Genomic DNA, 57,671 nt, shown 5'->3' with positions numbered 1-57,671 from the left:
CTTATATGAATGAGCCGGATTATATAAATAACTGCTATCAGCAGTCCATGGCCATGTATAACGCCGAAGGTGTTTATGATCGTATTCGGCAGGAATACGCGGAGTTAACAGGCCGTGATTATCCGATTCTTGAGCTATACCGCATGGAGGACGCGGAAGTCGCCGTGTTCTTGATGAATTCGGCTTCCGAAATCATTAAGGACGTCGTCGATCAACTCCGTGAGAAGGGTATTAAGGCCGGATCGATCGCGCCGAATATCATCCGACCATTCCCGGCAAAGCAGATCGCTGAAGCTTTGCAGCATGTGAAGGCGATCACCGTTGGCGATCGCGCGGATTCCTATGGCGGTCATGGCGGCAATATGGTCAACGAAATTAAAGCGGCGCTGTTCACACACGGGAACAGAGATACGCTTGTCATAAGCCGAATCTACGGCTTAGGTGGCAAGGACTTTTATGCCGAAGACGGGCATAGTTTGTTCCAATTTGCCATTGACGCTGTACAAAGCGGCAAGGTTGAAGTTCCCTTCGATTACTACGGCCACACGCCAGGTGATCCTTCGAAAGCGCCGAAGCGGGTGTTGACGCCGATGAAGTATGAGGATTTGAAGACGGGACTCATCACGGTAACGCCGGATGAGAACTCAGGCAAGCTGAATGTGCGTATTCCGCCACTGCGAGCACTGACGAAGAAACCGAAGCGTATTGCTCCGGGGCATGGCGCTTGTCCAGGTTGCGGTATTTTCTCCGGCTTGGAACTGTTTTTCAAAGGGATTGAAGGCGACATTGTCTCGATCTTCCACACAGGCTGTGCGATGGTTGTAACGACGGGTTATCCGTATTCGGCTCACAAAGCGACCTATATTCATAATCTGTTCCAGAACGGCGCAGCGACCCTCTCAGGAGTTGTGGAGATGTTCTGGGAGCGCAAGCGACGTGGCGAGCTCGACCATTTGGGTTTGAAGGACGATTTCACCTTCGTGATGATCACTGGTGACGGCGGAATGGATATCGGCATGGGACCAGCAATCGGAGCGGCTTTGCGCAATCATAAAATGATTATTCTCGAGTACGATAACGAGGGATACATGAATACGGGTGCGCAGTTGTCTTATTCGACGCCAATGGGTCATCGTACATCGACTTCGAACGTTGGGAAGCACCAAGGTGGTAAAGTGTTCCATCACAAGGATACCGCCCAAATTATGGCCGCTACCCATATTCCGTATGTATTTACGGGGTCGGAAGCGTATCCGCAGGATCTTGTGAAGAAAGCCGCGAAAGCACAATGGTACGCTCAAAATGAGGGATTGGTATATGGAAAAATTCTCATTGCCTGTCCGCTGAACTGGCTGTCGGATGACCAGGAAGGCTCCAATATCGTTGGAGCTGCGGTAGACTCCTGCTTCTTCCCGCTCTATGAAGTGGAACACGGGGTTACATCCATCACATATAACCCGGAGGATAAGAGCAAGAAGATACCACTATCGGATTGGCTCAAGACGATGGGGAAAACGAAGCATATGACGAAGCCTGAATATGAGGGTTCCCTGAAATCATTCGAAACGGAAGTCGAGCGTCGTTGGAATATGTTAAAAGCCAAGCATGAGAATGCTTATTTATAAGTCGTCATCATAAAAAATGAAGGCACATTCACCTCCGTGGTGAACGTGCCTTTTTATCGGAGGAATGAAAATGCCCTATGTGTTGCAGCACAAAATATCGCAGCAGATTTTCACATGCACACTTGTCAATCACTACGGTTTAGCCTATTATGGCGTTAAATTTTGGCCGGATTTAGAAGAGGCTGAGCAGCAGTTTCCTGCTTTTCTGCACAACATAGGGGAAATGGAGCCGGATGCTTGGCAGGTGACTGAGCTCGAGGAAGGGGAAATGAAGCTCTGCAATGTGAAGTTGAAAAATGATCCTAATTTACAAGTGTTTTGGACACATACACGAAAACTGGAAGTCCGTAAACTGGAAAAATAAACCTTAGCGTCAATAGGTACGCAGACACTATGATATCGACAAAGAATCGCAACCTTTCGCCTATATTCGTGAAGAACCCCCTCAAACTATAATAAGATGCGAAAGAAAAAATTAACATCACAACGAAATGGCAAACCGAGCGAAAGCTAGGGACGCAAAGCTTTAGGGGCTCTCGTGCCAAAGGTACAGTGCTAGCCAGCTGCCGAATGCGATAGGACCCATCTACAAGAAGAGGATGACCCAGCTGAGGCAAACGGGTCATCCTTTTTACGATGTAGAGGAGGTGTCAGGTTCAAATAATCCATTTCGCCAGTTCGGTTTTACGTGACTCAAACGCAGCAAGAGCGATATCAACCTATGGAGGTAGAGACGATGAGAAAATGGACGATGGTTATCGGAATGCTTGTTTTAGCGCTTACTTTTGTAGTCCCTGCAGCCATTCAGGCAGAAGAGGGGGTAACAACAAAGGCTCAAATTGTTTCGGGGGTAAGCTTCAGAGATCAAGCTAGTACTTCAAGCAATGTTATACGTTTATTGAAAACAAACGAAATTGTTACCGTCACAGACTATGTAACGACGAATTGGTATAAAATCAAGGATGCGCAGGGCGTAAGCGGCTATGTTTCGACGAATAGCAGATACATAAAAATAACTAGTAATGCGGAAATCATCTATGGCGTAAACTTTCGTACACTTCCAGCAACCGAGCCCGGCTCCAAGATTATTCGAATGCTTAGTAAAGGGGAAGACTTCCTCGTTATAGCAAAAGTCAACGACAGTTGGTATCAAATTCAAGACGCCAATGGAACTAACGGGTATGTAAGCACAAATAGTAAATACATAAGCACGGATTTCTCTGTCATCAAACCCAATCTACCTCTCGCTGAAGAAATTGAAGCTGTTATTGCAGCTGGCCAAGTTTACTTAGGCACACCTTATGAGTTTGGTTCGGTACGCAATGACACCACGACCTTTGATTGCTCGGATTTCATTCAAACGATGTTCTGGGATGCTCTAAGATTCTCCGTACCAAGCGATTCACAGGCACAAGGCAACTATGTTAAATCGTTAGGTCCTGTAATTCAGGAGTGGACAAATTTGAAACGTGGAGATCTGATGTTCTTCAGCAGCTACAAAGGGAGTAGAGAATCAGATTATGATAACGTGAACGTTCTTACAGAGCCGATCACGCATGTTGGACTTTATTTAGGAAATGGGAATATGCTGCATACGTATTCTGTCGAATCCGGCGGAGTTCGCACAGATACGATCGCTGGGAAGCAATGGGAAAATCGATTTTTGTTCGGCGGCAGTGTTTTACGATAAGTGATGGTTCGATCATAGGAGTTTTGCCATATACTATAGATAGGGGCGGATGCAGCTTCAGCATCCGCTTCTTCCTCATTCTAAGAAGAAAGGAAGAACCTTATCTTTGAAACCTTTGACGACGACCCATCCACTGGAATTTCGGAACACAACGGAAAGAGGACTTAACCTAGATACCGTACACGAGCGTATTCTACAATTCATGCGTCACGACCCCGTAGCAACCTACAAATTTATTATTGGTACGGATTGTCAGGTACACACAGGTCATACGAAATTCATTACCGGTGTAGTTATCCAGCGGTTAGGAAAAGGAGCGTGGGCGTGTTATCGTCAAGTCATCGTTCATCGGGCCCTACATTCGATTAAGGAAAAACTTTCGATGGAAACTGCTTTGAGTGAAGAGATTGCCATGTATTTTGATGAGTCTAAGCGACAGGATATGGAAAACATTATTCTTCCACATCTGTATCAAGGTGCTTCCTTCGACATGTTTATTCATATTGATGCTGGTGACGATGAGAATAAAAACAGGACTGCAAAATTCGTCCAAGAAATGGTGCGGAGAGTGGAATCTGTTGGTATGGTTCCTGTTATTAAACCAGATTGTTATGTAGCTTCGGCCTATGCCAATCGGTTTTCGAAGAAGCCGTATCAGCCAATTTATGAGAATCACGAGGTCATCGATGGCATCCTATAAGAGAAATCGAAACCGTTAGTTCGAAGTGGTCACCACGATCATAGGAACTGACGGTTTTGTTTAGTTTAGAAGGTTGTGAAAAGAGGATTCCTCAGCTTCTTAGCGAAATAATGCTTTTACAAGGTTAGAGAGAAAGGGGAGAACAAGATGAGCAAAACATTTATAATCGAAGCCGTTATGCTAGCGGTGCATGGTCAGTTAATGCTGCCTGGGCAGCCTGTTACTTATGTGATACCTTATACCAGCATTCAGGAATTATACGAGCTTCAGACAGGCTCTGAGCCGATCATGTTAGAGGAAGAAGACGATGGTTTCGTGAAGCAAATGATTGGTGAGCTGATTGCTTTCTTCGAGGAATCTTTTAATAAGAAAAAAATTGAAAAAGCGTTAACTGTTCCATGGCGGAAAAGCCCACCTTTGCCAATTAATGAGCATGTCACCTTGATGGTTGTTTTTGCAATTGACAATGAGGAGTATGGGGACAATTTTGACCCGATTGAAACCGAATTAATTCTAACGGCGATCAAAGAACAGGCTGCTTTGTTAACTGACCAGTTAGATTTCATTGAACGTATGGTTCAAGCAGGAATTCCAGTCGAAGCATATGACGTAGAGGATTTTGAATTTGCGGTAGAAGGTGACAATCAGGTTTAGGAAGAGGAGTTGAGGAAGGCAATTATGCGTGTCAAAGATCAAGAGGAGCAATTAACCTCACTACCAACTTACTGGTTTCCAGCTCAAACATGGTCCATGCGTGTTGGCGCGGGAGGTATGAATAATACAACTCGGTTCGTAGACGTGGAAGGTACTTCCTATGTTCTTCGATTGTACGAAACTCATCGTGACATGGACAAAATTATGTTCGAACATAGTGTTCTTTTGGCACTAGACAAAGAAAAAGATAAACTTCCCTTTCGTGTACCTGTGCCAGTGGAGCTCCCAACTGGGGGGACTGTTGTTCGCTTAGATGCAAGCGAAGGCAAATTGGCTGCCTTATTTACGTATACAGATGGCTGTAATCCTACTTGGGGGAGTATGCATCAACTGCTGCAGTTCGGAGAAGCTGTTGGAAAGCTGTCTTCTGCTCTGGCTGCGATTACCATGGAACTTAAACCTGTCTACCCACCTTATTATGAAATTGAACATATCCATCCCCGCTGCACACCAGATGCGATTCAAGAGTTCTGTCTTCATCCATCAGAACCATTCAGGATGCAGCGCGATGAGCTCTCCTATATATTTGGACGATTTGCTGCTTTTTATAAGGCTATTCCTGACCTTAGAAAGCTTCCTCATCAACTCGTTCATGGTGATATCAATGGGTCTAATATGCTGGTTAATGACGAGGGTCAAATTACGGCCGTACTTGATTTTGAGTTCGTAACTCAAGATGTTCGAGTGATGGAGCTAGCGGTCTGTTTATCAGATCTTATCGATCCCACCCTACCGTCAGAAGAATTGCGACGCAATTGTACTGCCTTCTATAAGGGGTATGGCCAATCGATTCATTTGGGAGAGGAAGAAATTGTGTTGCTGCCTCTTCTGATCGAGCTTCGTAGGTTGGATGTATTTATTCATTTTCTAGGAAGATATTTAGATGGTGTGGATGCTCAAGGCGTGCTCGTTGATATTATTCATAACACGTTTGACAAAACGGAGTGGCTGGAATTGAATGGCTCGGAGCTTGTGCTTACTTTGCTCAAATAGCATAAAGATAGGGGTAATCGTACAATCGATACTTCTCTGGTTGGAATACCATATAACACCAATTGAAAAGGTGGTGTTTAGGTATGCCTAAAGGTGTTTATCTGGGCAACAATGTTCTCGCTCCTAACTGTGGTCGTTTCTGTCGTAATGTGTGCAATCGATTATTTGTAGTTGGGCGAAATCAATGTATTGCGGATTGTCTGCGGTGTGGTGGATTACGCGGAAGCGCAAAGTCCACTGTGAAATCAAAAGGAAAAATGGCTCACAAATCAAAACGTAAATGTAACTGCGGTTGTGGCAAATGTAAATAATTTCGAAAAAACTGTCGAAGGAATTCGGCAGTTTTATTTCTGATTGTAGGCAAAATAAAAGCATAACTAACCTAGAGGTAAGTAAGACACGTTTTTTTTAGTTCTTTTTTTGTTGCCTCGGTTAACCTATACTAATACTTAAGAAGCCAGTTTAATGGTGAAACTTTGGTAGATGCTTACGAGATAAGTTATCTACGAAAACATAAGTGGATGCTTACGAAGTAAGTTTTCTACGAAAACTCTGAGGAGGACAAAAATGGTCTATCAAGCAAGCTCAACGCGTTATGCAGAAATGAAATATAATCGTTCAGGTAAATCGGGACTTAAGCTCCCGGCCATATCATTAGGTTTGTGGCACAATTTCGGTGGATTAGATCTCCATGAGAATGGAAGAGCTATGCTGCTTCGCTCTTTTGACTTAGGGATTACCCATTTTGATTTGGCTAATAACTACGGGCCGCCGCCAGGGTCAGCTGAGGAAATGTTTGGTAAGGTGTTAAAAAGCGACTTGGCCGCGTATCGTGATGAGCTGATCATCTCAACCAAAGCGGGTTACCACATGTGGGAAGGTCCTTATGGAGAGTGGGGTTCCAAGAAATATCTAGTATCCAGCTTGGATCAAAGTTTGAAAAGAATGGGATTGGAATATGTAGATATTTTCTATTCACACAGACCGGATCCGAATACGCCATTCGAAGAGACAATGGCTGCCCTGGATTTAATAGTTCGTCAAGGTAAAGCGTTGTACATAGGGCTATCCAATTATACGGCAGAGCAAACGAAAGAAGCAGTAACCATTCTGAAAGGTCTGGGAACACCGCTGCTGATTCATCAACCATCCTACAGCATGCTGAATCGTTGGATTGAGAATGGCCTGCAGGACGTGCTGGATGAGTTTGGTGTAGGCAGCATCGCGTTTTGTCCGCTTGCACAAGGCCTGCTGACGAACAAATACGTGAGTGGGGTGCCAAATGATTCTCGCGCGGGCGGGAAGAGTCAATTCCTGAACACGAAAGATATTACGGAAGAGAAACTTGCACAAATTAATCAACTGAATGAGATAGCGAGCAGTCGTGGCCAAAGCCTGGCGCAAATGTCGCTTGCTTGGGTTCTCCGCGGCGAGCGAGTAACGTCAGCGCTGATTGGTGCAAGTCGTGTGTCTCAAATTGAAGAGAACGTAGCTGCACTCAAAAACCTAGCATTCTCTCCAGAAGAATTGGCTAAAATTGAAGAAATCCTGAAGTAATCTTCAGGATTCCAGCCGTTTATCAATCGCTTCGGACATTGTTTTATCCGTGAGATGCGCATAGATTTGTGTTGTTTCAGGGGAAGCATGGCCGAGCTGCTCTTGTGTTTTGTACAAGTCATTCTGTAAGTAATAATCTGTGGCGAACGAGTGCCGCAGCTTATGAACAGATAGGTAGGGCTTGCCGAAGCGCTTGGCATACTTGATAACGAGTTCTTGGATAGCCCGTTTCGTCATACGTTCGCCCTCTTTTTTGCCATTTGCGATGGCAAGGAAGAGGGCTTTTTCCTTTTTGAGCGGCTTATAGCGAGTTGAGCGGATGTTGATATAGTCCGTTAGAGCTTGAATAGCTTCATTACGGAAGTAAACGGGAGTTTTGAACGTGTCATCATTCTTACCTTTACGATATACATAGGTAAGCTTCTTCTTAAGGTCAATATCATCGACGTTCAGATTGAATACTTCCGATACACGAAGCCCCGAATTAAGTATGAGAGTAATGATGCAAGTATCTCTTATTCTATTCAACTCGTAGGAGTAGAGAGCTTGCTTATTGGTAGCTACATCGTGCTCATAACCATGCTGTACATACGCAATAAATTCTACAATTTCCTCTTCTTGGAGCAGCTTGCCCTCGAGCTTTGCGGCACTGTCCTTGGGCCTATGCGATCGTTTGATCTCTACTTTGGCCATCACATTCCGCTTCAGAAGCGGGTAGAAATTATCGTCCTCTGCAATTTGGCTTAAATAATGGAATAAGGAACGTAAAGCGGAAAGCTTACGGTTAATCGTGGTTTTCACATTAGCCTGAACTTTACGAGTAGCTAGGAACATGCGAAAGTTATCAACGCTATCCATATGTAATTTCTCCAAATCCTCCAGAGGAACTTGGTTCATAGAGGGAGCAGAACTTAATCCTTCGGCCAGCAGCCAGGATAGAAAGATTTCGTAATCACGCACATACTCAAGTAATGAGGATGGAGAGAGGTCTGGCAGCTTATAATTGATAAATTTCTCAATATACCAAGGCATAGTAGGGATTCTTTTTTCTAATTCAAGGCGATCTTTAACTTTAATAATGTTCATAGGTAAATGTCACCTCACTAGCTTCTTCTTGCTGTTAGTATAGCAGTGGGCAAGGGAAATTGGTAGAAGAAGGTCGATTCGAAGCCTCTGACCCTGTGCTATTATGTAGTGTACCAAACTATTCTACGCACTCGCACGTCCTAGCTCATACAAGACCAAATCTTATACGCGCGTAGAAAAAGGAGCGTCTTTTAACCTCATGACGATGAATGGCAAGTTAGAAAAGTTGCTGATTGCATGTATAACAGAACATAAAGAAAATGTTTATCGATTAGCATATAGTTACGTGAAAAATTCGGAAGATGCCCTCGATGTCGTTCAAGACGCCATACATAAGTCTTTTGCCTCAGCTTGCTCTCTGAAAGACACCGCATCCATAAAGAGCTGGTTTTACAGGATTGTAGTAAATACTTCATTGGATTTCTTGAGGAAGCATAAAAAAATTCAAGTCGTTGATGATATCACGATGGAATCGTATGCTCAAGGCAGTGAAGATGCCTATCCTAATATTGATCTGGAAAGGGCACTAGATGATTTGCCGACAATCTATCGAAGTGTGATATTACTAAGATTTTTCGAGGATTTGAAGATTGATGAAATCGCCGAGGTTTTACAAGAAAACAGCAGTACGATAAAAACACGGTTGTATCAAGCCCTCCGATTACTCCGGATTAAAATGATCGACGATAAGTTAGAGGAGGTCAACTAAAATGAATGAAAAACTAGAACAAATGAAACAACACTATATGGATATTCCGATTCCAAAAGAACTGGATTTTATTGTAAACCAAGCCATTAAGCAGAATAAGAGAAGAAAAAGCAATGTTAATTGGGGATTTGCAGTTGCGGCGGCGGCTATCTTGTTTGTCACAGGTATCAATACCAGTCCTACTTTGGCCCATGCTTTGTCTGAGGTGCCTCTCGTTGGTGACATCGTTAAGGTGCTAACGTTTAGAGAATATAAGTTCAACGATGGAACCTATAAAGCTAATTTAGAAGTGCCAGTTATCACGAATTTGGATAATAAAACCTTGGAAGATACCCTGAATAACAAATATCTAGAAGAAGGCAAGAAGTTATATACTGATTTCATCATTGAAATGGAAAGTATGAAGCAAAGTGGCGGCGGTCATTTAGGGGTAGATAGCGGATATGTCATTAAAACTGATAATGATCAGATCCTCTCAGTGGGAAGATACGTGGTAAATACAGTCGGATCCTCCTCAACAACATTCAAATACGACACAATCGACAAGAAGAAACAATTGCTCATTACTTTGCCAAGTTTGTTTAAAAATGATGATTATATTGATGTTATCAGTGAAAATATTAAGGAGCAAATGAAGGAACAGATGATGCGGGACCCGCAGAAGATTTACTGGGTTGAGGGTGTTGCTAATGAGGTAAATTCATACTTCAAAACCATCACGATGGATCAAAACTTCTATATCAATTCAAACGGTCAACTTGTTCTCTCTTTCCAAAAATACGAGGTTTCACCCGGTTATATGGGTATTGTAGAATTTATCATTCCGACTCCCGTGCTGTCTGATACTTTGACGATGAGAGGCGAGTATATTCATTAGGAATAAAAAAAGGAACATTTACTAAAATTAATCGGGTATGAAAAATTCAGCTGGGGGTATCTCTATGCAACAACAAACGCCGCAACAAAATCAACAAGGCTTTGAGCAAATTAAACAAGCTGCCCAAAAAGCTGAGCAAGCTGCTGAACAAACGCTGCAAGTTGCTCAGGATATTTATACACAGGCGACTGAAGCTGCATTGTCCGAAGCAGAACAACAGCTGCAGGATCTTCAGGGACAAATTCAGCAAGCCCAGCAAAAGACGGAAAGTTTAAAACAAGAATTACAAACGACACAAGAATCTCAAGAATCTCAACAATCTCAAGAATCTCAACAGTCTCAACAATCTCAACAATCTCAACAATCTCAACAATCTTCGCAATCTTCGCAATCTCATCAAACCCAATAGCGCAACGAAAGAGGGTTAGCGTAAAAAGTCTGTGCATCTGCAACAGGCTTTTTTTTGCTTGGATGAGTCGCAAAAAAAGTGTTGTCTGTACATGACATCATGTGTTAATATGTGGAAAATAAACGGAAGGGCTTCTAGGGATCCGAACCTACAAAGGTGGCGAACCGAGCGAAGCCGACACGGATACCTGACGTGTTACACCGTAAGGGATAAAAGACCTTCGGAAAGTTCCGCCTGTTTAGGCGAAACGGACTGAGGTCTTTTTTGCTTTACCGAAATAAAAAGTGGAGGGAACAGAGATGGCATCGATCCGTGTGGACCAATTGGGGAAATCCTTTCGACTCAAGAAAAAAGAAGAAGGCTTTATGGCGAGTGTAAGGACACTTTTAAAGCCGGAGTATGTAGACAAGTCAGCTGTAGAGGGGATAACATTCTCCGTGGATCAGGGGGAAACACTTGCCTTTCTCGGACCGAATGGTGCCGGGAAATCCACGACTATTAAGATGCTGACAGGCATTCTTCATCCTACAACAGGCCAGGCTGAAGTTCTAGGCTGCTGTCCATGGAAGGAGCGGACGAAGCTAAGCTATCGAATAGGCTCTGTCTTCGGGCAAAAGTCGCAGCTTTGGTATCATCTGCCACCCATCGATACCTTCGAGCTAATGAGCCGTATTTACGAGCTGCGGCGCAGTGAGTATATACGCCGGCGTGATGATCTCATCGAGAGATTTGAACTTGGACCCTATTTGCATACGGCAGTCAGGAAGCTCTCGCTAGGCGAACGGATGCGCTGTGAGATCGCTGCTTCCTTGATGCACCGCCCGCAGGTGCTGTTCCTTGATGAACCTACGATTGGACTAGACGTTGTCGTTAAACAACGAATACGCGAGCTTATTCTAGAGTTAAAACGTGAAGAAGGAACAACTGTGTTTCTTACGTCCCATGATGCTGGTGATATTGAGCGGCTATGTGACCGGGCGATTGTAATCAATCACGGCAGGATTGTCTTCGATGACCGAGTCGAGGTGATGAAGCAGCAGTTTTTGACACAAAAAACAGTCCGCCTTGTATTGGGAGAGGAGCCCGATTCCCTAGAAATTGTCGGGGTGAAAGTACTCGAACGAAGTGGTGTAAGAATTGTTCTTTCCGTCGATATGAGTCAAACAACGATTGAAGCAGCGCTGTCCCAGATCATGTCTGAGCACCGGATTATCGACGTTACGGTTGAAGATCCACCGATGGAGGACATCATCACACGTATGTACGGGAGCTTCGGAAAGGAGGAGAAAGGACATGAACAACTGGAGAAAATCGGTTAAATATGTCTTTATCGGCAAAATCACACTTCGCAATCAACTTGCTTATGTGGCTGATTTTCTTATCCGCTCGTTGTTTCTGCTGTTGATTCTTTATATTTTTCTTCAACTATGGCAGGCAACGTTTCATGGCGAAGGAACGGAATCTATAGGAGGCTTCAGCTTCAAGCAGATCATGTGGTATCTCGTAATAACGGAATCGATGATCCTCGCCTGTCCAAGTCTCTGCACACGCGTAGAGGAAGAAGTGAAAAGCGGGGATATCGTGTTCAAATTCGTCCGTCCTGTTAGCTTTGTCGCCTTTCACTACGTCGAATATATGAGCGAAGCTGCGATGCGGTTTCTCGTCAACGCGGCGATTGGCGGTTTGTTAGGTTTGCTCATTATTGGTCCGCCTGATTTTGGTTATGGGTTACTATGGTTGCCAGTTGTGGCTTTGTGCGGTTTCACGGTTAATTTCATGTTGAATATGGTTTTAGCGCTAAGCTCTTTTTGGGTGGAGGAGACACGAGGGCTGGAGTTCGTATACAACAAATTTCTATTCACGATTGGCGGCATGCTGATGCCTCTGGAGTTATTTCCCGACGTGCTGCAGCAGGTAGGTCGTTGGCTGCCGTTTCAAGCCATTGTCTACATCCCGGCCAAGACAACCGTGACCTTTGATGCAGTTCAATTGCCAAGAATGATCTGCACACAGCTGATATGGGTTGTTATCATTGGCATAATTGTCTCATTGGTCTATAGAAAAGGAGTGAAAAAGCTCAATGTTAATGGTGGATAGCCGCAAATTGACACCCATTAGTGAATTTGAACAGCCAGGTAAATTCAGGCGTTTACTTCGTTTCGTCTGGCAATGCTGGAAACTTAATCTTGCTGGCGCCATGGAGTTTCGGATGAGCTTCTTTCTCACGGCCGGTATGATGATTATCAATAATGTGGTTTGGATTGTGTTCTGGGGACTTTATTTTGGCCGATTTCCTGTATTGAATGGATGGGAACTACAGGATGTGATGATGCTCTGGGCTGTAGCGGCTGGCGGCTTCGGCGTTATGGCTACGTTTTTCGGTAATGCGATGCGCATTTCGAATCTGATCGCAACCGGACAGCTTGATATTTATTTAACGCAACCAAAGCCAGTTCTGCTTCATGTTCTCATTAGCCGCATGTCGGTAAGTGCAATTGGGGACGTCTTATTCGCACTTTTAATTTATGTCACTTTTGGAGATAAATCGATGATAGGCTTTCTTAAATTTGGTCTAGCGCTGCTGTTATCGACGCTGATTTTCTTATTTTTCACGGTTATTGTGAACTGTCCTGCGTTCTGGTTAGGGAGTTCAGACGGGTTGAGTTTTCAGCTATATAATGGGCTTCTGACATTCACCACATATCCAACGAGCATATTTCGGGGGCTAGGTAAAATCGTACTGTTTACGGTGTTGCCGGCAGGGTTCATCAGTTACTTGCCAATTGGGTTGTTACGACAGGTTGACATTCCTTTTATATCAGGTGCCATAGCCGTGACAGGCCTGCTTTGCTTGGGAGGTATGTATTTGTTTTACACAGGACTCCGGCGATACGCTTCTGGCAATATGATGGGGCTTCGGCGTTAATTGGGTTAATAGGGATAAGTTGCATATAGGTGACGCATGCTATAGGTGGAAGCCGCTTTATAGAATTAACAAAGGAGCTGATATCTATGGCGCGACGCCGACGTGGACAACAACCGATGCAGCAACAGATGCAGCAACAGATGCAGCAACAGATGCAGCAACCGATGCAGCAACCGATGCAGCAACAGACGCAACAACCGATGATGCAACAGATGCAACAACCGATGATGCAGAATCAACCGTTTGGTATGACGAATACACAGCTTGAACCATCTCAAAATTATAGCAATGCGGTCGAACCTATCCATAATGGGAATTTTGCATGGAATGGTCAACCGATTCCAACGCAGATGTACCAGCAAGCTGGGCAAAGCGGGCAGCAGTCATTTATTCCCCAAGCTCGTAACAATGGAACTCAGACATCCGAAGGTGGAATGCCAGTTCCAGGTTCTTCAGGCAACATGAATGCCGAATATGGCCAGCGAAACACGGGAATCAACAATGCGGATGCGAGAAATGTAGGCTTTCAAGGGGGATATACAGGCTATGGTGCCAATGGCCAACCAACCCAATATGGCACTTTTATGCGGGATGGAACGCAGTATGGTGCAGGTCCACACACGATAGACCCCAATAAAGCTATTATTCAATCCGTCCATTATGGAGATGGCGGCATTAGTGCGGTTCAATTCCAAGATGGCAGGGTGGTTGATATTGCGAATGCCATTGCCATGACAGAAGCAGGACTGATTGAAGATGTGAATACGGGCAGGAATCGGGAAGGTCAAAAAACGCTAAGATCTTATCCGGATGGCGATCCAAGCAACAATTTATCTAATTTACCTCGTTTTTAAAAAGCTTATCTGAAGCAGTTTGCCCTGGTGCAAGCTGCTTATTTTATGTAGAATACCCGATAAGCGCCGAAAGGCGCTTACAGCCCGTCGCTCCGCGTAAGTCTGATCGCTAAGGTTTAGGTCTGTATCTGAGTTTTCACAAAATTAGCCCATCTCATAGAGTACCGGCAATTTTAATATAGAGGTAGAAAATCCTAGCCTTTCTTCATCCGCGAAATGTATGCATTAGTCAAAGGATTTGAGGCGGAGCCTCAGTTTTTTTTTTTGCGAAGAGGTATTCCCAAATGAAAAGGCTACCGTTACAGACGGCAGCCTTTTTTGCTCTAGTGTTTAAATGAACTCATATAATAGCATTCTTTGAATGCGGATACATTTTACTTTTTGAAATCTGCCAGATACTTGAGAACAAGTCCAAGTGCGCCGATGTAATAAGAAATTAACAATACGAAGCCTGTTGGATCAAGGGACATCATGTTGGAAATTAAAAATAATGGGAAAACATAGAACAGCATATCTTGCAGATAAGTCAGAATCAGAGTGCTGGAGAAGCTTCCAGCTTTGAGTGTTTTATATAAGCCTAGTAAAAAGCTAAGCCCCATAAAACCAAGAACTACCCACATCGAATAGAGCATCCAACCCGTAAGTGTAAGTGTCATTTAGATTCACCTCCCCGTAGGAAGATTTTCTTTCTACTTTATCATATGCTGTCATATGACAAGTCGTACTAGGACGATACGATTATTTTATATAAAAAATATGTTTACATAATTATAATTATGTAAACATATTTAAAGCTGCATATTGTTTCGATAAATAAGGGGGGAGACACCGACGTATTTCTTAAATAAACGTGAGAAGTAAAAAACATCTTTATAACCAAGCGAATCTGCGATCTCCTTTATGGTATCGTCTGAATTCAGCAGTATGTTTTTAGCTGCAGCCATTTTCAAACGGTGAATATAGGCTCCAAGTGGGTAGCCGGTATATTCGCTTACGATCCTCCGGAGAGTGGAAAGCGACATATGGTGGCGTTTTGCGATAAGCGCCGCGTCAAAGGGCTGGAACAACGAATCACCGAGATCGGCCATGAGATCAATCAATTGCTGAGTTTTTGTCGTTTCTGCCGGTACTTGATCTTTTAGAATAAATTCAAAAAGCAAGGATTCAAGCAGTAAGGAAGCACGGTCGATATTATCGGGTACACCGCTTTCCATGAGAATAAAGATGCGTTCGATCCGATTGTGCTGGGCGGCATCTTCATGCCCAACCTGCTTCGCCAAATCCACATGTGTAAGCCAACTACTGAGCCAATCCGCAATACGGCTTCCCTCGAATGTGAAGTAATACTCATCCCAATAACCGTCTGCATCAGGTCCATAATTATATACAGCTCCTGGTCGAAGGAAAAACAGACTGCCGCTTTCAATGTGTTGAACAGCGCCGTCATCGACTTGATAGGAGCCTTTTCCACCGGCAATATAGACGAAGGCCCATTTGGTAAATTTTGCATGAACTCGAAATGATATACGGCCTGGAAGATGCCCAACAGCGAGGATAATCAAGGATTGCAGCTTTAATTTACTGGAATCAATAGGCAATGAAATGATCCGAAGCGGATAAGGACTGATCATATAGTCCATGAATCTTGGCATATCGTATATTCCCTCCGTGTAAGCTCCATGGTATCGTTGATAAAGTGTGAAAAGCACCTTTTTAATTGAGAAAAAGGACAACAAAAATTTGATGTAGTATGGCTTAAAAAAAGTGATTGCTTGAAGAGGCGAATTAGTTATAAATGAGCGTGAAATAAAAAGTGAAGCAAAGCCATAAGCAAAGCGGTGTGAACAAAAATGTATCATATGTAGCGAAACGAGTCTGTTTGACCCTCTTGAATAAACCCACATATTTAAAATCCCCAATTGCTCGGAGTCCAAATACGAAGACACAAAGCCAACAGCCCCATTGAACCCATGGAAATGAAGGGAGGACTGGAAGTAAGCCCCCTTGAATAGACAGTAGCAGCGCACTGCTAAATAAGAGAATGGCTACGATTAAAGTGGCTATTGGGCCAGGTTTAAACGTCTGTTCTCCTAATCCGCTTGTAGCAGGGATAGCAACTCTGCTTCCCCACTGACCACCAAATGCCCAGAACACATGTAATCCTCCGATACAAAATAAAAGGAAAACAGAAATTCCACTGATCATCATCCTTGAATCACAACCTCTCGGGAACGAATGCCATCTCTGTCATTATTTTAACTGAATTAAGCTGTTTTCAATAGGAAAAAGAGCGAAATGATGGAAAAACGTCATCAGAATGTGGGTTTTATATGAATTAGTCACATTAAATATTAATATCATTAATTATCATTTTGGCACCTTTGAAGTAAGATTATCGTGCTTTATGTAAGATGAAGCTTTTCGAGTGCCCAGATTTTAACTTTTAACTTTTTAGCATAATGGAAAAGCGGTGGTGTATCTGGCAACTGGATCCCAAAGGAGTTAGGGAGGGTATTGACGTTGATTGAAGCTTCAGCCGATTGTAAGGGCCATGGGACATAGAATGGGCCAATGAGCAAAGAGTAAATCATTCCAGATTTGGCGCATGATCCATGACTTGTCAGGTAACGGCCATGATCGGCTCATAAGTGGTTCTCTTTCTGTGTTCACGACTTCGAAATTTATAATGTAGGTTAATCGTATTGAATTAGTAAGGTGTTGTAAAGGGTTTTGCAAATGTACGCAACTTGATGGGGAATGGGGGAAAACTATGGTATAATAAAACACACAATTGAAAGAAAGCAGGCGACTTACACAGCATGAATGGCCAAAATCGCAAAGATGTGATTCCAGGTATTGAAGTAAATATTGTTTTGAAGCAAGACCAACGTAGCGGGAAGTTAACGCGTGGAATTGTCAAAGATTTATTAACGAACTCGCCTACCCATCCGCATGGGATTAAAGTAAGACTTGCAGATGGACAGGTTGGACGTGTCAAAGAAATATTATCGCCGGCAAGGTGATTTATAATCCAGGGGGAACGTGAGATGGCCAAGGCAAAAGTAGCAAAAAGACCAACGCGGGATGAATTTGTATTGGAAGAGATCGGTAATCAATTGTCCGAAGCGAAGCAGGAGAACTCCGAGATTGTTCTGACGGTTTGGGGGCGTGAAGAACGTGTTCGAGGGATTATAGCGACAATGGATTCGCGGACCGGTAGAGTACATATGGAAACGAATGGTGAAATTGATAAAGTTCCATTCATGGATATTATGAAAGTCGAATACCCACGGGATTAAGACCAGAAAAACGGTTAATAAGGTTATTCTGCTGTTTATTACACGGGATAAGCACTAATTGACCGTTTTTTGCTGTCAAAAAAATTGCACTAAATCTATATTTAACGCAACTTAGATTGTAACGGACGGAGTGAATAGGATTGGGGCAAGTGTACGAGTATGATGATGAGTATTTGGAGCTATTTGACTCATGGATGAAAGATCAGGGATTTACGAAACGAACACAACAAGCTTACTTAGGGGATGTTCGGTTATTCCTTTCCGGCGTTGAGAAATCATTGCCAACGATTGAGGCAATTGATATCATGCGCTTTTTGACAAAAATGCGACAGGGCGGGGCAGGGGATGCCGCGCGTAATCGCTATTTATCTTCAATTCGGACATTTTTCGCGGCACTGATCGAACTCCAGATTGCGCAGAGCAACCCTTCACTAAACGTGAAGAAATCGAAGGTCGAGAAAAACCAAATTCCTACGTTTCTCAGCGAACAGCTGCTTGCTGTGTTTTTACAATCGATTGAGGGAAAGTATCAGATCCGGAATGTGGCCATGTTTCTATTAATGAGTTATGCAGGTTTACGTGTAAGTGAGCTGCATCGACTAAACATTGCTGATTTCAATCGTTCAACGAGTACGCTGCAGGTGTTCGGCAAAGGACGAAAATGGCGTGTCATCCCTCTTCCTGCCGAATTGGTTAAAGTTCTGAATAAAGCATTAATGGAACGAATGGATACAAGGAGCTCGGCGGAGCAGCCTTTTTTTGTTTCTCAATTTGGCCGGCGAATTAGTGTTCGTATGATTCAAACGATTGCAGAGAAGCATTTCGAGGTGCTGAAGAAGCAGTATGCCGAACTACAAGGGAAGTCGATCTCAAGTCACAAGCTTCGCCATACATTTGCCACGATGCAGGTTCTGGCAGGGACGGATATCCGAACTTTGCAGGAATTACTTGGCCATGCGAGCATCCAGACCACACAGATTTACACCCATGTGGGAGATAAACAAAAGCAGGAAGCAATGAACAGGGTTTCGGCGTTTATTCCGGTAGGGATGGGGATATAGAACGGTTGAAGTAATAATTAGTTCGTGTGAAGCATATAAGGCAACAGAGAGATTACAACGTAGATCCAATATTGAATAAGTTCTCTTTGGTAGGAGGCATATGTATGGCTATAAAGCCCCCCATTTTACAAAGGGGTGATACCATCGGAATTGTTACTTTAGGAAGTCCGCTTGATGCAAATATGATTGATGAAAGAATTCGAACAATTGAAAATATGGGATTCAAAGTAGTGGTGGGGAAATATACGTATGCTTATGGTGGCATTGTTGCCTCAACAGCACAGCAGCGTGCTGAAGACCTTATGAGTATGTTTGAAAATCGCAGTGTGAAGATGATATTACCTACAAGAGGAGGGACAGGGGTCAAAGATATTTTGCCGTACCTAAATTATACGATTATAAATAACAATCCCAAAATCGTAACAGGATACAGTGATATCACGATTTTATTAAATATCCTGTACCAATTTTCCAACTTAATTACTTTTCAAAGTCTATTATTAATTGACTTTAGCACGAGCACACCAGCGTATAACTTCAACCAGTTTTATTCAGCTACATCAACCCTCAGCAGCCCAAGAGTGATTCAGAACCCACCCGGCATGCAGATGACCGGCCTGATTAAAGGAAATGTTAGAGGTCCAATCGTAGGGGGGAATATCGCTTCATTGGTTGATACACTTGGAACTCCATACGAAATTGATACAGCTGGAAAAATATTGGTCCTAGAAGAGACACACGAAGCAACGAATGTGATTTACCGATATTTGACTCATCTGATCATGGCAAGGAAATTTCAAGATTGCGTCGGTGTGGTCATGGGGCAATGCACGAATTGCTCCATTTCTTATTCTACGACTTATAACGACTTGATAAATGGGGTAATTGCTCCTCTAGGAAAACCTCTCATGACCAACGTAAGCACAGCTCATGGGTATTATAAAGCGGCAATCCCCATTGGAGCGAACGTAAACCTTGATACATACAATAACAGGCTTACTGTACTTGAACCAACGGTAAAAGCTTAGAGCACTTTTTGCACATAATCCCTTGTCTAGAACGAAAAAAAGCCGGTGATCACCGGCTTTTTCCATACGAGTTAATTAAAACGACGCGCACCCAATAATGTGCATCATAGTAGGGAGTACCAAAGTAAGGGCTAATCTTTACTTCCCTCGTTCCCATGGTACCTACTTGAAGAACTTTGTTATCTCCAAGAAAGATAGCTACATGGGAAACTCCGCTTGTATAAGTTCCTTGTAGAAATACTAGGTCTCCTTTACGCAGATTGCTTTTATCTACTGGCGTTCCTAATTGACTCAACAATACTGACGAATAAAGAAGGTTAAACCCGTGTTGGTTAAATGCATATTGTAAGATGATTTATGTAGTTACATAAATATTCTATCAAAATGAAGAAATAGAGAATATGAACAAATTATAGATAAATGTGAAGCGGGGCTATTTGCATATCATTTGTTTACATAACATATATTATGTAGTTAACAATTCAGGGAGTCTCAAAAAGAACAACTAGCTTCCCCAAGTATGATAAAGAAACGAGTAGGGGGATCCAAATTATATCCATGCTGCGGGGGTTGTTTTATTAGTTGTTTTACACTATGTCAAATGCAGAGTCTAATTTTGGAACACTTTGTATAATGTAAATCGTCATAGAAGTAATATAATATAACATATACAGTAATCATACATTACATTTACATGACGCAATGATAAAGTTCAAATGAGGAGGGACACAATGAATTCTGATCTTTCCCAGCAGAAAGTGGAAATATCGGTGGATGGCGTCTGCATGGTGTTCGGGAAAAAAGGAAGGCAAGTGACTGTACTCCAAGACATCTCGTTCGATGTAGCCCAGAATGAATTCGTATCCTTACTTGGGCCTTCCGGCTGTGGTAAATCAACGCTGCTGCGGCTGATGGCCGACCTGCTGCAACCCTCCAGTGGGCAAATTATTATTCAAAAGGAGCATCCGCGGGAAGTGCGTTTGCGCAGGAAGTTCGGCATTGTGTTTCAAAATCCCACGCTTTTCGAATGGCGAACCGTACGCGAAAATGTAGAGCTTCCCTTAGAGGTAATGGGGCGTAATCGCGCGGAGTACAGAGGTATGGTCGATCAACTCCTTGAAACCGTAGGTTTAACGAAATTCAGAGATTATTACCCTTGGCAGCTAAGTGGAGGCATGCAGCAAAGAGTGGCTATTGCACGTGCTTTATCGCTGGATCCGCCTATTTTGTTTATGGATGAACCCTTCTCGGCGCTCGATGAATTCACAAAGGAGAAACTGCAATTCGAATTGCTAGAAATCAAAAGAAAGACGAATAAGACGATCGTTTTCGTTACTCATAGTATTCCGGAAGCTGTATTTTTATCTAATCGAATCATTGTTTTATCGGCAAATCCTGGTCGCGTACACTCCGTTCACCACGTCGATTTGGGAGAGGATCGCACTTTGCAAACCCGAGAATCGGAGCGTTTCCATACGTTGACGGCTTCGATTCGAAATTGCTTTTACGAGGAGAGTGATGCCCTTGATGATCAAATTGGATAAACAATGGCATCAAGCTGCTGTTATTGCTTGTTGGATAGCAGCATTGCTCCTCCTCTGGGAAGTGTTCGCATGGCTGCTCCATAACGTAATTCAAGTCTCACAACCTGACTCCAAACTGCCTTATTTGCATAAGGTCATATCCTCCTTACAAGACAATCTTCCTACCCTAATCAAGCAAGGCTTCACAACATTCGGCAATGCGATGACTGGCTTCCTGATTGGTACCATTTTCGGTGCCGCTTTAGCCATTTTCATGAGCCTCTCCAAAACGGTTGAACACACGCTAACACCTTACATGGTTGCTTCTCAAATGGTGCCCATCATCGGTCTTGCACCGATCCTGTACGGCATCCTCCATGATCCGAGTCTTTCGCGGATCGTTATGGCAGGTTATGTGACATTCTTCCCTGTCACCATTAACTCGCTTCGCGGGCTGCGCAGTGTGCAGCCTGAACAGTTGGAGCTAATGCGCTCCCTAGCTGCTTCAACCTGGCACAGCTATCTGAAGCTCAAGCTGCCATCTGCGCTGCCGGGGCTGTTCTCTGGACTAAAGATATCAGCTCCGCTGGCGATCACAGCTTCCATTATCGTTGAGCTGATGGGAGCTCCCGATGGAATCGGCGTGCTAATGGTTAGCTCTCTATATTACGGAGCTGCACAAGTGTACATGTTCTGGTGCACAGTGCTTGTCTCGATTGCTATCGGCTTTACAACCTTTCTAATGCTAGTTCTCCTAGAAAGATGGCTGACACCTTGGCAGCCTGATTTCCGCGAAAGCAGGAGGGGAGGCGCATGAAGGAGGTCATTTTAAGCAAAGACCAAAAAGCTGCAGTGTCGACGTTAAAGAGTTTAGAAGAACCAACTCGAGCTTCCACGGGAAATGCCCGAGCAGACTACACGGCTATGTTCACGCAGCCAATGAAGCTGTTCCCGTATTTATTCGGACTCGTATTCTTGCTGCTTTGGCAATTCAGAGGGATACACACCTTATTTAGCTTAGAACGCTATCAGCTGCCTATTCCTTCGGATATCATTACTGCCATGCGAGAGAATGGCGATATCCTGCTCATTTACTCGCTGTACACGGGTGTAGAAATCATCGGCGGATTCCTCATCGGTTCTCTGCTAGGCTGGCTTGCTGCAATCGCGGCTTCCTTTCGGCCACAAGCGGGTGCTGGTGCGATTTCGATCATGGCCTCACTCAATGCGGTGCCGATCGTGGCACTTGCGCCAATCATGAATAATTGGTTGGGAGATGGTGTCGCCTCACGAATGGGGATCGTCTCGGTCATGACGATGGCTACCATGGCGGTCAGTACTTACAAAGGGCTGCGCTCCATTGAGCCGTCCTACCTGGAGTTAATGAGTTCATACGCGGCTAGCGCTAGACAGCTTTTTCTCAAATTAAGATTACCCAAAGCCTTACCATTGATTTTCTCTGCCCTTAAAATCAACATGTCAACGAGTATCATTGGTGCGATAGTGGGGGAATTTTTCATTGCGTCGCGTGGCCTAGGCTACTTACTTTCGGACCAGATCCGCCTGGCCAATATGCCCCTAGCTTGGGCTTGTATTGTCATCGCTGCTATTTTGGGTATTGTTTTATATACGATTATTCAACTTTTAGAAAAACGCTTTATACCGTGGTCAATTTCCAATCGTAATGAAAACGAATATTTAACATGAGCATCAAGGGATGACACCATCTTTACATACATAGAAATAAATAGGAGAGGATTGGTTCGTTTGAAAAAGAGAATCCTTACTGGAAAATTGGCTTTGATGCTTAGTATGTTCTTGGTTTTAGTTCTTGTCACAGCTTGTGCTTCCGACAAATCAGCAACCACAACACCAGCTGCATCTACCGAAGCAGGTGCAACCAAGTCTCCATCGGCAGAGCCGCTCAAGAAGGTCAAAATTCAGTTGAAATGGGTGCCGCAAGCGCAGTTTGCCGGAATCTATGCCGCTAAAGAGAAAGGCTTCTACAAGGATGAAGGAATAGATGTAGAAATAGTGCCTGGCGGACCGGATGTCATTATCGAGCAGCAGGTTGTGAATGGCGCTGTCGATATCGGCGTATCGAGCTTTGATTCCTTGCTAGTTAACCGTGACAATGGATTACCTCTCGTTTCATTAGCGCAAGTGACGCAGAAGAGTTCGTACCGTCTATTATCCAAAAAATCGACCGGTATCGATGCACCAACCAAAATGAAGGATAAGAAGGTCGGGACATGGATGGGCAGCCAGCAGTTCCAAGTGCTTGCTTTTATGGAGAAGAACGGGCTTGACCCGAAGAAAGACATTCAATTGGTGAAACAAGGCTTCACGATGGATCAATTCTTTGGGGATCAACTGGATGTGGCGACAGCAACGATTTATAACGAGTACTATGTCGTGCTTGAGAGCGGTGTGAAAGAGACAGATTTGAATGTGTTTAACTTTGATGATGCCGGTGTTGCGATGCTGGAGGATACGCTCATTGCGAAGAAGGATTGGGTCGACAAGAACCATGATCTCGCCGTTAAAGCCGTGAGAGCGACCATGAAAGGCTGGAATTATGCGATTGAGCATCAGGAAGAAGTCGTTGATATCGTGATGAAAAGTGTAACGGCAGGCAGTACGACCAAGCAGCACCAAACAACGATGCTGAAGGAGATGGCGAAGCTTGTAAAGCCGGAAGGATTTACTAATGAGCAAGTCGGTTCATTTGTAGATGAATCCGTGACACGGACTGCAGATATTGCGCTGAAATATGGCTTGATTAAGAAACCGGCCGATTTGACTGCGGCGATTGATAAAACGATTTTACAGGGCAAGTGAAGGTTCGGAATGATTGGATCGTGGATGACTGTAGTCTGCGATCCTTCTTTACATCATCAGGAGAGGGGAGCTGGGCTTATGAGCGCTAACGAGGTTAGTGATCTGCTGACGAAGGAGGACCTGCTTGAGAAGGATCGCAAATATGTGTGGCATCACATGTCAGCACATAACGAGAATCCGATGATACTTGCTTCTGGTGAGGGAAGCTGGGTTACGGATGTGGATGGAAATCGTTATTTGGATGGCATGTCCGGATTATGGTGCGTTAATGTGGGTCACGGTAGAAAAGAAATAGCGGAAGCGGCCGCTGAGCAAATGATGAAAATCGCTTATGCTACGCTCGTTCAGTCCCATGTTCCTGCAATTGAACTAGCGGCGAAATTGAATGAGTGGCTGGATGGCGAATATCGAATCTTTTACTCGAATTCAGGGTCAGATGCCAATGAAGTGGCCTTCAAGATTGCCCGCCAATACCATCATCAGAACGGGAAGCCATCCAAACATAAGTTCATCTCGCGGCATCGCGCTTATCATGGCAATTCCATGGGAGCATTGGGTGCAACAGGGCAAGCGCAGCGTAAGTTGAAATATGAACCGCTTGGTGTAGGCTTTCAGCATGTGCCGCCGCCTTATTGTTATCGCTGTCCATTTGGCCAGACGAAGGGGGCATGCCGTTTTCAATGCGCCAAAGCCATCGAGGATGCCATTGTTTGGGAGGGTGCAGATTCCGTTGCCGGCGTAATCGTGGAGCCAGTAATTACGGGAGGCGGAATGATTGTTCCTCCGGACGAGTACCTGCCCATGGTGCGCAGCATTTGTGATAAGTATGATGTGCTGCTCATTGTCGATGAAGTGATCTGCGGATTCGGTCGATCCGGCGAAAAGTTCGGTCATCTGAACTATGGGGTGAGACCCGACATCGTGACGATGGCCAAAGGCTTGACCAGTGCGTACTCGCCACTTTCTGCAACCGCTGTTTCGGCTGAATTGTATGAATCGTTCAAAGATAAAGAAGCGACCAGCCATTTAAGACATATCAATACTTTCGGGGGTAATCCAGTCTCTTGCGTTGTTGCGTTGAAAAATATGGAGATCTTGGAAAAAGAAAACCTGGTTACGCGCTCTGCTTATATCGGTAGCACATTTAGAACTCAATTAGAACCTTTGCTTGACCACCCTCATGTTGGCGAGATACGCATTTTCGGATCAGCAATGGGCATCGAGCTTGTAGAAGATCAAGTATCGAAGGTTCCGGCGACTGCTGAGCGTGTGATGAAGATTATTGCAGGCTGCAAGCAAAAGGGTCTGCTCATTGGGAAGAACGGGGATACGGTGCCTGGATTTGCTAACATTCTCACGCTAAGTCCGCCGTTATCTTCGACAGATGAGGATATTGCTTTTATCATCGAGACCTTGCTTGCTGTGTTTGATGCCAATCAGGAGAAAGGATGATAGGACTTGCCTAGAGCACCTCAGATACAAATTAACGCTTCACGACTGCAACAGCGAATTCAGGAGCTCGCTCAAATCGGGAAAATCGGAGAAACCGGCGTATGCAGGTTGGCCTTGTCCAAAGAAGATCGAGAAGGCGTGGAGCTTGTGAAAAGGTGGATGGAAGAAGCCGGGTTGGAAGCTTCAATCGATCCATTCGCCAACTTAATTGGGGTACTTAAGGGGAGCAATCCAAATGCGCCTGTTCTCATGCTAGGTTCACATGTGGATTCCCAGCCTTATGGCGGTAGATTTGATGGTGCGATAGGTGTACTTGGTGCGATTGAAGTGGTCCAAACGCTAGTAGAGGAAGGGATAACGCCAGAATGTAATATTGAAGTTGTGGCTTTCTGCGATGAAGAAGGCTGTCGCTTCAATAAAGGGCTCTTCGGCGTTCGTGGCATGACCGGGAAGCTTGAAGAAAATGAGTTGGAGCGTACGGACAAAAATGGCGTTACACGCAGAGAAGCATTGGTTCAGTTCGGGTGCGACCCTGCAGACTTCGAGAGCTATGTGTACCAAGAAGGTCGGATTGGCGCTTTTCTAGAGCTGCATATCGAGCAAGGTCCAGTTCTGGAGTCACTCGATGCTCCGATCGGTATCGTCAGCGGAATCTCTGGTCCATTGTGGCTCACCGTGGAGATGATCGGCTTCGCCGGGCACGCGGGTTCAGTGCCGATGTCTATGCGCCACGACGCGCTTCTAGGCTGCGCCAAAATCATCGTGGCGCTCAATGAGTTAGTGCGGCAGGAGCCGGGTGCACCTACCGTTGGTACAGTGGGTTCACTCTCTGTGTTCCCCGACTCTCGCAATATCATCCCTGAGAAGGTATCCTTCACCATTGATTTGCGGGATATTGATTTACGGCGTCGCAACGCGCTGGAAGCTGAGCTGCTCAGTGTGATCGAGAATGTGTCGCTCGAGCATGGCCTTACGTATACGATTCGCGAAGATACGAACAGTGAACCCCGCTACTGCGCGAATTGGATCAAGCAAAGCCTGCATCAGGAAGCAGCGCTGATGGGGTTGACCCCGCCAGAACTGATGAGCGGACCTTTCCATGATTCGCTCACCATGTCCTATGTGTGTGATTATGGGATGATTTTCGTTCGATGCCTCGAAGGCATCAGTCACAATCCCAAAGAATATGCTAGTCCAGAGGACATCACGCTGGGCACGGAGCTTTTATACCGCACCGCACGACGGATCGCCACGGAAAAGGGGGCTTCCAGCCATGAGTAAAGTGAAAATTGGCCTCATTCAAGCCTCGCATGATGTACATGGGGATGAGGCTGTGGCTAAGCACAAAGAAGCAGCGATACAAAAGCATATCGCGTTGGTTCGTAAAGCGGCGCAGCAGGGCGCGCAAATCATTTCTTTGCAAGAAATTTTCTATGGCCCTTATTTCTGCGCAGAGCAAATAACGAGGTGGTACGATGCCGCAGAGGAAATTCCGAAGGGGTCAACGACGATGCTCTTTCAGGAATTGGCGAAGGAGCTTGGTGTTGTCATCATTCTCCCTATTTATGAGAGAGAAGGCATCGCTTCCTACTACAATACAGCTGCTGTGATTGATGCCGATGGTGCCTATTTGGGCAAATACCGCAAACAACATATACCTCACGTGGCGGCAGGCGGCGGTTCTTGCGGGTTCTGGGAGAAGTACTATTTTAAACCAGGTAATCTGGGCTATCCCGTATTCGATACAGCGTTTGCTAAGGTTGGGGTTTACATCTGTTACGATCGCCATTTCCCAGAAGGAGCAAGGGCTCTCGGACTCGGCGGAGCGGAGATTGTGTTTAATCCTTCCGCTACGGTAGCGGGGACATCGGAGTATCTCTGGAAGCTCGAACAGCCAGCACACGCCGTGGCCAATGGGTATTATGTCGGTGCTATCAATCGTGTGGGTCTCGAAGCTCCGTGGAACATGGGAGAATTCTATGGTCAATCTTACTTAGTGGATCCGCGCGGTTCGATTGTCGCCATCGGAAGTCGAGATCAAGATGAAGTAGTCATCGGAGAAATGGACAAAGAGTTAATCCGTGAGGTCCGCAATGTTTGGCAATTTTATCGGGATCGCAGGCCTGAAACCTATGATCAAATTATTAGCTTATAAGCGTGGGAGGGGGAGCGAAGATGAGTTCAACATTTATTTCCTTAACCGATTTAAAACGCAATTTCGCCGAGGTCAAATCCGGCATGAAGCCGAAAGAAGCGATCGAGGAATCGAACCGCTGCTTATTTTGTTATGATGCTCCTTGCATTCGTGCCTGTCCAACAGGGATTGATATTCCATCTTTTATCAAAAAGATTGCTTCCGGCAATCTCAAAGGCTCCGCACGTACAATCATGGAAGCGAATCCGGTAGGGGCCTCTTGTTCAAGGGTGTGTCCTACAGAGGAGCTTTGTGAAGGGGCTTGTGTACTCAATCATTCGTCCAAGCCTATCCTGATTGGTAACTTACAGCGCTATGCGACGGATTGGGCTATCAAGAATGAACAAATATTGTTCAAGGCCGGGACAAGTAATGGGAAGTCGGTTGCTGTGATTGGAGGCGGGCCTGCTGGTTTGTCGGCAGCTCGGGAGCTTGCTCGCTTTGGGTTCAAGGTTACGGTGTTTGAGGCGAAGGAGCAGGCCGGAGGGCTAGATACCTACGGGATCGTATCGTTCAGGCTGCCCCAGGAAATTTCACTATGGGAAGTCGAGCAGGTTAGACAGTTAGGTGTGGAATTCCATATGAACACACGAGTTGGCATAGATATAAGCAGTGCAGATTTACTTGGCGACTATGATGCTGTTGTTCTGGCTGTGGGTATGTCAAAGGTTCCGATGCTCGGTATTGACGGCGAAGCCTTGACGGGCGTATACGATGCCATTGATTTTGTGGAATCCACGAAGACAGAACAATTGTTGGATACATCCTTTATTGGGAAGCGGGTGGCGGTCATTGGAGCTGGGAATACAGCCATTGATGCGGCCACGTGCTCAGTGAGGCTAGGAGCAGAAAAGGTGCAAATTGTGTATCGGCGTACGCAGGAAGAGATGACTGCGTATGATTTTGAATATGATTTCGCAAAGCAGGATGGCGTTGCGTTTCAGTGGCTTACGGCTCCAAAACGGATCATAGGAGATGCGAATGGAAACGTTGTGGCTTTAGAGTGCCTGCGAATGGAGCTTGTGGATGTGGATGCGGGACGCAAACGTCCGGTTCCCATTGAAGGCTCAGAATTCATCATTGAGGTGGATGCCGTTATTAAGGCGATTGGGCAGACGAGGCACGGTTCCCTCATTGATCAATTTGAACTTGCACATACGCGAGGAACCGTTACGGTTGATCCGTTAACAGGTCAAACGTCCAATCCCAAGGTGTATGCAGCAGGTGACGTCATTTTCGGAGAAGGACAGGGAGAAGCGATGGTTGTATCGGCGGCTCAGCAAGGCAAACAAACGGCTTATGCTATTTATAATCAATTGGTGAAAAGGGAACATGCATCGGCTTAACGACTATCTAAATGGATCGGGAGGGATTCAACATGGCTGATTTACGCATAAATCTGGCAGGTATCGTGTCACCTAATCCGTTCTGGTTGGCATCGGCGCCACCGACAAACACAGGCTATCAAGTTCAGCGCGCTTTCGAAGCGGGGTGGGGTGGAGCGGTTTGGAAAACACTTGGTGATCCAATCATTAATACATCTTCGCGCTTTGCGGCTATTCATTTCAACGGACAACGCGTTGCAGGCTTCAATAATATTGAACTTATCACGGACCGACCGCTCGAGATCAATCTCAAAGAGATTTATGAGACGAAGAAGCGTTTTCCGAATCATGCGATCGTTGTATCCCTGATGGTTGAGCCGAACCGAGAGAAATGGCATGAGATTGTGAAAAAGGTCGAAGCTGTCGGTGTAGACGGCTTGGAGCTGAACTTTGGCTGCCCGCACGGCATGGCTGAACGCGGCATGGGCGCTGCTTCGGGGCAGCAGCCGGATCTCGTGGAGGTGCAGACGATGTGGGTGAAGGAAGCGGCGACGACGCCGGTCATCGTGAAGCTGACACCGAACATCACAGATATCACGAGCACCGCTAAGGCGGCGGTTCGAGGCGGAGCGGATGCGATCTCGTTGATCAATACGATCAACTCACTAGCTGGCGTGGATATCGATTCGTGGAACACGATTCCTCATGTCGGGGGCAAGGGCTCTCATGGCGGATATTGCGGACCGGCAGTTAAACCAATAGCCCTCCATATGGTTGCTGATTGTGCGCGAAATCCAGAGGTTGGCGTGCCTATTTCTGGTATTGGCGGTATTTCCAATTGGCGAGATGCCGTTGAGTTCATGCTGATGGGCGCGACAGGCGTTCAAGTATGTACGGCGGCGATGCACCATGGTTTCCGCATTGTGGAGGATATGATCGATGGTTTGAACAACTATTTGGATGAAAAAGGTCTCGCCAGCGTCACCGAATTAATCGGGAAATCCGTTCCGCGTTACTCCGATTGGGGGAACTTGGATTTGAATTATGCGGTCGTGGCAAGAATTGACACGGATACCTGTATCAACTGCAACAAATGCCATATTGCTTGTGAGGATACGTCTCATCAATGCATTGATATGTTGACCGATGATCAGGGTCAGTCCTATTTGCAAGTACGTGAAGAAGATTGTGTAGGATGTAACTTATGCGCGATTGTTTGTCCTGTTGATGGTGCCATTTCTATGATTGAGGTATCAGGAAATGATGCGCCAATGACTTGGAACGAGAGGCAGGAGGCTATCGGCAAGCTGTCGGAAGGCGAAGATTCCACCAAGAAGGAGGCTGTGTAACCATGTCCAAACTCATTAAGAACGGAACGGTCGTGACGGCTTCTGATCAGTATCAGGCAGACGTCCTTATCGAGAAAGGGATCATTACGCAAATTGGTCTGAACCTCTCCAAAGACGGGGCAGAGATTGTAGATGCTTCGGGTCATTATGTGTTCCCAGGCGGTATTGACCCGCATACTCATCTTGACATGCCTTTTGGCGGCACGGTTACAGCTGATGATTTCGAGACGGGTACAAGAGCAGCTGCTTTCGGTGGAACGACGACAATCATTGATTTTTGTTTAACGAATAAAGGAAGACCGTTAAGTCAGTCTGTTCAAACTTGGCATCAAAAAGCCGCAGGTAAAGCCGTCATCGACTATGGATTTCACTTAATGATTGCGGAGATCAACGATGAGGTGCTGGCCGAGCTGCCGAAAATGATTCACGAAGAGGGGATCACTTCACTCAAAGTGTTTATGGCTTATAAAAATGTGTTCCAAGCCGACGACGGCACGCTGTATCGGACATTGCTCGAGGCAAAGCGGCACGGAGCTCTTGTCATGGTGCACGCCGAGAATGGCGATGTGATTGAATATTTGATTAAAGAAGCGCTGGAAGCGGGAAATACGGATCCGATTTACCATGCACTAACGCGACCATCTTTAATTGAAGGAGAAGCGACTGGGCGTGCGGCTAAGCTTACCGCGTTGGCAGGCTCTCAGCTCTATGTCGTTCATGTGACTTGCGAAGAAGCCGTACAGCAAATTGCCGAAGCGCGGAATCAGGGCGTTGATATCTGGGGGGAAACGTGCCCGCAGTACTTGATGCTGGATCAGACCTATTTGGAAAAGCCGAATTTCGAAGGGGCGAAATACGTATGGTCGCCTCCGCTGAGACCGCAGTATCACCAAGAAGCTCTGTGGACCGCTTTGAAAAATGGACAGCTCCAGACACTCGGATCTGATCACTGCTCTTTTAACTTTAACGGGCAAAAAGACTTGGGGCTAGGTGATTTCAGCAAAATCCCGAATGGAGGGCCCTGCATTGAGGATCGATTCTCTATCCTATATTCAGAAGGCGTAGTGAAGGGCCGCATCACATTGAATCAGTTCGTAGATATCGTATCTACGCGAATTGCGAAGCTTTTTGGCTTATTTCCCAAAAAAGGGACCATCGCTGTAGGATGTGATGCGGATATTGTCCTCTTTGATCCGAACGTGACGCGGACGCTCTCAGTTGAAACACACCATATGAATGTGGACTACAATCCATTTGAAGGCATAGTGATCACAGGGGAGCCTGTAACTGTACTGTCTCGAGGCGAATACGTCATCCGGAATAAACAATTCGTTGGCACAGCAGGTGCCGGGCAATTCGTGAAACGAGATACGTACCATGCAGCTTCAGGCGTTGAAAAATCGAAGAAAGAAGAAGCTGTCAAAGGGGGAGCCACACATGTCTGAGTTTGCACAATTTAAGCTAGAAAAGCAGAAATTGGATGACTTCGTGGCTCAGAAGTTCAAAATCGTCGGGGTGAAGGAAGATCTGGAGGGAGCATGGCTCGATCTCGAACATCCCGGCGGTGAAACGGCGAATCTCCATCTAACGACGGCCAATGCTAGGAAGTATTATGTATCATTGCTCCTTAAACAAGAACAAACGCAGGCTTAAACGATCGCGCCATGCATGTATTCATAGCCGTGGAGGGCGAGCTCAATGGCAATCCTCTTGTGTGGATGCATGTAATCGTCACCAAGCAGCGCTGCTATTTTGTCCAGACGATGGTAAAGGGTTTGCCGGACGATAAACAGCTCCTTGGCTGTATCCTGTTTGGATCCGCATAGCGCTAAATATACGTTCAATGTCTTCAGAAGCTGTCCATTTTTCTCACGATCATAATGAGTTAATTTCCCGATGTATTCATCGATGAACGACTCCAGCATACCGGTTTGTTTCATTTTAAGAATCACTTTGTTCACATGCTGTTCATGATAGAAAGGACTTTCAAGCATACCGGTATCTTTCTGAATCTCAATTGTTTCTTGGGCGGTCTCATAGCTTTCCTTAACGCAAGTTGGGTCACTTAATGTTTTCCCGATACCGAACCAAGGGGAGAACAAGATTGTTTCTTGATTAGCCTCTGATTTTTGAAGTCTTTGTATGGCTCTGGAGATTCGTTCATTGCATGGCATAGCAGGCAATTGATCAAGTAGGATGAATACGATTTGATCCTGTATGACGGTTGGCATGAGATAGAAACCTTCACCTTCGAATAAGGCGCGGGCGATCATCTGCTTCTGTAAAAGGAGATCTTCATAGTCCTTTGATGATTCGGCAGTTGAGACGATGTCAAATAGACAGACGATGGTTTGGTTCAGCTTCATGGAGGGTTTGATGGAGGACATATAATCGCGAATTTCTTGCCCTGTATGTTTGCCGTTCAGCCAATCAGTGACCCAGAGATTCTGTTTGTACCGCGTTTTCTCCTCCATATATTTCGTGCGCATCATTTCTTGTGCAATGGCCGTTGCAAACCTGTCTAAGGCGAGGATTTGAAATTCACTGAGTTCTTGATCGGCATATAAAAGTAAATCTGCGAACAAATGTTCCAAGGCTAGAATAGGGCGATGGGCCAGCTTGCTTTTGGCGTTAGGAAGTTGAAAGATCTCGCCATAAATCCATTTCTCATAAAAGGCATCGGCCTTCGTTTTCGGCATGCTAGGGACGAACTGCGCCTCTGCGCCGAAGGGAAAGAAGGCGACTTGTGAGTGTGTCGTTTGATGCAGCAGCTTTAAGAGGGACTGCAGTCCTTTCCCCGAGAGAAGTAACTGATTCAACTGGGTGGAGAGGGATTCCAGGTCTGACACCATTTTGTGATGCTGATGGATGAAATAGGCATGTAGGTCCTGCGTGATGTCAATATATCGTACTTCTTCGTGGAAAAAGATAAGTGGAAAGTTCTCTTTGGTGGCGAGCTTCTTCATCCGTTCAAGCGGCTGTTTCGTATACGTGCCGAGCTCGATACATAATCCTGAAGCGCCGCTGTCGATCAACTGCTGCAAAAAGGAGAGACTAAGCTCCTCGTTATCATGCCAACCAATGCCTGTGCTTAGAATAAGCTCATTCCCATTGAGAAGATGGCCGACTTGGGTCACTTCCATAATATGTACCCAACGTACTTTCCGGTTCAAAGCTTCTTCGCTTGCGATGGCTTCTGCTTTGTGGAATAGGGGTCTCTGCAAAATATCTTTCACTGTTAATTGTAAGAGTGTCTGTACCAAGCGAGTTCACCACCTTCATGTAAGGAAAGTTGACGTAGCAGAGCGAAATAGTAATTTCACCTATTATACAATGTGTCCAAAGACTTTTGGGAAAAATTCTTCCTACCAGGAGCTGAACGAGTATGAAACTCTTACAAAATTTCGTAAATGGTGTTTGGATCGATTCAGAAAGCGGTTTAGTAGGTGATGTGATTAATCCGGCAACAGGAGAAATCATCGCTCGTGTGCCGCATTCTTCTTCCGAAGACGTCGAAAATGCTGTTCTAGCGGCACAAACAGCCTTCGAATCATGGAGCAGAACACCTATGCCCAAACGGGCAAGAGTATTGTTTCACTACTGGCATTTATTGCAGGAACATGAGCAAGAACTTGCAGAGCTTATTACGTCTGAGAATGGTAAAAGCTATAAAGAAGCGTTAGGTGAGGTGCTCCGTGGGATCGAATGCGTAGAATTTGCAGCAGGAACGCCATCGCATATGATGGGTTCGACATTGGCTAACATATCCGCCGATATGGACTCGGAGCTTTTTCGGATGCCGCTCGGTGTAGTTGGGGGGATAACTCCTTTTAACTTTCCGATGATGGTGCCATGTTGGATGTTTCCCTTGGCCATTGCTTGTGGAAATACGTTCGTGTTAAAGCCGTCAGAGCGAACGCCACTTACTGCAATGAAATTAGCGTCACTTTTTCAAGAAGCTGGGCTCCCTGATGGGGTGTTGAATGTCGTCCATGGTGCACATGATGTCGTTAATGCCTTATCTACTACGCCTGCTGTAAAAGCAATTTCATTCGTAGGTTCGCAGCCGGTTGCGAAATATGTCTATGAGAAGGCTTCTTCAGCAGGTAAACGTGTGCAAGCGCTGGCAGGGGCCAAAAATTATCATATCGTGATGCCAGATGCCCACGTTGAAAAATCGATTGAGAATATTATCATGTCTTCCTTTGGAAGCGCAGGGGAGAGATGCATGGCTTGCTCGGCGGTTGTCGTTGTTGGGGATGGGGAGAATTTCGTGAGCTTGCTTCTTCATGCGGCACGTAATATGGTGCTTGGCAATGGGATGAATGAAGAAGTTACACTCACACCGATCATTCGAAGCGAACAGCGCACCAGGATTGAAGCCTTTATTGACAAAGGGATAGAGGAGGGAGCGGAGCTTCTATTAGATGGAAGAAATGCGGAGGCTTATTCGGCTGAAGGATTTTTTCTTGGAGCTACGGTATTCGATCATGTGAAACCAAATATGACCATTGCTAAAGAAGAAATATTTGGTCCGGTATTATCCCTATTCCGTGCTGAGGATCTGGACGAAGCGCTGCTGCTTGTGAATCAATCGCGATTCGGCAACTCGGCAGTCATCTATACGGAAAATGCCAAAGTTGTTCGCAAATTTCGTGAGGAAGTGGAGGCGGGGATGCTTGGCGTGAACGTTGGTGTACCAGCTCCGATGGCCTTTTTCCCATTCTCGGGCTGGAAAGACTCATTTTATGGAGATTTGCATGCCAATGGCAAAGATGGTGTAGAGTTTTATACGAAGAAAAAGATGATGACATCGCGTTATTTTTAAAATGAGTTATAAAAGAATATAGAGAATGAGGGCCGCGAGTGATTGCGGCTTTTTTGCCGTTGTGTATGGACAAGCATTAATCGTTGTTGTAGGTTAATGAATAGGGAATTAAGGAGGAGACACTAGTGATTAGAATATTGGCTGTTAACGAAGAACAGGAGATTATCCATCTATCCTCATTAGATGATCTTAAAAATTCAAATATAGATCGGTACTGGGTAGATTTTAATGCGCCTTCCAAGGAGGAAGCCCTACTCTTACAAAAGCACTTTCAATTTCATCCACTGGCTATAGAAGATTGCTATCATTATCTGCAGCGACCTAAACTAGATCATTACAATGATACTCATTTTTTTGTCCTTCATGCTTTGCATCCTGAAACGTTAGCTGCGGAAGAGGTGGACTTATTCTGGGGTACTAATTTCATCGTTACCTTTCACTATTCACCGTCTAAGGAAATTGATGAGGCATGGCATCGGATGGCAGATCAACAAAAGTTTGTTGAGAAAGGTATTGTATACACGGCCTATTTAATTATAGATAAGCTCGTAGATGAATATTTCCCTAGTCTATATCAAATCGAAGATCAGTTAGATGAAATCGAAGTAAGAGGTAAAAGTGTTCCTGTTCACATCTTAATGAACGAAATTTTTGAAATAAGAGCTAAGCTATTAAAGATTCGAAAGACAATTGTTCCTATGAGAGATCTGCTCTATCGTGTTATTAATACCGAAAAAATTGAAGGACTTAAAGAACATGTCGTCTATTTTACAGACATCTACGACCATCTGCTTAAGCTCTCAGAAATTATTGACTCCAATCGTGATTTAACTGCGGATATACGAGATAGTTATGTTTCCATAAATTCCTACCGTATGAATACAATTATGAAGACTTTAACGGTGATAACGACGATTTTCATGCCTCTGACATTTATTGCTGGGATATACGGAATGAATTTTCAAAATATGCCGGAACTTACTTGGCGTTGGGGATATTTTATTGTTCTATTTATTATGTTCGGCATTGGTTTCGGTATGTATATGTTTTTCCGAAATAAGAAATGGTTTGATTAATTAGTAATGTTAAATATTAATGTCATTAATTATTAGTGGAGGACGCTTCCTATATGAAGCATAAACAAAAAAAGCATAACACGATGGGACAATATGCGGAGCTGCTTAGCCGATATTTGTTCCCCCAAAAGGGTACGCTCATTATATTGACGATGCTATTATTCGCATCTATTGGTCTTCAACTCATCAACCCGCAAATTATTCGCTATTTCATCGATACCGCTCAAACGCAAGGGGCGATGCAGCCACTGATTACAGCCGCGATTATGTTTATTGGCTTTGCGCTTGTGCAGCAGCTTGTATCCGTCATTGCTACCTATTTTAGTGAAAATGTAGGGTGGAAAACTACGAATAAGCTACGAGTGGATCTTGCCGCTCATTGTCTATCACTGGATATGTCATTTCATAAATCACATACATCCGGCTCGCTCATCGAACGTGTGGATGGGGATGTGAATGCACTAGCTAATTTCTTCTCGAGCATGATCATTCATTTATTGGGTAATCTGCTCTTAATGGCTGGTATTATTATTTTGTTGCTGCGGGAAAATTGGTTGATTGGCGCGGGGATGGCCTTTTTCGTTGTATTTGCGGTCTTTATGATTCAGTGGATCCGTAAATTTGCTGTTCCAGTTTGGGCGGGATGGCGGCAGGCGAACGCAGAGTTTTATGGTTTTATTGGTGAGCATTTGGAGGGAACTGAAGATATTCGCGCCAATGGTGCAGTCGGGTTCGTTATGAATCGCTTCTATACGATGCTTAGAAAAATGCTGCCGCTTCGGGTGAAAGCCTTTCTCGGTTTCTGTGCGATGTGGAACATGTCTATTTTCGTATTTGCGCTTGGCAACGCCATGGCGTTTGGTATTAGCGCTTATCTGTGGCACACCCAGCATATCTCTCTAGGTACTGTGTATCTGATTTTCTTTTATACGGAATTATTAGCCAAGCCGATTGAAAAGATTCGTACGCAAATGGAAGATTTACAAAAGGCAGACGCTAGTATATCACGTATTCGTGAGCTATTTGCTATCCAGTCTGAGATTAAGGATGGACCTGGAGCTGCGTTACCGGAGGGGCCGCTTAGCGTTGAATTCCATGATGTCACGTTTAGTTATGATGGGGATCAGCCTACAATTGAGGGGTTAAATCTGACTATGAAACCAGGAGAAGTCCTAGGACTCCTTGGCCGCACGGGGAGCGGAAAGTCAACAATGGCAAGATTGCTGCTTCGCTTTTACGATCCTCAAAGTGGAAGTATCACGCTTGGTGGTACGGATATCCGGAGCTGTAAGTTAGTTGATCTACGTAAACGTGTAGCCCTGGTGACGCAAAATATTGAAATTATGCAAGGGACCATTCGAGATAACTTAACCTTCTACGACGATTCGATCAAGGACGAACAAATTATTGATGTACTCAAGGAGCTAGGACTCGGAGCGTGGTATGAAGCCATGCCTGAAGGGCTAAATACAGGTTTAGCCTCCGGAGGAGGAAGCCTGTCTGCAGGAGAAGCACAGCTGCTAGCCTTCGCACGGGTGTTCTTAACGAACCCCGGACTTGTAATCATGGACGAAGCTTCTTCCAGACTTGACCCATTGACGGAGCAGCGTATGGAAAAAGCAGTTTCTAAGCTGTTGACACAGCGGTCCTGTATCATGATTGCCCATCGTCTAACAACCGTTCAACGAGCAGACCACATTCTTATTCTGGATAATGGACGCGTGTTGGAATCGGGTAAAAGAGAGCATCTGGCCGCAGATCCGAATTCTCGCTTCAGCCAGTTACTTGCCACAGGCTTAGAGGAGGTGTTGGCATGAATACGTATCAATATTTGTGGCGGCTTATTATGTACCGGCCAATACGGTATCTGGTTAACGCCATTGCTTGGACCGTTATCTATTTGGCGCCGATTGCGCCTGGCCTTATAACGAAAGAGTTTTTCGATTCCCTGACAGGTACGTCAGCGCTTGGTTATGGTGTATGGGGACTTATCGCTTTGTTGATGGCTGCCGCCTTAGGGCGAATCATGCTGATTGTTATCGGTTTTATTACGGATGTTAATTTCCGCTTTCGTATGGGGATGCTGCTTAGACGGAATCTGCTTGAGCATGTATTAAAACAGCCGGGGGCACAGGCCATTCCCGTTTCTCCGGGGGAAGCGATTAGCCATTTCCGAGATGATGTTGATCAATCGGAAGAGGCAGCAAGCTGGTCGGTCGATGTTTTCGGGATGACTTGTTTTGCCCTCGTATCGGGCTATATCCTGATTCGGATTGATGCTCAAATGACTCTGCTTGTGTTTATGCCGATTGTTCTTGTTATATCAGCTGCGCAGTTAGCGACTGTTCGCTTACAGAAATATCGCGCAGCTAGCCGTGAAGCAACGTCTAAGGTAACGGGAGAGATTAGCGAAATGTTCGGCAATGTGCAGGCGATACAAGTCGCCGGTGCAGAGAAACGAGTGATCGTTCGGTTCAGCAGCTTCGGTGACGACCGCAGGAAAGCGATGCTGAAGGATCGGCTCATGGGTGAACTGCTGGATTCGGTGTTTTCTAACTCGGTTAATTTAGGGACGGGACTCATTCTATTGCTCGCGGGAACTAAAATGAGAGCCGGGACGTTTACTGTCGGAGATTTCGCTTTATTCGTGTACTATTTAACTTTTGTTACGCAGTTTATTACGAATGTGGGTAAATTTATTACATATTTTAAGCAGATGAGTGTGTCGCTGGAGAGATTGACGTTTCTTTTGCAGGGGGCATCAGCTAAGGTTCTTACGATCGTTAATTCGCTGCATTTGAAGGCGGAGAGTAAAGTAGCGGAGGCTACTGTGTCCGATATCCCTTCGGCTCAGAATGGAAGAGAGAGTCTGGGTGGGGTAAAGAGGGTCGAAGGACTCGAGAGTGAAGGTGCGAGTAAGGTAAAGTTAGAAGTAGGATTCGAGCGTGAATACGCGGTTGGAGCAAAGTTAGAGGAAGGATTCAGTCATGAAACCGGGCTTGAGGCCTCGCTGCAGCGGCTTGATGTGAATGGACTGAGCTACGCTTACTCTGATACAGGCAGAGGGATCTCGGACATTCACTTCAGCTTGAAAAGAGGGTCGTTCACCGTTATTACCGGAACGATTGGTTCGGGCAAGACCACGCTTGTTCGCTCGCTCCTTGGGCTGCTGCCCAAGGGAAAGGGAACGATTGCGTGGAATGGTGTGCCCGTTGAAGATCCGGGCACATTCTTTACACCGCCGCGGAGCGCTTATACCGCGCAGGTGCCGCGGCTATACAGCGATACGCTGCGAAACAATATTTTGCTTGGGCAAGCGGAGCAAGGCGATAGCTTGCAGCAGGCTCTACACGCGGCGGTGATGGAGTTCGACGTCGCGCAGCTGCCTGGCGGGCTGGACACCGTCATCGGCCCGCGTGGGGTGAAGCTCTCCGGCGGGCAAGCGCAGCGGACGGCTGCAGCGCGCATGCTCGTGCGCGACGCCGAGCTGTACGTGTTCGACGACCTGTCGAGCGCACTCGACGTCGAGACGGAACAGAAGCTGTGGGAGCGGATGTTCCAGCGTCGCAGCGATGCGACCTGCCTGGTCGTATCGCACCGCAAAACGGCGCTCTCGCGGGCAGACCACATCATTGTAATGAAGGACGGCCGTATTGAGGCCGAAGGGAATTCGGAGGAACTGCTGCGGCATAGTGCTACGTTCAGGGAACTATGGTATGGCGATGAGCGGCATTCATCATGAATTAGTAGAGAAGCCTGAGAGATTGGGCTTCTTTTTTTATTTGCATAAAGGAAATTTGTGGGGATTTCACGAAAATATATGAACTCCTTTTCCAATTGACAAAGATTGTAATTAAGATAGGTTGAGGGCAAAATAAATTAAACAATAACCTAATTTCAGGGAGTGAATATAGAAAATGCTGAACCCAAAAAAACAAGCCGCTGAGAAAGCTGTTGAATTTATTGAAGATGGAATGGTAGTCGGATTAGGTACTGGATCAACGGCATACTGGGCAATCCAAAAAATTGCTCAAAGAATACAGGAAGGGCTTCGTATCCGTGCCGTAGCGAGTTCTAGAGATTCGGAAGAATTGGCAAATAAATTAGGAATTCCAATCGTTCCATTTTCGGAAATAGAATGGATAGATATAACAATCGATGGAGCCGATGAGGTTGATACTCATTTAAACTTAATCAAAGGCGGAGGCGGCGCATTAGTAAGAGAGAAGATACTAGCAATCAATAGTAAGAGATTTTTTGTAATTGTAGATGAATCAAAACAAGTAGAACATTTAGGCCAATTTCCATTACCGGTCGAAATCGTACCCTTTGCTGCGAATTTAACAATGAATCAATTAAAGGAACTAGGGTGTAGCACAAGGATACGAATGAGTAACGATGAGGCGTATTTTACGGATAACGGAAACATAATCGTAGATTGTAACTTTGAAAAAATAGTAAAGCCAATAGAGTTAAATAAACAAATCAACTTAATTCCAGGTGTTGTTGATAATGGCTTATTTACTCGCATGGTTAGTTCATTAGTCATTGGATATAACGATGGAAATATAAGGATTATCGACCAACCATGAGGGAGGCAAGTAATCTCACAACATGCATTATGTGCATCAAAACAAGGCGTAGAACGCCCTTTGGAGGGGATTACCTGCAAAATGTGCAGCTAATTTCGCCTCAAGAGAGGCTTTTAATGCTCATAGCAGGGGAAATCTACCAAAAGAACGAATCTAATAAGATAAACTTAACGACTTAACAAGGAGCGAAAGTACATATGCACGATACACCGAATCTTCTACTAATCATAGATATACCAGGCTATACGCCTCAAATTAGTAGACTGATGTCAATGCTCTCGAGCTTGGTGATCAAGGAAGAGCCCAAATTAAGGGAAATAACCTCGACTATTATCTCAACATCATGAGCGAGGTGCGCAGCAAAACGTATGAGGTTTTCAAGACGAAGACAGATGATTGGTTGTATGAGGAGTATCCATTCTGGCGGAACCAGCCAGCCAACCATTATTTCATGTGGTACCACGTGTTTGAGGATGAGATAAATCATCGGGGACAAATTCGTTGGATGAGAAAACGACTTCCGGTATAAAAGCGGGGAATTTAACCCCGATAGGAGGAAAGAAGAGATGAATACCAACAAACCAGTTGGGTTGACAGCTTCGGTAGGCTTTCAAATTGGTGTTAGACGTACACTCCCGTTTTTCCAAGAGGAAGCTTGGGAGCTGCTGACTTCAACTCAAGGGCGAAAGCTTTGGTTAGGTGATGCAGCGTCGGTTGAGTTTGTGAAAGGGCATAAGTTTGTGACACGAGAAGGAACGACGGGGGAATTTCGTGTGGTGAAGCCATTGGAGCAGCTTAGACTGACTTGGCAGCCTGCTAGCTTCCCGAATGCGTCAACACTTCAAATTCGTCTGCTGCCTGCCGCCAGTCCAGGGAAAATAACATTTAGCTTCCATCAAGAGAAGTTGGACAGCGTGGAGCAAAGAGAAGAGATGAAAGTACATTGGGAAGAGGTTATCAGCGGATTACTAGCCCTTTCTGAGGATAAGTCCACACGATGACGAACACGCTCATAGTGGTCTTCATTCTGACGATGATTATCCATACAGCGGAAACGTTGTCATACTCGATTCGGTATGCTGGAGTGCGGGTGAACAAGCTGGCCGTGGCACTCTCTTTAGTCGGCATTGTCGTCCTTGTATCTCGTACTGCGAATTTAATTCAAGCGCCAATGACTGCGAACTTCGTTGATTTTGCGAAGATCGAACCGACCTTCGATTTGGAACGATACTTGCGAATCAGTTTATTCGCCTCGTCAATTGGCACACTGATCGCGATTGCTTTATTCCCGTCTTTTATCAATCTCAGCGTTCGAGTCATTTCCCGGTTGGAAATTGCAGGATCGATTCCAAAGCTCATAACGAGTGTAACGGTGACGCAGTTGAAGAACACGAAAAAATATTTGAAGAAGCCAAATGTTAAGCTGCTGAGCCAATTCCGTTACTTGGGGATTCCCAAACGATTCCTTCTGATTAATATTATGGTGACAGCTTTTTATTCGGTTGGTGTGCTTTCTTCCTTATATGCCGCGCATTTATTACCTGAATTTGCAACGACAGCGTCGCAAGCATCCGGACTTATTAATGGAATTGCTACGATTTTGCTTACTATATTCATAGATCCGCAGTTAGGTCTTATCACGGACAAGGCACTGCATGACGAATCGCAGCGTAGACAACTTGGTAAGATCTACGCGCTGCTCATGACTTCTCGATTTCTGGGAACACTGCTAGCGCAAGTTTTCCTTATTCCGTCTGCTCATTTTATTGGATGGATGGTCAAATGGGTTTTCTAATTGTTTGAATTCCTTTCCTTCATAGTGCTTGCTTGGTATAATAGCAAATATCATAGGAGCGCAGCTAGAAATGGAGCCATAGAATGAAGAAGTTCAAGAAATTTTATATCGAAATTACAAGTGTTTGTAACTTGGCTTGCACCTTCTGCCCACAGACGAAGCGTCAAGCTAATTTTATTAAAATGGATACATTTACTAATATATTAGATCAAATTAAGCCGCACACGGATCATATTTATTTGCATGTCAAAGGGGAACCTTTGCTGCATCCGAAGATTGACGAACTGCTGGATTTGAGCCATGAGAAAGGCTTCAAGGTCAATATCACAACCAACGGTACGCTGATTAACAAAAATAGACATAAGCTGCTGGATAAACCGGCGCTGAGGCAAATGAATTTCTCTTTGCACAGCTTTGATGGCCATGAAGGATCTGAGGATAAAGAAGGATATGTCACGAGTATCCTGCGATTTGCTAAGGAAATCGTTGCCAAGTCCAATGTGATTATCTCATTCCGTTTATGGAATCTAGATACGGACAATCAGACGAATCAAGAACGGCAGCGAAACCGTGAAGTGCTGGAATTGCTTGAGAAAGAGTTCGAACTTGATTACAAAATCGATGAGAAATTCGTTCGAGGTACTGGTGTTAAACTGGCCGATCGCGTTTATCTGAATCAGGATCATGAGTTCCAATGGCCGGATTTGAAGGCAGAAGAAATTGAAGGGCCGGGCTTCTGTCACGCATTGCGGAATCAAGCAGGCATTCTTGTGGATGGCACTGTGATTCCTTGTTGTCTGGATGGGGAAGGGGTCATTAATTTGGGCAATATCAACCAAACGCCTTTCTCCGAAATCGTAGAGGGTGAGCGGGCGAACCGATTGTTCGAGGGCTTTTCTAGACGTGAAGTTGTCGAGGAATTATGCCGCAAATGCGGATATCGCGAACGTTTTAGCATGTAAAATAGGTAGAGCTCATTCTTGGCAGCGATTGTGCTGGGGAATGGGCCTTTTTCTTATGTTCCTTTTTCTTGCGATCCTTTGCTTTTACGCGGCATTCGTGGGATAATATAAGTTTGATTCAATTCTATTTGTTGGGGGCACATTACGTGGGACGTTATCCATTTGCATATGATCACGCACAGCCATTCATGCAGCAGGTTTCTGACTGGATTGCGGATATATTTTATGAAGTATTACCTGAAGCGGGCTTCGAGGTGCGTGACGAACAGATTTACATGGCGTTCCAGTTAGAACGAGCTTTTGCTGAGAAATCGACCATTTTTGCGGAAGCAGGGGTTGGTACGGGAAAAACGCTTGTCTATTTATTGTATGCGATATGTTACTCGCGTTTCATGAAGAAACCGGCTATCATCGCTTGTGCGGATGAATCTTTGATTGAACAATTGGTCAAGCCAGGTGGAGATATTGATAAAATATCGCGTCACTTGGATCTTGTTATTGATGCACGACTTGCCAAATCGCCTGACCAATACGTATGTCTCGTCAAGCTTGATGAGGCGCGATTCGGTCACGAGGATATCGGCTTATACAGAGAGCTGCATGAAGGTCTTCCTGACTTCGTTCACACACGTGAAGCGCTGCAAACCTTTCATGCTTATGGGGACCGTAAAAACTACCCACATCTGAATGATGAACAGTGGCACAAGGTGAGTTGGGATGCCTATCAGGATTGTTTCGTTTGTGATAAGCGCCATCGCTGCGGCCAAACGTTATCGCGTGAAGCGTATCGACGTTCGGCGGATCTGATTATCTGCTCGCATGATTTCTACATGGAACATGTGTGGACGTACGACGGAAGAAAGCGTGAAGGCCAGCTTCCTTTGCTGCCGGATCATTGTACCGTTGTATTCGATGAAGGACATCTGATGGAATCGGCCGCTCAGAAAGCATTAACGTACAAGCTGAAGCATATGGTGTTCGAGGAATTAGTGATTCGTTTGTTAAAAGGGGAAGTACGCGAGACGTTAGCCGTCTGTATCGATCGAGCCATTGAGCAAAGCGAGCTTATGTTCGAAGTGCTTGAAAGCTGCTGTCAACCGATTGTTGGATCGGATCGTAAACAGATTGTCATCAATGACCGATTGCTGCGAGAGATCCATCGTCTAAGTGATATTTTATCGGAGATTGAAGAGGAGCTTGTCTTTGAAGGTGAAATGTTCACATTAAATGACTACCAGCTTAAGATCGTGGAAGAACATTTGGAAATGATGCAGAAAGCGCTGGCTTTGTTCCGCAATGATCAAACCTTCATTTGTTGGGCCACTGAAAGCATTACAGGTCTTAGCCTAGTGATTATGCCAAGAACTGTAAAAGAAGTGCTGAAAGAGCATGTGTTTTCTTCCAAAATGCCAATCGTATTCTCATCGGCTACGCTGTCTGTTGAGGGTTCATTCGATTATGTGGCTAACAGTTTGGGCCTTGAAAAGTATCTTTCATTTTCTGTGAATTCTCCTTTTGATTATGCAGAGCGGATGGAAGTCATCGCACCCAAATGGGCGTCTGGCGGTACGTTTCAAGAAAAGATGGAATCCGCGGTTCAGTTATTAAAAAGAACAGAAGGAAGAGCGCTTATTCTGTTCCCAACCCACGAAGAACTGCAGCGGTTTAAGCGAGAAATCAAAGGCCGTTCGGATTGTTCGGACCTGACATTCTTATTTGAAGGGGATCAAGAAATCAGCCATTTAATTGGCTCTTTCCAGGGGGATGAACACAGCGTCTTGTCTGCCGTCACCCTATGGGAAGGACTCGATATACCGGGTCCTTCGTTGTCCAATGTCATTGTCTGGTCGCTGCCTTTTCCTCCACAAGATCCCGTTTTCAATGCGAAGCGTCAAGCTTCGACCTCGCCGTATGAAGAGGTGGATATTCCTTATATGCTGTTAAGGCTTAGACAAGGGATCGGGCGCTTGATTAGAACCCGCGAAGATAGTGGCATTATTGCCATCTTCAATGATGAACTGCACGATAACGTGGTGCTTCGCGAGCACATTGTTCGCATATTACCCGCTGGTGTTACACTGAAGAGCGAATAGTTTACTTGGGTGGATGGTTCTAGGTGAACCAGATGTCGCGAAATCGGACCCATCCAAGCGAGTCGAGGGAAATGCCGCGAATTGACGGATGGTAAGCGGTTTTGAGATGTTTTCGATATAGAAATAACAGGCTGTGGCGCTGTTTGAGCTGGGATTCCAACTGCTCAAGCAGCGCCATTCTGCGTTTCGGGTCGGACTCGGAGCGCAGCTGTCCTAAGCTGTCATCGAGCATAGTCTGCACATCAGGCGCAGCATGCTGCCGCATGCTCTTGTACATATCGTAGAGCCGCAGCTCACGATGCTCGTCTAGCATAACGGCAAACAGCAGAAGATCTGCCGTCATGCGCAGCTCGCCCTTGAATTCCTCTGCGGGAATGAGCAGGATTTCCAAAGTGATTCCGGACATTGCGTACATTTTCTGCAAGAGGAGCGCATCTTGCTCATATTGTGGGATGGTCGCCAGCTTCAGTACGTCACACTGGCAGCCGGCGGCTGCTAGCAGCTGTTCGATATCCATTGACTGTCCCGCGTCAACGGACTGATTGGAACGATCCGTATCTTGTTGTGATTGCAAGAAGAAGCTATTAGCCGCTTCAATCACGTCGCCTGAGAGCTGTTCCAGCAAATAGGGTCGATCCAAAGCTAAGTGAAGTGCCTCGCGAATGAATGGATTCTTTAATGGTCCGTCTTTCAACTCATTCACAGTCATGAATTTCGTCGTCATGCCAGATTGTCGTACTTGCTGCCAACGCTGCGCCTCCATGTCTGAAATTCGCACATTGTGCATGACTTGGAAAGGCTGTCTTTGAGCTGATAATTCTGTCTGTTCATTTTCCGGCAACGTCCACACTTCGACCCGATCCAAGAATCCACGTCCTTGAAAATACGCAGGGAATGCCTCCAAGATCCATATCCCTTGTTCATGCCCAGTTAATCGGAAAGGTCCTGTGCCAATAGGCGACTTATCCATCAGTCCTCCGGCTGCTTCGCAGACATCTGCTGGTACAATAGAAGCGCGATTAGTAGTTAAGAATCCGAGAAATAATTCATTGCGTTCAGACAGTTGAATGCAGACTGTTGTTTCATTTGGTGTTGTAATGTCAATGATGTCCGCATAAGCCCAGCTGTAAAGACCACGCGGTGCTAAGCGCCCAAGCCGTTCAAGTGAATATTTCACATCGCTCGCCAGCATCTCGTGGCCATGATGAAACTGCACACCTTTCCGAAGATAGAAGGTCCATAAGGTACGCGAATCATCAACATCCCACGCGTGTGCAAGATGCGGTAGGATCTGATCTCCTTTGGCATCCATCCGAACGAGACCATCGAAGAGCTGATTCACGAGATGAGATTCCCCCGCATAATGGATGGCTGCAGGGTCTAAGGCGTGAATCGTTTGCGTAAGTGGGAAGCGTAAAATATCCGTTCTCCGCTGACCTTGCACTTCAGACCGAAAGCCGAATTGCCCTGACAACCAAACTTGGAATTGTTCTCGCAGGGAAGAAGCATGCTCGGCTGCTTGCAGTAATTCAAGTGCAGAGTGCAAATCCTGTTTCGCGACCAACTCCTTAGCTTCCTCCAAAAGCATATCTTCTTTGCGCGCATGGAAAATAAGGGTCGAGCGATTGCCGCGGCCTTTCTTGGGCAGCCATGTGAGCCATTGCTCCTGCTGCATTCGCTTGAGAAGCAGCACCATATTGCGGTGCGTACAGTCCAAATGTAACGCTAGCTCTTCTAGCGTTATTTCAAGTGGATGTTCTTCATGGATATGGGGAAATGATCGTCGAAGTGTCAAATAATGCTTGCGTATTTTCACCTTTTAGCCTCCGGAATAAAATATGAAATTATGAAATTTAAACTTACACTTTTTGTTCTTGTTTTACAGGTTACAATAAAGGGCAGGAAATAACAAATGCTTTTGCTGCCTTACCATTTGTAAAACAAAGGAGAAAAAGTCCAATGAGAGATCCTGCTCCATGGCAAAGAAAATACGGTTTAATGCTTGTGTGCGCATGTTTATTTGGTCTCATGGTTCAATACATGTTTTTGGACCATGCCGCCGGCATCTCTGTTCTGATTAGTGTGGCTGGCTTTTACAGCCTTTACTTTTACGCCATAAAAGGAAGATTAGGCGGCTTTGAACCGTGGGAAGGCCAAAATAAAGCGGGTTGGTTCCTTCTGGTTCCGGTTGTATTAATTGCTATGACGTATTCATTGTTTGCTAACAATCTGTTCCATACGCTTAATATGTTTGCCTTACCCCTATCCATTGCGATGCAGACGATTGTCTTATCACGCAATAGTAAGCATGCATGGTATCATGCAACATTCCTGCAGGATCTGCTGAGACATTGCTTTGGCAGACCGATAGCTTACTTGTCTGTACCTTTTGGGATGATCAAAGCTTGGCTGCCGAGTAGAAAGAGCGAAAAGGATTCTGCTTGGGGAAAGATGGGAAAAGTTGGTGCAGGCCTCTTGTTGGCAGCCCCTATATTGTTCATCGTTGTTGGGTTGTTAGCTTCTGCGGATCGTGTTTTTCAATCATGGGTGACCGAAATCCCACTTTGGTTCAACGGAATATCGGTGGCTGAGGGGATTGTACGTATCGGTGTTGCGATTGGAATAACCCTATACACGTTCTGCTATTTATGGGGAATTCTTTTTCCAAAAGTCCTCGAAGTCAGTCAAACGCCACAAGAGTTAAGGGAAGAATCTGCCGCTGTAAGCAAAAAGATTGGGATTGATCCAATAACAGCCGGTACTTTGCTGGTGTGTGTCAATGTTGTCTATGTACTGTTCGCTATCATTCAGTTCTCCTATTTATTCGGAGCTGCGAATGGATTTTTACCTAATGGTGTGTTCTATGCGGAGTACGCCCGAAGAGGGTTTGCCGAGCTTGTTGCCGTTGCTATCATCAATATCTCGCTGCTGTTTCCAGGTTTACATTGGATCCGCCGTAGCGGTCAAATGGGGGAAAACATTCGAAAAGGGCTGCTGACGATGCTCGTCGGATGCACGATCGTGATGCTCATTTCCGCTTATGGAAGGCTTTCGTTGTATGAAGAGGCTTATGGCTTCACGCAAACGAGATTACTCGTTCATGGTTTCATGATTTTCTTAGGTGTTCTGTTTATTATTGCTTTTTTCCGAATCTGGATGGAGCGGATGTCCTTGTCAAAAGCTGTTATCACAACGGCAATCCTGGCCTATCTGGTGATGAATTATATGAATATTGAACAACGAATCGTAATCAATAACATGGAGCGGTACGAAAGAACGGGAATCATCGACCTTGAATATCTGGGGAGACTCTCAACCGACGTGGTCCCGCCACTTAAGGAACTGCAAGCCAAGCACCCTGAGTTGGTGTCGATACAAGCAACGATAGATCGCATTAAAGAAGATTCAGGAGATCATTCATGGCCTTCCTGGAATCTATCCAAGTATCAAGCTAGACGGTAATTGTAAAATATTTCAAAACATTTCGTTTCGATTTCAAAGTAACTGGGTATAATTTCCTATCAACACATAATCCACACTTAGGAGGAAGAAACGTTATGAAAAAAAACCATCTACAATGGCTTTATCCATGTTCTCATCTGTCGCATTCGGAAAAACGTCCTCTGACTTCACGGACTTGAGCCAACTAGATGCTGCTACCAAAGCCAAATTCGATGCGATGATTAGTGCGGGTATTTTTGATGGGATGACTGAAACGACTTTCGGATTAAAGAGTCAAATGAACCGTGCACAATTCGCTAAAGTTGCGGCGATGATCTTGAATCTTCCGATTAATGCTAGTTTAAGAGTTTCTTCTTTTACAGATGTAAGTACATACGATCAAGCCAATGGCTATGCATTACCTTATATTGAAGCTTTGAAGACAGCTGGCATTACGAATGGGATTAGCGAGGGTGCTTTCAACCCAGCTGGACAAGTGACGAAAGAGGAGTTAGCAACTTTCTTGGTTCGAATCTTAGGTAAGGATGCAGAAGCAGTCAATAAGACCTTAACGGATGGTTCCGTCTCTAATTGGGCAAAAGGGTACGTAGCACTTGCATTGAACTTGAAGCTTCTCCCAGAAACAATAGGTGCAATCGAAGGTCAAATGCCTGCTACCCGCGAACTCTTGGTAACTGGCGCTTATGAAGCAAAACAACAATACATACCTGGTAAAGTAGCATTAGTTAGTGCACAAGCTGTTGGAGCAAGCAAAGTGAAAGTTTGGTTTAATCAAACGGTTGATAAGACAAAAGCAAAACTAACATTAAGCAAAGGAACATTGAATGTTCCGTTAACAGTGACTTGGTCTGATGATGTCAAATGGGCTACTTTACTCACATCATCACCGATTAGTGAAGGAGAATATACAGCTGCTATTTCTGGGTTAGACGCATCGACGGTATCGAGAAATGAAGTTTATTTCAGAGCACAGGCGGAGCAGGTGACTGAAATCAACTTCGTCAATCCTGAAGAAACCATTGCGAACAGCTCGGCTGCAACGATTAGAGTGAAGGCGATGAATCAATATGGTGAGACAGCATCCCTTGGAACGTCGGGTTTCACGGCCATCGTAGCTGGTTCAGCTCCAGCCGATTTTAAAAAGGATGAGTGGGGCAACCTCGTTATTATTGCTAACGTTAAAGAAGCGAATACTTCCCAAATGAATGATTATTTACCAGTAAACGTTTATGTGAATAATAGCAAACTTAGTGCAGCTCGAAGCTTCAAAGTAGGCAACGCACCTGTTCTCAGCTTCATTGAACCGAACAAAATAACCTATTCGAATACGAAAACAAGATTGATTGATGTGGGTGATAAGGCTTCCATTTCGTTGAATTTGTTTGACCAGTATGGGAACCCGATCATCAAAAAACAGTTTGATCAAAGTGAGGTCACTTCAAAGAGCTTGTCTCCTGTTGTATCGCCTCAAAATCCAAACCTTGAGATTGTGAAGGCGGGCACTACGCTAGGGACAAGTGATTTATTTGATGAAAATGGGAACGCCCGCTTTGAAGTTAGACTGACTGCCAAGCCAATGGACGACAGCACTCATAAAATTACCATTTATAGCGAGGCTACTCCTGCTACAGTGCGTGTGGATGTAAATTAATTCGGAGCATTTTAAAGACTGCTTATTCTCTAACGACAGAGAGTTGGCAGTTTTTTTTGTTAGGCTAAGCTTTCAAGATATATGTTGTACAACAATTTTTGTTGTGTAAACTACTGTACATGAGAACGTGCGTTTGGTACACTTAGGTGAAACTAAGTTGGTAAGAAATGGGGGGGAATCGAGGAGTAAATGAATAGTAAGATCAATGAAAAGAACTTAAAATTCGTAAAGAGGAAGGAAGACTGTCAAAATGCATATTGTGGAGAGTCAAACCAAATCTGTAGAGGACAATTCAGAAATAAAGAGAAGTGTCCTTTGGATTTATTATGTCATCTTTTTTGCCGTTTTGAATGAATCCGTATTTAATGTATCCACCCCAAGCATTGCCAAGCAGTTCGGTCTGGATGCTTCCGGTGTAAGTTGGGTAGTCACGATCTTTTTTATCGTCTTCGGAATGGGAATGGTCATATTCGGGAAGCTTTCCGATATGTACAGCATCAAAAAATTGATTACAATAGGGATCTCCCTTTACGCTTTTGGGTCAATATTGGGTTTTGTATGCCAATCGTGGTATCCCGCTGTCATTTTATCTCGGGCCATACAAGGGGCAGGTGGGTCAGCGATCCCAGCCTTGATTTTCGTCATGGTAGCCCGGTTTTTCACAGTGAAAGAACGGGGGAGAATGTTTGGTATCATTACTTCAACTGTTTCATTCGCGATAGGGATCGGTCCGGTACTTGGCGGTTATATTGCAGGATCGTTTCACTGGGCCTTTTTATTTCTTGTTTCGGTACCAGTCGTAATCGCTATTCCTTTTTTTCAAAAGTTTCTGCCCGTAGAGCCGCGCAAAGCAGGTAAACTGGATGTTGTAGGGGCGGTACTATTGGGTGTAGTCATATCAACGCTGATTTTGTTTACGACGGAAGGAAATTGGATTTACTTGGGTGTTGTATTGATAGCACTTATACTATTTATTGTTCATATTCGCAGAGCGAAGGAGCCGTTCGTCGAACCTGCACTTTTCACAAATTCTCTTTACAGAAATGGTCTCATCATCGGCTTTCTAATTTTTGGCACCGTGATGTCGGTCATGTTTGTCATACCGCTGATGTTAAGTAACATATACGGCCTAGACACAGAACATATTGGACTTATTATGTTTCCTGGAGCCATAAGCGCGGTCGTATTTGGTAAAGTTGCTGGCAATATGACGGTTAAGCGAGGAAGCCATTATGTTGTATATCTAGGATTGATATTAATCGCTGCTAGTCTACTACTGCAATCTTCAACGATCGGACTTTGGGTATGGTACATTGGCGCAGCCCTCATCATGATGTACATCGGATTTTCTTTCATGCAGACGGCATTAACGGAAACGATTACGCAAATTTTGCCGGTTCAGCAAATTGGCGTCGGGATGGGCTTTTTCAATATGACATCAACGATTTCCGGAGCAGTCGTGACGGCACTCGTTGCCAAAGTGATGGAGAAAGAGATGCTTGCTTTTCCGCTGCATCCGCTAATTTCAGACTCACAAGCCTACTTGTACGGCAATCTCATTCTGATATTATGCTTAGTTGTCGTAGCAAGCACTTTACTTTATTTCATATCTTTTGGCAAAAAAAATCAACAGCTGGTCAATGAACTGGTATAAATATGGAATAACAATGAACTTGGAAGAGCCAAACCCGTACAAAGGTCTGGCTCTTTCCATTTTTCAGCGGAGTAGCGGATAGCTTTATTCTGCAATTTGGGATGCTCTTATTATTATCATGGCAAAGGATCGATTAAAATCATGCAGCCCCGAAGGTATAAGCATTTGTAAAAGGGTGTATATATAAAACATAGATCTGAAAGCGTTTACAGCTTGTCCCAGTTTTAATCCATCGACCGAATATATCCTCGGCAGAACATGAAGGAAAGTCCATCATGTCGAAGGAGGCAGTCGAATGCATGTGTCCTATACGGATGAACAGAACTTGATTCGTTCCATGGTGCGTGACTTTGCGATTAACGAGGTAGAGCCGACGGCTGCACAGCGGGATGAAGAAGAGAGATTTGATCGAAATTTGTTCGATAAGATGGGGAAGCTTGGTTTGACGGGGATTCCGTGGCCTGCAGCGTACGGAGGGCTTGCATCCGATTTTCTGACCTATGCCATGGTCATTGAAGAGCTTTCTAGAGTATGTGGTTCCACAGGAGTTATGCTTTCCGTTCATACCTCTCTAGTCAGCTGGGCGATTTACAAGTATGGCACGGAAGAGCAGAAACAAAAGTTTTTGCGGCCTTTAGCAGAAGGTAAGAAGCTAGGAGCCTATAGCTTAACGGAAAGCGGTTCGGGCTCTGATGCTGGAGCGATGAGGACAACAGCGATAAAGGACGGGGACAGTTATGTCCTTAACGGATCCAAACTATTTGTTACAAATGGAGGGGAGGCGGAGGTATACATTGTTTTTGCTATGACGGACTTGCAGCAAAGGCAAAAAGGGTGCTGCGCCTTTATCGTAGAAAAGGGAGCTGCTGGATTCATTTTTGGCAGCAAAGAAAAGAAGCTAGGCATCCGTTCATCGCCGACAATGGAACTGAGGTTTGAGAATTGCTGTGTTCCTGTGGCGAATTTGTTAGGACCGGAAGGTGAAGGCTTCCGAATTGCCATGAAGAGCCTAGATGGCGGACGTATCGGAATTGCCGCTCAAGCACTTGGAATAGCGCAAGGCGCTCTAGATGCATCAATTGCCTATGCCAAAGAACGAAGTCAACTGGGAAAGCCGATGGGTGGGCAGCAAACGATTGCTTTTAAAATCGCGGATATGGCAACTCACATTGAAGCAGCTAGATTGCTTACCTATCAAGCCGCCTGGCGGGAAAGCAAGGGGTTAACATATGGAAAGCAAGCTGCAATTGCCAAGCTTTTCGCAAGTGATACCGCGGTTCAAGTCTGCATTGAGGCTGTGCAAATTTTTGGAGACGACGGCTATACCAAGGATTTCCCTGTAGAGCGGTTTCTACGCGATGCGAAGGTGACCCAAATATACGAAGGTACGAATGAGATTCAGCGTATTGTGATATCCCGAATGCTTCTTGCCGACTGAAGGAAGTGCAACGAACGGAAGAAGGGAGAGCGATGAGATGAGTGACGACTATTTGCCTGGACTTGAAAATGTCATTGCTAGCGAGACGAACATCTCGTATCTGGATGTGGAGAAGGAGGAAATTGTTGTTCGCGGGTATGACCTTATTGAGCTTGCCCAACATGTAACCTATCTGGACATTGTGGGGCTGCTTCTAGACGGAGCTTTGCCTAATCCAGAAGAACGGCATTCGATCGAAGAGAAGTTGAGATCGGAATATGGATTACCTCCAAATGTGAACGCGATTTTACAACTACTCCCCGAGCAAGCCGACTTCATGGATGTTCTGCGAACAGGTATCTCAGCTATAGCTAGTTACGACGTCGATCTTGAGGATCGTTCCAGAGAAGCCAATACTCGTAAAGCCATTCGATTGCTTGCAAAAGTGCCGGAAATTGTAGCTAACGGGTATCGCGCGCAAACGAAGCAGCCATTCATAGATCCGCGCAAAGAGCTATCATACACAGCTAATTTCTTATATATGATCACAGGACGCGTCCCAACCAAGATGGAAGAAGCTATCTTTGATCAATCACTGATCGTCTATAGTGAGCATGAAATGCCGAATTCTACGTTTGCTGCGCGTGTAATTGCATCCACACAATCCGATCTTTATGGTGCCTTAACTGGCGCAGTTGCTTCACTCAAAGGGACTCTGCACGGCGGCGCGAATGAAGCGGTCATGGCTATGCTTTTGGAAGCGGGATCGGAAGCAAATCTTGAAGCACTCATGCTAAATAAGTTAGCAAAGAAAGAACGAATTATGGGCTTTGGACATCGGGTTTATATGAAAAAAGCGGATCCCCGTGCATTGCTTATGAAAGAGGCACTAGCTGAACTCGCAATAGACAAAAATCAACCAGAGCTCTACAACATGTGTGTCCTTGGGGAAGAAGTCATGAAGCGAGAAAAGAATTTGCATCCGAATTTGGATTATTATGCAGCTCCTGTTTACTATTTGCTTGGGATTCCAATTGAATTGTTTACGCCGGTATTTCTTGCTGCCCGTACGATCGGCATTAGCGCGCATGTGATCGAACAACATGATAATAATCGACTCTTTCGACCACGAGTTCATTATAAGGGACTTCGCGATCTACACCCTCCTCAGCAGCCGAGTCACTTAAGCAGAAAGGACGAATACGAATGAGTAGTTCTGGATATCTGGAAAATAAGGAGATGACCTTTGACCCCTTAATCGAGGAGATGGCTGATTATATATTGGCAAAAGGAATTGAAAGTGAGGAAGCGTATCGCATCGCACAGCATGTCCTATTGGATTCACTTGGCACCGGATTACTCGCCTTGCGATTCCCGGATTGTACGAAGCATTTGGGTCCGATCGTACCAGGTGCAAACTTACCGGGAGGTGCCCGCGTGCCGGGGACGAGATACGAGCTTGACCCTGTCCATGCGGCTTTTAATATCGGCTGTATGATTCGTTGGCTGGATTATAACGATACATGGCTGGCTGCTGAATGGGGGCATCCTTCGGATAATCTAGGCAGTATTCTTGCCGTCGCCGATTATCTTAGCCGCAATAGAGTTGCTGAGGGGAAAAAGCCGCTCTATATGAAGGATGTCCTCACCATGACGATTAAAGCGCATGAGATTCAAGGAGTGCTAGCTCTAGAGAACAGCTTAAACCGTGTAGGGCTGGATCATGTTCATTTTGTGAAAATAGCTTCGACAGCCGCTGCTGCGGCAATGTTGGGGGCAAACAGAGATGAGCTGTGCAGCGCGCTATCTAACGCATGGATTGACGGGGCTAGCTTAAGAACGTATCGACATGCTCCCAATACAGGTTCCCGTAAATCATGGGCAGCCGGTGATGCCACAAGTCGTGGGGTTCGGTTAGCTTTGATGGCTGTAGGTGGCGAAATGGGCTATTCGTCCGCTCTTACTGCGAAAAACTGGGGCTTCCAAGATGTTTTGTTTCAAGGAAAAGAACTTACATTAGGTCGTTCACTAGGCTCCTATGTGATGGAAAATATTTTATTTAAAATATCATTTCCAGCTGAATTTCATGGTCAAACGGCCGTCGAATGCGCTTTGCATCTGTACCCTAAGGTACACGAGCGACTAGATGAGATTGCTCAGATCACAGTGACTACCCATCAATCTGCGATTCGGATTATTGATAAGAAGGGACCTTTGCACAATCCTGCTGATCGGGATCATTGTCTGCAATACATGGTTGCAATTGGGCTGCTGTTTGGTACATTGACCGCTGAGCACTACGAAGAAATGGTCGCTATTGATCCTCGGATTGATGCGTTAAGGGAGAAAATGGTCGTTGTCGAGGATGAGCAGTACAGCAAGGATTACTTGGATCCTGACAAACGTTCGATCGCCAACGCAGTCCAAATTCACTTCAAAGACGGCACGAAAACGGAGAAAGTGGTTTGCGAGTATCCAATCGGGCATCGCAGAAGGCGTGAGGAAGGTTTGCCGAAGGTTATTGAGAAATATGAAGCCAATTTACTAACTCGGTTTCCTCGTAAGAAGACGACAGAAATACGAAAGCTCTCCCTTGATTATGAGCGGTTGATTCAAACGCCTGTTCATGAGTTTATGGCGCTTTTCATTATATGACCATTGGTCAATAAAGTCAGCAAGATGCAGGAGGTCTTTATGTCATGGCTGATTGAAGAAGAACCAGATCAACACCGATTGGCCGCTGAGTTTCGTCAGCTTGTTGGTGCAGGTCCAATTGTCAAAATCCCTGGTACCCACGACGGAATGGCTGCAAGAATAGCTAAGCAGGCTCAATTTAAAGCCATTTATTTATCTGGAGCTGCTTATACTGCAAGCAGGGGGCTGCCTGATTTAGGCCTCATTTACTCTAATGAGGTGGCGGAACGTGCCCGAGAGCTGGTTCGTGCATCGGGTCTTCCTCTGCTTGTCGATATAGACACCGGATTCGGCGGTATTTTAAACGTAGCACGAACTGCAAAGGAAATGGTGGAGGCGAAAGTTGCCGCTGTTCAAATTGAAGATCAGGAAATGCCGAAAAAATGCGGACATTTGAATGGAAAGAAGCTCATTTCCGCTGAGGAAATGATTCAAAAAATTCGAACGATCAAAGCTGTGAGTCCGACGTTATTTATCGTTGCGCGTACGGACGCCAAGAGCGTCGAGGGAATGGATGAAGCGATTCATAGAGCGCAGCAATATCTTGCTGCGGGGGCTGATGCGATTTTTCCAGAAGCGCTGGAGAGTCAAGAGGACTTTCAACGCTTCAGCAAGGAAGTGAAGGGTCCACTTTTAGCCAATATGACGGAGTTTGGGCGAACTCCTTACTATACGGCGGAGCAATTTGAAAGCTGGGGATTTCATATGGTTATTTATCCAGTCACTTCTCTTCGTGTAGCTGCCAAGGCCTATGAAAGAGTTTTTGAGGAAATCAGTCAAACTGGAACTCAAAAGGGTTCTCTCAGCCAAATGCAAACCCGGAGTGAGCTGTATGACACCATTCGATATTACGATTATGAAGCCTTAGATGGGAAAATTGCCAAAACGATTTTGAATGAAAATGATTAGCGGCCTATGATCCATCCTCACTGATCTCCTGTTATCGGTGGGGTCTTTGCGTACACATAAGTCATCTAGAGGAGGTCGTGCTGGCATGGACTTTAGCTGGTCAGAGGAACTGGAAATGGTACGCACGATGGTCCGTGATTTCGCCGAAAACGAGGTGGAACCGAGTGCTGCTCTGCGGGATGAGGAAGAACGGTTTGATCGGACCTTATTTGACAAAATGGGAGAGCTTGGTCTGACGGGGATTCCTTGGGCTGAGAACTATGGCGGGCTTGGCTCCGATTATCTGACCTTTTGTCTTGTTGTGGAGGAATTATCTCGTGTATGCG

General features: G+C 45.2%; 53 protein-coding genes and 1 riboswitch (2 of these 54 cut by a window edge). Of the genes, 46 read left to right on the top strand and 7 right to left on the bottom strand.

The window, feature by feature from the left end; all coding sequences use genetic code 11:
- From QFZ80_RS17055 to mgrA, 7 genes are all read left to right on the top strand, one after another.
- On the top strand, positions 1-1,625 hold the 3' portion of the coding sequence (locus QFZ80_RS17055; protein WP_307560148.1) for a thiamine pyrophosphate-dependent enzyme. Its footprint begins 679 nt before the window's first position; 1,625 of the gene's 2,304 nt are visible here — the last part of the coding sequence; the start codon falls outside the window, past its left edge; the stop codon is at positions 1,623-1,625.
- A gap of 70 nt (positions 1,626-1,695) precedes the next feature.
- Positions 1,696-1,989, top strand: a complete 294-nt coding sequence (locus QFZ80_RS17050; protein ID WP_307545174.1) for a hypothetical protein — start codon at positions 1,696-1,698, stop codon at positions 1,987-1,989.
- Positions 1,990-2,108: 119 nt separating this feature from the next.
- Positions 2,109-2,196, top strand: a riboswitch (cyclic di-GMP riboswitch).
- A 165-nt stretch (positions 2,197-2,361) separates the two neighbouring features.
- Positions 2,362-3,315 (top strand): C40 family peptidase, encoded by a 954-nt coding sequence (locus QFZ80_RS17045; protein ID WP_307560146.1) that lies wholly within the window; start codon positions 2,362-2,364, stop codon positions 3,313-3,315.
- A gap of 106 nt (positions 3,316-3,421) precedes the next feature.
- Positions 3,422-4,015 carry a ribonuclease H-like YkuK family protein gene (locus QFZ80_RS17040; RefSeq protein ID WP_307560144.1) on the top strand — a complete coding sequence of 198 codons (594 nt, stop codon included), beginning with the start codon at positions 3,422-3,424 and terminating at the stop codon, positions 4,013-4,015.
- A 147-nt stretch (positions 4,016-4,162) separates the two neighbouring features.
- The gene (locus tag QFZ80_RS17035) at positions 4,163-4,669 is read left to right on the top strand and encodes an ADP-heptose synthase (RefSeq protein ID WP_307545177.1); all 507 of its coding nucleotides are present in this window, start codon (positions 4,163-4,165) and stop codon (positions 4,667-4,669) included.
- 24 nt (positions 4,670-4,693) lie between these two features.
- Positions 4,694-5,722 carry a phosphotransferase gene (locus QFZ80_RS17030; protein WP_307545178.1) on the top strand — a complete coding sequence of 343 codons (1,029 nt, stop codon included), beginning with the start codon at positions 4,694-4,696 and terminating at the stop codon, positions 5,720-5,722.
- A gap of 567 nt (positions 5,723-6,289) precedes the next feature.
- Positions 6,290-7,279: an L-glyceraldehyde 3-phosphate reductase gene (gene mgrA, locus QFZ80_RS17025; RefSeq protein ID WP_307560142.1), complete on the top strand. Its 990-nt coding sequence runs from the start codon at positions 6,290-6,292 to the stop codon at positions 7,277-7,279.
- 3 nt (positions 7,280-7,282) lie between these two features.
- Here mgrA and xerS read toward each other — a convergent pair whose 3' ends face one another.
- The gene (gene xerS, locus QFZ80_RS17020; protein WP_307545180.1) at positions 7,283-8,365 is read right to left on the bottom strand and encodes a tyrosine recombinase XerS; all 1,083 of its coding nucleotides are present in this window, start codon (positions 8,363-8,365) and stop codon (positions 7,283-7,285) included.
- A 205-nt stretch (positions 8,366-8,570) separates the two neighbouring features.
- On the opposite strand from xerS, the gene QFZ80_RS17015 reads away from it, so the two are divergent.
- The 7 genes from QFZ80_RS17015 (at position 8,571) to QFZ80_RS16985 (ending at position 14,140) form a co-directional block, all read left to right on the top strand.
- The gene (locus tag QFZ80_RS17015; RefSeq protein WP_307555437.1) at positions 8,571-9,074 is read left to right on the top strand and encodes an RNA polymerase sigma factor SigV; all 504 of its coding nucleotides are present in this window, start codon (positions 8,571-8,573) and stop codon (positions 9,072-9,074) included.
- Between the two features lies 1 nt (position 9,075).
- Positions 9,076-9,951: an anti-sigma-V factor RsiV gene (gene rsiV / locus QFZ80_RS17010; RefSeq protein ID WP_307560140.1), complete on the top strand. Its 876-nt coding sequence runs from the start codon at positions 9,076-9,078 to the stop codon at positions 9,949-9,951.
- Between the two features lie 64 nt (positions 9,952-10,015).
- The gene (locus QFZ80_RS17005; RefSeq protein WP_307560138.1) at positions 10,016-10,360 is read left to right on the top strand and encodes a hypothetical protein; all 345 of its coding nucleotides are present in this window, start codon (positions 10,016-10,018) and stop codon (positions 10,358-10,360) included.
- Positions 10,361-10,659: 299 nt separating this feature from the next.
- Positions 10,660-11,679: an ABC transporter ATP-binding protein gene (locus tag QFZ80_RS17000; RefSeq protein ID WP_307545183.1), complete on the top strand. Its 1,020-nt coding sequence runs from the start codon at positions 10,660-10,662 to the stop codon at positions 11,677-11,679.
- Positions 11,654-12,457 carry an ABC transporter permease gene (locus QFZ80_RS16995; protein WP_307545184.1) on the top strand — a complete coding sequence of 268 codons (804 nt, stop codon included), beginning with the start codon at positions 11,654-11,656 and terminating at the stop codon, positions 12,455-12,457. Before QFZ80_RS17000 ends, QFZ80_RS16995 begins: the two co-directional genes overlap by 26 nt.
- Positions 12,441-13,286, top strand: coding sequence for an ABC transporter permease (locus QFZ80_RS16990; RefSeq protein ID WP_307560135.1), 846 nt, complete (start codon positions 12,441-12,443; stop codon positions 13,284-13,286). The genes QFZ80_RS16995 and QFZ80_RS16990 overlap by 17 nt, the downstream gene beginning before the upstream one ends.
- Before the next feature lie 86 nt (positions 13,287-13,372).
- Positions 13,373-14,140, top strand: a complete 768-nt coding sequence (locus tag QFZ80_RS16985) for a DUF3892 domain-containing protein (RefSeq protein ID WP_307560133.1) — start codon at positions 13,373-13,375, stop codon at positions 14,138-14,140.
- A gap of 374 nt (positions 14,141-14,514) precedes the next feature.
- Here the strand turns inward: QFZ80_RS16985 and QFZ80_RS16980 are convergent, their stop codons facing one another.
- The 3 genes from QFZ80_RS16980 to QFZ80_RS16970 all read right to left on the bottom strand — a co-directional run bounded on the left by QFZ80_RS16980 (position 14,515) and on the right by QFZ80_RS16970 (position 16,345).
- Complete coding sequence (locus tag QFZ80_RS16980; RefSeq protein WP_307545187.1) at positions 14,515-14,796, bottom strand: hypothetical protein; 282 nt, start codon at positions 14,794-14,796, stop codon at positions 14,515-14,517.
- Positions 14,797-14,928: 132 nt separating this feature from the next.
- Entirely contained in the window at positions 14,929-15,792 is an 864-nt protein-coding gene (locus QFZ80_RS16975; protein ID WP_307560131.1) for an AraC family transcriptional regulator, read from the bottom strand.
- A gap of 133 nt (positions 15,793-15,925) precedes the next feature.
- Positions 15,926-16,345: a DUF3995 domain-containing protein gene (locus QFZ80_RS16970; RefSeq protein ID WP_307564149.1), complete on the bottom strand. Its 420-nt coding sequence runs from the start codon at positions 16,343-16,345 to the stop codon at positions 15,926-15,928.
- A gap of 614 nt (positions 16,346-16,959) precedes the next feature.
- On the opposite strand from QFZ80_RS16970, the gene QFZ80_RS16965 reads away from it, so the two are divergent.
- From QFZ80_RS16965 to QFZ80_RS16950, 4 genes are all read left to right on the top strand, one after another.
- Complete coding sequence (locus QFZ80_RS16965) at positions 16,960-17,163, top strand: YwbE family protein (RefSeq protein ID WP_029195001.1); 204 nt, start codon at positions 16,960-16,962, stop codon at positions 17,161-17,163.
- A 24-nt stretch (positions 17,164-17,187) separates the two neighbouring features.
- Positions 17,188-17,439 (top strand): YolD-like family protein, encoded by a 252-nt coding sequence (locus QFZ80_RS16960; RefSeq protein WP_307545190.1) that lies wholly within the window; start codon positions 17,188-17,190, stop codon positions 17,437-17,439.
- 149 nt (positions 17,440-17,588) lie between these two features.
- Positions 17,589-18,500: a tyrosine-type recombinase/integrase gene (locus tag QFZ80_RS16955; protein ID WP_307564146.1), complete on the top strand. Its 912-nt coding sequence runs from the start codon at positions 17,589-17,591 to the stop codon at positions 18,498-18,500.
- Between the two features lie 104 nt (positions 18,501-18,604).
- Positions 18,605-19,528 (top strand): S66 peptidase family protein, encoded by a 924-nt coding sequence (locus tag QFZ80_RS16950; RefSeq protein WP_307560128.1) that lies wholly within the window; start codon positions 18,605-18,607, stop codon positions 19,526-19,528.
- A 49-nt stretch (positions 19,529-19,577) separates the two neighbouring features.
- Here QFZ80_RS16950 and QFZ80_RS16945 read toward each other — a convergent pair whose 3' ends face one another.
- Entirely contained in the window at positions 19,578-19,880 is a 303-nt protein-coding gene (locus QFZ80_RS16945) for a C40 family peptidase (RefSeq protein WP_307564144.1), read from the bottom strand.
- 379 nt (positions 19,881-20,259) lie between these two features.
- Here QFZ80_RS16945 and QFZ80_RS16940 point away from each other — a divergent pair, with 379 nt between their 5' ends.
- The 11 genes from QFZ80_RS16940 (at position 20,260) to QFZ80_RS16890 (ending at position 31,865) form a co-directional block, all read left to right on the top strand.
- Positions 20,260-21,072 carry an ABC transporter ATP-binding protein gene (locus QFZ80_RS16940; RefSeq protein ID WP_307545192.1) on the top strand — a complete coding sequence of 271 codons (813 nt, stop codon included), beginning with the start codon at positions 20,260-20,262 and terminating at the stop codon, positions 21,070-21,072.
- The gene (locus tag QFZ80_RS16935; RefSeq protein WP_307564143.1) at positions 21,056-21,868 is read left to right on the top strand and encodes an ABC transporter permease; all 813 of its coding nucleotides are present in this window, start codon (positions 21,056-21,058) and stop codon (positions 21,866-21,868) included. Before QFZ80_RS16940 ends, QFZ80_RS16935 begins: the two co-directional genes overlap by 17 nt.
- Entirely contained in the window at positions 21,865-22,758 is an 894-nt protein-coding gene (locus QFZ80_RS16930) for an ABC transporter permease (protein ID WP_307560127.1), read from the top strand. Before QFZ80_RS16935 ends, QFZ80_RS16930 begins: the two co-directional genes overlap by 4 nt.
- A 60-nt stretch (positions 22,759-22,818) precedes the next feature.
- Entirely contained in the window at positions 22,819-23,892 is a 1,074-nt protein-coding gene (locus tag QFZ80_RS16925; protein WP_307560124.1) for an ABC transporter substrate-binding protein, read from the top strand.
- A 78-nt stretch (positions 23,893-23,970) separates the two neighbouring features.
- Complete coding sequence (locus QFZ80_RS16920) at positions 23,971-25,344, top strand: aspartate aminotransferase family protein (protein ID WP_307545195.1); 1,374 nt, start codon at positions 23,971-23,973, stop codon at positions 25,342-25,344.
- Between the two features lie 6 nt (positions 25,345-25,350).
- Complete coding sequence (locus QFZ80_RS16915; protein WP_307545196.1) at positions 25,351-26,625, top strand: M20 family metallo-hydrolase; 1,275 nt, start codon at positions 25,351-25,353, stop codon at positions 26,623-26,625.
- Positions 26,618-27,499, top strand: coding sequence for a nitrilase-related carbon-nitrogen hydrolase (locus tag QFZ80_RS16910; protein ID WP_307560122.1), 882 nt, complete (start codon positions 26,618-26,620; stop codon positions 27,497-27,499). Before QFZ80_RS16915 ends, QFZ80_RS16910 begins: the two co-directional genes overlap by 8 nt.
- A gap of 20 nt (positions 27,500-27,519) precedes the next feature.
- On the top strand, positions 27,520-28,884 hold the full coding sequence (locus QFZ80_RS16905; RefSeq protein WP_307560120.1) for an NAD(P)-dependent oxidoreductase: 1,365 nt from the start codon (positions 27,520-27,522) through the stop codon (positions 28,882-28,884).
- A 32-nt stretch (positions 28,885-28,916) separates the two neighbouring features.
- The gene (preA, locus tag QFZ80_RS16900) at positions 28,917-30,212 is read left to right on the top strand and encodes an NAD-dependent dihydropyrimidine dehydrogenase subunit PreA (RefSeq protein ID WP_307545199.1); all 1,296 of its coding nucleotides are present in this window, start codon (positions 28,917-28,919) and stop codon (positions 30,210-30,212) included.
- A 2-nt stretch (positions 30,213-30,214) separates the two neighbouring features.
- Positions 30,215-31,657, top strand: a complete 1,443-nt coding sequence (gene hydA / locus QFZ80_RS16895; protein WP_307560118.1) for a dihydropyrimidinase — start codon at positions 30,215-30,217, stop codon at positions 31,655-31,657.
- The gene (locus tag QFZ80_RS16890) at positions 31,650-31,865 is read left to right on the top strand and encodes a hypothetical protein (protein WP_307545201.1); all 216 of its coding nucleotides are present in this window, start codon (positions 31,650-31,652) and stop codon (positions 31,863-31,865) included. The genes hydA and QFZ80_RS16890 overlap by 8 nt, the downstream gene beginning before the upstream one ends.
- Here QFZ80_RS16890 and QFZ80_RS16885 read toward each other — a convergent pair.
- Positions 31,862-33,475, bottom strand: coding sequence for a PucR family transcriptional regulator (locus QFZ80_RS16885; RefSeq protein WP_307560115.1), 1,614 nt, complete (start codon positions 33,473-33,475; stop codon positions 31,862-31,864). The two genes, QFZ80_RS16890 and QFZ80_RS16885, sit on opposite strands and share 4 nt — an antisense overlap.
- A 122-nt stretch (positions 33,476-33,597) precedes the next feature.
- On the opposite strand from QFZ80_RS16885, the gene QFZ80_RS16880 reads away from it, so the two are divergent.
- From QFZ80_RS16880 to QFZ80_RS16840, 9 genes are all read left to right on the top strand, one after another.
- On the top strand, positions 33,598-35,040 hold the full coding sequence (locus tag QFZ80_RS16880) for a CoA-acylating methylmalonate-semialdehyde dehydrogenase (RefSeq protein ID WP_307560113.1): 1,443 nt from the start codon (positions 33,598-33,600) through the stop codon (positions 35,038-35,040).
- 125 nt (positions 35,041-35,165) lie between these two features.
- Positions 35,166-36,116 (top strand): magnesium/cobalt transporter CorA, encoded by a 951-nt coding sequence (gene corA, locus QFZ80_RS16875; protein WP_307545204.1) that lies wholly within the window; start codon positions 35,166-35,168, stop codon positions 36,114-36,116.
- A gap of 53 nt (positions 36,117-36,169) precedes the next feature.
- Positions 36,170-37,933 (top strand): ABC transporter ATP-binding protein, encoded by a 1,764-nt coding sequence (locus QFZ80_RS16870; protein WP_307560111.1) that lies wholly within the window; start codon positions 36,170-36,172, stop codon positions 37,931-37,933.
- A complete protein-coding gene (locus tag QFZ80_RS16865) occupies positions 37,930-39,858 on the top strand; it encodes an ABC transporter ATP-binding protein (RefSeq protein ID WP_307560109.1) in 1,929 nt (642 codons plus the stop codon). The genes QFZ80_RS16870 and QFZ80_RS16865 overlap by 4 nt, the downstream gene beginning before the upstream one ends.
- Before the next feature lie 178 nt (positions 39,859-40,036).
- Positions 40,037-40,708 carry a ribose-5-phosphate isomerase RpiA gene (gene rpiA, locus QFZ80_RS16860; protein ID WP_307564142.1) on the top strand — a complete coding sequence of 224 codons (672 nt, stop codon included), beginning with the start codon at positions 40,037-40,039 and terminating at the stop codon, positions 40,706-40,708.
- Positions 40,709-41,274: 566 nt separating this feature from the next.
- Positions 41,275-41,709, top strand: coding sequence for an SRPBCC domain-containing protein (locus QFZ80_RS16855; RefSeq protein WP_307560107.1), 435 nt, complete (start codon positions 41,275-41,277; stop codon positions 41,707-41,709).
- On the top strand, positions 41,706-42,503 hold the full coding sequence (locus tag QFZ80_RS16850; protein WP_307560105.1) for a lipid II flippase Amj family protein: 798 nt from the start codon (positions 41,706-41,708) through the stop codon (positions 42,501-42,503). The genes QFZ80_RS16855 and QFZ80_RS16850 overlap by 4 nt, the downstream gene beginning before the upstream one ends.
- An 83-nt stretch (positions 42,504-42,586) precedes the next feature.
- Entirely contained in the window at positions 42,587-43,465 is an 879-nt protein-coding gene (locus tag QFZ80_RS16845) for a radical SAM/SPASM domain-containing protein (RefSeq protein ID WP_307545209.1), read from the top strand.
- Positions 43,466-43,611: 146 nt separating this feature from the next.
- Positions 43,612-45,558: an ATP-dependent DNA helicase gene (locus tag QFZ80_RS16840; protein WP_307545211.1), complete on the top strand. Its 1,947-nt coding sequence runs from the start codon at positions 43,612-43,614 to the stop codon at positions 45,556-45,558.
- A gap of 19 nt (positions 45,559-45,577) precedes the next feature.
- Here QFZ80_RS16840 and QFZ80_RS16835 read toward each other — a convergent pair whose 3' ends face one another.
- On the bottom strand, positions 45,578-47,374 hold the full coding sequence (locus tag QFZ80_RS16835) for an ABC transporter substrate-binding protein (protein WP_307560103.1): 1,797 nt from the start codon (positions 47,372-47,374) through the stop codon (positions 45,578-45,580).
- 143 nt (positions 47,375-47,517) lie between these two features.
- On the opposite strand from QFZ80_RS16835, the gene QFZ80_RS16830 reads away from it, so the two are divergent.
- From QFZ80_RS16830 to QFZ80_RS16795, 8 genes are all read left to right on the top strand, one after another.
- Positions 47,518-49,020 (top strand): DUF4153 domain-containing protein, encoded by a 1,503-nt coding sequence (locus QFZ80_RS16830; RefSeq protein WP_307560101.1) that lies wholly within the window; start codon positions 47,518-47,520, stop codon positions 49,018-49,020.
- A 115-nt stretch (positions 49,021-49,135) separates the two neighbouring features.
- A complete protein-coding gene (locus tag QFZ80_RS16825) occupies positions 49,136-50,671 on the top strand; it encodes an S-layer homology domain-containing protein (RefSeq protein ID WP_307560099.1) in 1,536 nt (511 codons plus the stop codon).
- Positions 50,672-50,921: 250 nt separating this feature from the next.
- Positions 50,922-52,325 (top strand): MFS transporter, encoded by a 1,404-nt coding sequence (locus QFZ80_RS16820; protein ID WP_307545219.1) that lies wholly within the window; start codon positions 50,922-50,924, stop codon positions 52,323-52,325.
- 295 nt (positions 52,326-52,620) lie between these two features.
- On the top strand, positions 52,621-53,763 hold the full coding sequence (locus QFZ80_RS16815; protein WP_307560096.1) for an acyl-CoA dehydrogenase: 1,143 nt from the start codon (positions 52,621-52,623) through the stop codon (positions 53,761-53,763).
- Between the two features lie 37 nt (positions 53,764-53,800).
- Positions 53,801-54,952 (top strand): citrate synthase, encoded by a 1,152-nt coding sequence (gene mmgD / locus QFZ80_RS16810; RefSeq protein ID WP_307545221.1) that lies wholly within the window; start codon positions 53,801-53,803, stop codon positions 54,950-54,952.
- A complete protein-coding gene (locus tag QFZ80_RS16805; RefSeq protein WP_307545223.1) occupies positions 54,949-56,397 on the top strand; it encodes a bifunctional 2-methylcitrate dehydratase/aconitate hydratase in 1,449 nt (482 codons plus the stop codon). The genes mmgD and QFZ80_RS16805 overlap by 4 nt, the downstream gene beginning before the upstream one ends.
- A 39-nt stretch (positions 56,398-56,436) precedes the next feature.
- Positions 56,437-57,345: a methylisocitrate lyase gene (prpB, locus tag QFZ80_RS16800; RefSeq protein ID WP_307545225.1), complete on the top strand. Its 909-nt coding sequence runs from the start codon at positions 56,437-56,439 to the stop codon at positions 57,343-57,345.
- Positions 57,346-57,430: 85 nt separating this feature from the next.
- Positions 57,431-57,671, top strand: partial view of an acyl-CoA dehydrogenase gene (locus QFZ80_RS16795; protein WP_307545226.1) — the beginning only. It continues 902 nt past the right edge of the window; the window shows 241 of its 1,143 coding nt (coding positions 1-241); its start codon is at positions 57,431-57,433; the stop codon falls past the right edge of the window.

The organism is Paenibacillus sp. V4I7, assembly GCF_030817275.1.
Lineage (GTDB): Bacteria > Bacillota > Bacilli > Paenibacillales > NBRC-103111 > Paenibacillus_E.
The sequence above is the reverse complement of the archived record's forward strand: the minus strand, read 5'-3'. Positions and strand labels throughout refer to the sequence as shown.

Bases quoted from the DNA above. Each gene is read 5' to 3' on its own strand.
- QFZ80_RS17050 (WP_307545174.1), top strand. From the start codon at position 1,696: ATGCCCTATGTGTTGCAGCACAAAATATCGCAGCAGATTTTCACATGC.
- QFZ80_RS17045 (WP_307560146.1), top strand. From the start codon at position 2,362: ATGAGAAAATGGACGATGGTTATCGGAATGCTTGTTTTAGCGCTTACT.
- QFZ80_RS17035 (WP_307545177.1), top strand. From the start codon at position 4,163: ATGAGCAAAACATTTATAATCGAAGCCGTTATGCTAGCGGTGCATGGT.
- QFZ80_RS17030 (WP_307545178.1), top strand. From the start codon at position 4,694: ATGCGTGTCAAAGATCAAGAGGAGCAATTAACCTCACTACCAACTTAC.
- mgrA (WP_307560142.1), top strand. From the start codon at position 6,290: ATGGTCTATCAAGCAAGCTCAACGCGTTATGCAGAAATGAAATATAAT.
- xerS (WP_307545180.1), bottom strand. From the start codon at position 8,365: ATGAACATTATTAAAGTTAAAGATCGCCTTGAATTAGAAAAAAGAATC.
- QFZ80_RS17015 (WP_307555437.1), top strand. From the start codon at position 8,571: ATGAATGGCAAGTTAGAAAAGTTGCTGATTGCATGTATAACAGAACAT.
- rsiV (WP_307560140.1), top strand. From the start codon at position 9,076: ATGAATGAAAAACTAGAACAAATGAAACAACACTATATGGATATTCCG.
- QFZ80_RS17005 (WP_307560138.1), top strand. From the start codon at position 10,016: ATGCAACAACAAACGCCGCAACAAAATCAACAAGGCTTTGAGCAAATT.
- QFZ80_RS17000 (WP_307545183.1), top strand. From the start codon at position 10,660: ATGGCATCGATCCGTGTGGACCAATTGGGGAAATCCTTTCGACTCAAG.
- QFZ80_RS16995 (WP_307545184.1), top strand. From the start codon at position 11,654: ATGAACAACTGGAGAAAATCGGTTAAATATGTCTTTATCGGCAAAATC.
- QFZ80_RS16990 (WP_307560135.1), top strand. From the start codon at position 12,441: ATGTTAATGGTGGATAGCCGCAAATTGACACCCATTAGTGAATTTGAA.
- QFZ80_RS16985 (WP_307560133.1), top strand. From the start codon at position 13,373: ATGGCGCGACGCCGACGTGGACAACAACCGATGCAGCAACAGATGCAG.
- QFZ80_RS16980 (WP_307545187.1), bottom strand. From the start codon at position 14,796: ATGACACTTACACTTACGGGTTGGATGCTCTATTCGATGTGGGTAGTT.
- QFZ80_RS16975 (WP_307560131.1), bottom strand. From the start codon at position 15,792: ATGCCAAGATTCATGGACTATATGATCAGTCCTTATCCGCTTCGGATC.
- QFZ80_RS16970 (WP_307564149.1), bottom strand. From the start codon at position 16,345: ATGATCAGTGGAATTTCTGTTTTCCTTTTATTTTGTATCGGAGGATTA.
- QFZ80_RS16965 (WP_029195001.1), top strand. From the start codon at position 16,960: ATGAATGGCCAAAATCGCAAAGATGTGATTCCAGGTATTGAAGTAAAT.
- QFZ80_RS16960 (WP_307545190.1), top strand. From the start codon at position 17,188: ATGGCCAAGGCAAAAGTAGCAAAAAGACCAACGCGGGATGAATTTGTA.
- QFZ80_RS16950 (WP_307560128.1), top strand. From the start codon at position 18,605: ATGGCTATAAAGCCCCCCATTTTACAAAGGGGTGATACCATCGGAATT.
- QFZ80_RS16940 (WP_307545192.1), top strand. From the start codon at position 20,260: ATGAATTCTGATCTTTCCCAGCAGAAAGTGGAAATATCGGTGGATGGC.
- QFZ80_RS16935 (WP_307564143.1), top strand. From the start codon at position 21,056: ATGATCAAATTGGATAAACAATGGCATCAAGCTGCTGTTATTGCTTGT.
- QFZ80_RS16930 (WP_307560127.1), top strand. From the start codon at position 21,865: ATGAAGGAGGTCATTTTAAGCAAAGACCAAAAAGCTGCAGTGTCGACG.
- QFZ80_RS16920 (WP_307545195.1), top strand. From the start codon at position 23,971: ATGAGCGCTAACGAGGTTAGTGATCTGCTGACGAAGGAGGACCTGCTT.
- QFZ80_RS16910 (WP_307560122.1), top strand. From the start codon at position 26,618: ATGAGTAAAGTGAAAATTGGCCTCATTCAAGCCTCGCATGATGTACAT.
- QFZ80_RS16905 (WP_307560120.1), top strand. From the start codon at position 27,520: ATGAGTTCAACATTTATTTCCTTAACCGATTTAAAACGCAATTTCGCC.
- preA (WP_307545199.1), top strand. From the start codon at position 28,917: ATGGCTGATTTACGCATAAATCTGGCAGGTATCGTGTCACCTAATCCG.
- hydA (WP_307560118.1), top strand. From the start codon at position 30,215: ATGTCCAAACTCATTAAGAACGGAACGGTCGTGACGGCTTCTGATCAG.
- QFZ80_RS16890 (WP_307545201.1), top strand. From the start codon at position 31,650: ATGTCTGAGTTTGCACAATTTAAGCTAGAAAAGCAGAAATTGGATGAC.
- QFZ80_RS16880 (WP_307560113.1), top strand. From the start codon at position 33,598: ATGAAACTCTTACAAAATTTCGTAAATGGTGTTTGGATCGATTCAGAA.
- QFZ80_RS16870 (WP_307560111.1), top strand. From the start codon at position 36,170: ATGAAGCATAAACAAAAAAAGCATAACACGATGGGACAATATGCGGAG.
- QFZ80_RS16865 (WP_307560109.1), top strand. From the start codon at position 37,930: ATGAATACGTATCAATATTTGTGGCGGCTTATTATGTACCGGCCAATA.
- QFZ80_RS16855 (WP_307560107.1), top strand. From the start codon at position 41,275: ATGAATACCAACAAACCAGTTGGGTTGACAGCTTCGGTAGGCTTTCAA.
- QFZ80_RS16850 (WP_307560105.1), top strand. From the start codon at position 41,706: ATGACGAACACGCTCATAGTGGTCTTCATTCTGACGATGATTATCCAT.
- QFZ80_RS16845 (WP_307545209.1), top strand. From the start codon at position 42,587: ATGAAGAAGTTCAAGAAATTTTATATCGAAATTACAAGTGTTTGTAAC.
- QFZ80_RS16830 (WP_307560101.1), top strand. From the start codon at position 47,518: ATGAGAGATCCTGCTCCATGGCAAAGAAAATACGGTTTAATGCTTGTG.
- QFZ80_RS16825 (WP_307560099.1), top strand. From the start codon at position 49,136: ATGGCTTTATCCATGTTCTCATCTGTCGCATTCGGAAAAACGTCCTCT.
- QFZ80_RS16820 (WP_307545219.1), top strand. From the start codon at position 50,922: ATGCATATTGTGGAGAGTCAAACCAAATCTGTAGAGGACAATTCAGAA.
- QFZ80_RS16815 (WP_307560096.1), top strand. From the start codon at position 52,621: ATGCATGTGTCCTATACGGATGAACAGAACTTGATTCGTTCCATGGTG.
- mmgD (WP_307545221.1), top strand. From the start codon at position 53,801: ATGAGTGACGACTATTTGCCTGGACTTGAAAATGTCATTGCTAGCGAG.
- QFZ80_RS16805 (WP_307545223.1), top strand. From the start codon at position 54,949: ATGAGTAGTTCTGGATATCTGGAAAATAAGGAGATGACCTTTGACCCC.
- prpB (WP_307545225.1), top strand. From the start codon at position 56,437: ATGTCATGGCTGATTGAAGAAGAACCAGATCAACACCGATTGGCCGCT.